At 66.4% G+C, this 55,277-nt stretch carries 57 protein-coding genes and 1 riboswitch (2 of these 58 only partly in view); of the genes, 26 read left to right on the forward strand and 31 right to left on the reverse strand.

Annotated elements, in window-relative coordinates:
- Nucleotides 1-157: the 5' portion of a hypothetical protein gene (locus tag LGT36_RS01825; RefSeq protein ID WP_226097097.1), read on the reverse strand. 131 nt of this gene lie to the left of the window's left edge; the window shows 157 of its 288 coding nt (coding positions 1-157); its start codon is at nt 155-157; its stop codon lies beyond the left edge, outside the window.
- A 56-nt stretch (nt 158-213) separates the two neighbouring features.
- On the opposite strand from LGT36_RS01825, the gene deoD reads away from it, so the two are divergent.
- Nucleotides 214-921, forward strand: coding sequence for a purine-nucleoside phosphorylase (gene deoD / locus LGT36_RS01830; protein WP_226097096.1), 708 nt, complete (start codon nt 214-216; stop codon nt 919-921).
- A 3-nt stretch (nt 922-924) separates the two neighbouring features.
- Here deoD and LGT36_RS01835 read toward each other — a convergent pair whose 3' ends face one another.
- Nucleotides 925-1,257 carry a PASTA domain-containing protein gene (locus tag LGT36_RS01835; protein ID WP_226097095.1) on the reverse strand — a complete coding sequence of 111 codons (333 nt, stop codon included), beginning with the start codon at nt 1,255-1,257 and terminating at the stop codon, nt 925-927.
- Nucleotides 1,258-1,383: 126 nt separating this feature from the next.
- On the opposite strand from LGT36_RS01835, the gene LGT36_RS01840 reads away from it, so the two are divergent.
- A complete protein-coding gene (locus tag LGT36_RS01840; protein WP_226097094.1) occupies nt 1,384-2,154 on the forward strand; it encodes a class I SAM-dependent methyltransferase in 771 nt (256 codons plus the stop codon).
- Here the strand turns inward: LGT36_RS01840 and LGT36_RS01845 are convergent.
- From LGT36_RS01845 to LGT36_RS01890, 10 genes are all read right to left on the reverse strand, one after another.
- Entirely contained in the window at nt 2,135-2,947 is an 813-nt protein-coding gene (locus LGT36_RS01845) for an ABC transporter ATP-binding protein (protein WP_226097093.1), read from the reverse strand. The two genes, LGT36_RS01840 and LGT36_RS01845, sit on opposite strands and share 20 nt — an antisense overlap.
- A gap of 29 nt (nt 2,948-2,976) precedes the next feature.
- Nucleotides 2,977-3,996 carry an ABC transporter substrate-binding protein gene (locus LGT36_RS01850; protein WP_226097092.1) on the reverse strand — a complete coding sequence of 340 codons (1,020 nt, stop codon included), beginning with the start codon at nt 3,994-3,996 and terminating at the stop codon, nt 2,977-2,979.
- Nucleotides 3,997-4,005: 9 nt separating this feature from the next.
- Nucleotides 4,006-4,791, reverse strand: coding sequence for an ABC transporter permease (locus LGT36_RS01855; RefSeq protein WP_226097091.1), 786 nt, complete (start codon nt 4,789-4,791; stop codon nt 4,006-4,008).
- Nucleotides 4,788-5,081 carry a thiamine-binding protein gene (locus LGT36_RS01860; RefSeq protein ID WP_226097090.1) on the reverse strand — a complete coding sequence of 98 codons (294 nt, stop codon included), beginning with the start codon at nt 5,079-5,081 and terminating at the stop codon, nt 4,788-4,790. Before LGT36_RS01860 ends, LGT36_RS01855 begins: the two co-directional genes overlap by 4 nt.
- A gap of 112 nt (nt 5,082-5,193) precedes the next feature.
- Nucleotides 5,194-5,306, reverse strand: a riboswitch (TPP riboswitch).
- A gap of 126 nt (nt 5,307-5,432) precedes the next feature.
- The gene (locus LGT36_RS01865) at nt 5,433-6,038 is read right to left on the reverse strand and encodes a mobile mystery protein B (protein ID WP_226097089.1); all 606 of its coding nucleotides are present in this window, start codon (nt 6,036-6,038) and stop codon (nt 5,433-5,435) included.
- A 2-nt stretch (nt 6,039-6,040) separates the two neighbouring features.
- Nucleotides 6,041-6,499 carry a mobile mystery protein A gene (locus LGT36_RS01870; protein ID WP_226097088.1) on the reverse strand — a complete coding sequence of 153 codons (459 nt, stop codon included), beginning with the start codon at nt 6,497-6,499 and terminating at the stop codon, nt 6,041-6,043.
- A gap of 111 nt (nt 6,500-6,610) precedes the next feature.
- Complete coding sequence (locus LGT36_RS01875) at nt 6,611-7,684, reverse strand: hypothetical protein (protein WP_226097087.1); 1,074 nt, start codon at nt 7,682-7,684, stop codon at nt 6,611-6,613.
- Nucleotides 7,681-8,244 (reverse strand): RNA polymerase sigma factor, encoded by a 564-nt coding sequence (locus LGT36_RS01880; protein ID WP_226097086.1) that lies wholly within the window; start codon nt 8,242-8,244, stop codon nt 7,681-7,683. The genes LGT36_RS01875 and LGT36_RS01880 overlap by 4 nt, the downstream gene beginning before the upstream one ends.
- Before the next feature lie 112 nt (nt 8,245-8,356).
- Nucleotides 8,357-8,881, reverse strand: coding sequence for a hypothetical protein (locus tag LGT36_RS01885; RefSeq protein ID WP_226097085.1), 525 nt, complete (start codon nt 8,879-8,881; stop codon nt 8,357-8,359).
- Between the two features lie 40 nt (nt 8,882-8,921).
- Entirely contained in the window at nt 8,922-10,043 is a 1,122-nt protein-coding gene (locus LGT36_RS01890; RefSeq protein WP_226097084.1) for a Fic family protein, read from the reverse strand.
- A 264-nt stretch (nt 10,044-10,307) separates the two neighbouring features.
- Between LGT36_RS01890 and LGT36_RS01895 the strand changes: the two genes are divergently transcribed.
- Nucleotides 10,308-11,156 carry a PhzF family phenazine biosynthesis protein gene (locus tag LGT36_RS01895; RefSeq protein WP_226097083.1) on the forward strand — a complete coding sequence of 283 codons (849 nt, stop codon included), beginning with the start codon at nt 10,308-10,310 and terminating at the stop codon, nt 11,154-11,156.
- Here the strand turns inward: LGT36_RS01895 and LGT36_RS01900 are convergent.
- Nucleotides 11,153-11,671: a thioesterase family protein gene (locus tag LGT36_RS01900; RefSeq protein ID WP_226097082.1), complete on the reverse strand. Its 519-nt coding sequence runs from the start codon at nt 11,669-11,671 to the stop codon at nt 11,153-11,155. The two genes, LGT36_RS01895 and LGT36_RS01900, sit on opposite strands and share 4 nt — an antisense overlap.
- A gap of 189 nt (nt 11,672-11,860) precedes the next feature.
- Here LGT36_RS01900 and LGT36_RS01905 point away from each other — a divergent pair, with 189 nt between their 5' ends.
- The 4 genes from LGT36_RS01905 to LGT36_RS01920 all read left to right on the forward strand — a co-directional run bounded on the left by LGT36_RS01905 (nt 11,861) and on the right by LGT36_RS01920 (nt 16,416).
- Nucleotides 11,861-12,337: a Fur family transcriptional regulator gene (locus LGT36_RS01905; protein WP_226097109.1), complete on the forward strand. Its 477-nt coding sequence runs from the start codon at nt 11,861-11,863 to the stop codon at nt 12,335-12,337.
- 39 nt (nt 12,338-12,376) lie between these two features.
- Nucleotides 12,377-14,692, forward strand: coding sequence for a catalase/peroxidase HPI (gene katG, locus LGT36_RS01910; protein ID WP_226097081.1), 2,316 nt, complete (start codon nt 12,377-12,379; stop codon nt 14,690-14,692).
- Nucleotides 14,693-14,786: 94 nt separating this feature from the next.
- Nucleotides 14,787-15,974: a Fic family protein gene (locus LGT36_RS01915; protein ID WP_226097080.1), complete on the forward strand. Its 1,188-nt coding sequence runs from the start codon at nt 14,787-14,789 to the stop codon at nt 15,972-15,974.
- Nucleotides 15,975-16,029: 55 nt separating this feature from the next.
- Nucleotides 16,030-16,416 carry a DUF3054 domain-containing protein gene (locus tag LGT36_RS01920; RefSeq protein ID WP_226097079.1) on the forward strand — a complete coding sequence of 129 codons (387 nt, stop codon included), beginning with the start codon at nt 16,030-16,032 and terminating at the stop codon, nt 16,414-16,416.
- 288 nt (nt 16,417-16,704) lie between these two features.
- Here LGT36_RS01920 and LGT36_RS01925 read toward each other — a convergent pair whose 3' ends face one another.
- Nucleotides 16,705-17,775: a low specificity L-threonine aldolase gene (locus LGT36_RS01925; protein WP_226097078.1), complete on the reverse strand. Its 1,071-nt coding sequence runs from the start codon at nt 17,773-17,775 to the stop codon at nt 16,705-16,707.
- 245 nt (nt 17,776-18,020) lie between these two features.
- Here LGT36_RS01925 and LGT36_RS01930 point away from each other — a divergent pair, with 245 nt between their 5' ends.
- Both LGT36_RS01930 and LGT36_RS01935 read left to right on the forward strand, forming a co-directional pair.
- Nucleotides 18,021-18,503 carry an FBP domain-containing protein gene (locus LGT36_RS01930; protein ID WP_226097077.1) on the forward strand — a complete coding sequence of 161 codons (483 nt, stop codon included), beginning with the start codon at nt 18,021-18,023 and terminating at the stop codon, nt 18,501-18,503.
- 596 nt (nt 18,504-19,099) lie between these two features.
- On the forward strand, nt 19,100-20,818 hold the full coding sequence (locus LGT36_RS01935; RefSeq protein ID WP_226097108.1) for an AAA family ATPase: 1,719 nt from the start codon (nt 19,100-19,102) through the stop codon (nt 20,816-20,818).
- A 335-nt stretch (nt 20,819-21,153) separates the two neighbouring features.
- Here the strand turns inward: LGT36_RS01935 and LGT36_RS01940 are convergent, their stop codons facing one another.
- From LGT36_RS01940 to LGT36_RS01980, 9 genes are all read right to left on the reverse strand, one after another.
- Complete coding sequence (locus LGT36_RS01940) at nt 21,154-21,702, reverse strand: hypothetical protein (protein ID WP_248642148.1); 549 nt, start codon at nt 21,700-21,702, stop codon at nt 21,154-21,156.
- 399 nt (nt 21,703-22,101) lie between these two features.
- On the reverse strand, nt 22,102-23,400 hold the full coding sequence (locus tag LGT36_RS01945) for a HipA domain-containing protein (protein ID WP_226264708.1): 1,299 nt from the start codon (nt 23,398-23,400) through the stop codon (nt 22,102-22,104).
- Entirely contained in the window at nt 23,397-23,948 is a 552-nt protein-coding gene (locus LGT36_RS01950; protein ID WP_226095787.1) for a helix-turn-helix domain-containing protein, read from the reverse strand. Before LGT36_RS01950 ends, LGT36_RS01945 begins: the two co-directional genes overlap by 4 nt.
- Before the next feature lie 149 nt (nt 23,949-24,097).
- Nucleotides 24,098-24,643: a dihydrofolate reductase family protein gene (locus LGT36_RS01955; RefSeq protein ID WP_226095786.1), complete on the reverse strand. Its 546-nt coding sequence runs from the start codon at nt 24,641-24,643 to the stop codon at nt 24,098-24,100.
- Between the two features lie 4 nt (nt 24,644-24,647).
- Nucleotides 24,648-25,526: a DUF89 domain-containing protein gene (locus tag LGT36_RS01960; protein ID WP_226095785.1), complete on the reverse strand. Its 879-nt coding sequence runs from the start codon at nt 25,524-25,526 to the stop codon at nt 24,648-24,650.
- Nucleotides 25,527-25,593: 67 nt separating this feature from the next.
- A complete protein-coding gene (locus LGT36_RS01965) occupies nt 25,594-26,175 on the reverse strand; it encodes a hypothetical protein (RefSeq protein ID WP_226095784.1) in 582 nt (193 codons plus the stop codon).
- Entirely contained in the window at nt 26,172-26,510 is a 339-nt protein-coding gene (locus LGT36_RS01970; protein WP_226095783.1) for a PadR family transcriptional regulator, read from the reverse strand. The genes LGT36_RS01965 and LGT36_RS01970 overlap by 4 nt, the downstream gene beginning before the upstream one ends.
- A gap of 70 nt (nt 26,511-26,580) precedes the next feature.
- Nucleotides 26,581-27,810 carry a mechanosensitive ion channel family protein gene (locus LGT36_RS01975; RefSeq protein ID WP_226095782.1) on the reverse strand — a complete coding sequence of 410 codons (1,230 nt, stop codon included), beginning with the start codon at nt 27,808-27,810 and terminating at the stop codon, nt 26,581-26,583.
- Nucleotides 27,811-27,916: 106 nt separating this feature from the next.
- Nucleotides 27,917-28,336, reverse strand: a complete 420-nt coding sequence (locus tag LGT36_RS01980) for a DoxX family protein (protein WP_226095781.1) — start codon at nt 28,334-28,336, stop codon at nt 27,917-27,919.
- 118 nt (nt 28,337-28,454) lie between these two features.
- On the opposite strand from LGT36_RS01980, the gene LGT36_RS01985 reads away from it, so the two are divergent.
- Nucleotides 28,455-28,949 carry an ATP-binding protein gene (locus LGT36_RS01985; protein WP_226095780.1) on the forward strand — a complete coding sequence of 165 codons (495 nt, stop codon included), beginning with the start codon at nt 28,455-28,457 and terminating at the stop codon, nt 28,947-28,949.
- Here LGT36_RS01985 and LGT36_RS01990 read toward each other — a convergent pair.
- Together LGT36_RS01990 and LGT36_RS01995 are read right to left on the reverse strand one after the other, a co-directional pair.
- Nucleotides 28,859-30,133, reverse strand: a complete 1,275-nt coding sequence (locus LGT36_RS01990) for a low temperature requirement protein A (protein ID WP_226095779.1) — start codon at nt 30,131-30,133, stop codon at nt 28,859-28,861. The genes LGT36_RS01985 and LGT36_RS01990 overlap by 91 nt on opposite strands.
- Nucleotides 30,130-30,903, reverse strand: coding sequence for an SDR family NAD(P)-dependent oxidoreductase (locus tag LGT36_RS01995; RefSeq protein ID WP_226095778.1), 774 nt, complete (start codon nt 30,901-30,903; stop codon nt 30,130-30,132). Before LGT36_RS01995 ends, LGT36_RS01990 begins: the two co-directional genes overlap by 4 nt.
- A 123-nt stretch (nt 30,904-31,026) precedes the next feature.
- Between LGT36_RS01995 and LGT36_RS02000 the strand changes: the two genes are divergently transcribed.
- The 4 genes from LGT36_RS02000 to LGT36_RS02015 all read left to right on the forward strand — a co-directional run bounded on the left by LGT36_RS02000 (nt 31,027) and on the right by LGT36_RS02015 (nt 33,153).
- On the forward strand, nt 31,027-31,920 hold the full coding sequence (locus LGT36_RS02000) for an AraC family transcriptional regulator (RefSeq protein ID WP_226095777.1): 894 nt from the start codon (nt 31,027-31,029) through the stop codon (nt 31,918-31,920).
- 113 nt (nt 31,921-32,033) lie between these two features.
- Nucleotides 32,034-32,522, forward strand: a complete 489-nt coding sequence (locus LGT36_RS02005) for a hypothetical protein (protein ID WP_226095776.1) — start codon at nt 32,034-32,036, stop codon at nt 32,520-32,522.
- A 109-nt stretch (nt 32,523-32,631) separates the two neighbouring features.
- Nucleotides 32,632-32,892, forward strand: coding sequence for a type II toxin-antitoxin system Phd/YefM family antitoxin (locus LGT36_RS02010; RefSeq protein WP_226095775.1), 261 nt, complete (start codon nt 32,632-32,634; stop codon nt 32,890-32,892).
- A gap of 3 nt (nt 32,893-32,895) precedes the next feature.
- Nucleotides 32,896-33,153: a type II toxin-antitoxin system RelE/ParE family toxin gene (locus tag LGT36_RS02015; protein WP_226095774.1), complete on the forward strand. Its 258-nt coding sequence runs from the start codon at nt 32,896-32,898 to the stop codon at nt 33,151-33,153.
- Between the two features lie 54 nt (nt 33,154-33,207).
- On the opposite strand, the gene LGT36_RS02020 is transcribed toward LGT36_RS02015, so the two are convergent.
- Nucleotides 33,208-33,612 (reverse strand): carboxymuconolactone decarboxylase family protein, encoded by a 405-nt coding sequence (locus LGT36_RS02020; protein WP_226095773.1) that lies wholly within the window; start codon nt 33,610-33,612, stop codon nt 33,208-33,210.
- 465 nt (nt 33,613-34,077) lie between these two features.
- On the opposite strand from LGT36_RS02020, the gene LGT36_RS02025 reads away from it, so the two are divergent.
- The 3 genes from LGT36_RS02025 to LGT36_RS02035 all read left to right on the forward strand — a co-directional run bounded on the left by LGT36_RS02025 (nt 34,078) and on the right by LGT36_RS02035 (nt 37,639).
- A complete protein-coding gene (locus LGT36_RS02025) occupies nt 34,078-34,671 on the forward strand; it encodes a hypothetical protein (protein ID WP_226095772.1) in 594 nt (197 codons plus the stop codon).
- Between the two features lie 964 nt (nt 34,672-35,635).
- Complete coding sequence (locus LGT36_RS02030; RefSeq protein ID WP_226264634.1) at nt 35,636-36,157, forward strand: hypothetical protein; 522 nt, start codon at nt 35,636-35,638, stop codon at nt 36,155-36,157.
- Between the two features lie 513 nt (nt 36,158-36,670).
- Nucleotides 36,671-37,639, forward strand: coding sequence for a restriction endonuclease (locus tag LGT36_RS02035; RefSeq protein ID WP_226096055.1), 969 nt, complete (start codon nt 36,671-36,673; stop codon nt 37,637-37,639).
- Nucleotides 37,640-37,794: 155 nt separating this feature from the next.
- Here LGT36_RS02035 and pgi read toward each other — a convergent pair whose 3' ends face one another.
- On the reverse strand, nt 37,795-39,528 hold the full coding sequence (gene pgi, locus LGT36_RS02040) for a glucose-6-phosphate isomerase (protein WP_226096054.1): 1,734 nt from the start codon (nt 39,526-39,528) through the stop codon (nt 37,795-37,797).
- A gap of 260 nt (nt 39,529-39,788) precedes the next feature.
- Between pgi and LGT36_RS02045 the strand changes: the two genes are divergently transcribed.
- Nucleotides 39,789-40,811, forward strand: coding sequence for a potassium channel family protein (locus LGT36_RS02045; RefSeq protein WP_226096053.1), 1,023 nt, complete (start codon nt 39,789-39,791; stop codon nt 40,809-40,811).
- Nucleotides 40,812-40,844: 33 nt separating this feature from the next.
- Here the strand turns inward: LGT36_RS02045 and LGT36_RS02050 are convergent, their stop codons facing one another.
- The 4 genes from LGT36_RS02050 to LGT36_RS02060 all read right to left on the reverse strand — a co-directional run bounded on the left by LGT36_RS02050 (nt 40,845) and on the right by LGT36_RS02060 (nt 45,699).
- Nucleotides 40,845-43,523 carry an RNA helicase gene (locus LGT36_RS02050; protein ID WP_226096052.1) on the reverse strand — a complete coding sequence of 893 codons (2,679 nt, stop codon included), beginning with the start codon at nt 43,521-43,523 and terminating at the stop codon, nt 40,845-40,847.
- Nucleotides 43,524-43,667: 144 nt separating this feature from the next.
- Nucleotides 43,668-43,796, reverse strand: a complete 129-nt coding sequence (locus LGT36_RS14125; RefSeq protein ID WP_255633340.1) for a hypothetical protein — start codon at nt 43,794-43,796, stop codon at nt 43,668-43,670.
- Nucleotides 43,797-43,989: 193 nt separating this feature from the next.
- Nucleotides 43,990-44,637 (reverse strand): NADPH-dependent F420 reductase, encoded by a 648-nt coding sequence (locus tag LGT36_RS02055; protein WP_226096051.1) that lies wholly within the window; start codon nt 44,635-44,637, stop codon nt 43,990-43,992.
- Nucleotides 44,638-44,727: 90 nt separating this feature from the next.
- Complete coding sequence (locus tag LGT36_RS02060; RefSeq protein WP_226096050.1) at nt 44,728-45,699, reverse strand: pyridoxal-phosphate dependent enzyme; 972 nt, start codon at nt 45,697-45,699, stop codon at nt 44,728-44,730.
- Nucleotides 45,700-45,735: 36 nt separating this feature from the next.
- Between LGT36_RS02060 and LGT36_RS02065 the strand changes: the two genes are divergently transcribed.
- The 8 genes from LGT36_RS02065 to LGT36_RS02100 all read left to right on the forward strand — a co-directional run.
- Nucleotides 45,736-46,191, forward strand: coding sequence for a hypothetical protein (locus LGT36_RS02065; RefSeq protein WP_226096049.1), 456 nt, complete (start codon nt 45,736-45,738; stop codon nt 46,189-46,191).
- Between the two features lie 32 nt (nt 46,192-46,223).
- The gene (gene ligA / locus LGT36_RS02070) at nt 46,224-48,329 is read left to right on the forward strand and encodes an NAD-dependent DNA ligase LigA (protein ID WP_226096048.1); all 2,106 of its coding nucleotides are present in this window, start codon (nt 46,224-46,226) and stop codon (nt 48,327-48,329) included.
- Between the two features lie 88 nt (nt 48,330-48,417).
- Entirely contained in the window at nt 48,418-48,993 is a 576-nt protein-coding gene (locus LGT36_RS02075) for a GNAT family N-acetyltransferase (protein ID WP_226096047.1), read from the forward strand.
- 10 nt (nt 48,994-49,003) lie between these two features.
- A complete protein-coding gene (gatC, locus tag LGT36_RS02080; RefSeq protein WP_226096046.1) occupies nt 49,004-49,303 on the forward strand; it encodes an Asp-tRNA(Asn)/Glu-tRNA(Gln) amidotransferase subunit GatC in 300 nt (99 codons plus the stop codon).
- Nucleotides 49,300-50,823, forward strand: a complete 1,524-nt coding sequence (gatA, locus tag LGT36_RS02085; protein ID WP_226096045.1) for an Asp-tRNA(Asn)/Glu-tRNA(Gln) amidotransferase subunit GatA — start codon at nt 49,300-49,302, stop codon at nt 50,821-50,823. Before gatC ends, gatA begins: the two co-directional genes overlap by 4 nt.
- Nucleotides 50,820-52,349, forward strand: a complete 1,530-nt coding sequence (gatB, locus tag LGT36_RS02090; RefSeq protein ID WP_226264635.1) for an Asp-tRNA(Asn)/Glu-tRNA(Gln) amidotransferase subunit GatB — start codon at nt 50,820-50,822, stop codon at nt 52,347-52,349. Before gatA ends, gatB begins: the two co-directional genes overlap by 4 nt.
- 150 nt (nt 52,350-52,499) lie before the next feature.
- The gene (locus LGT36_RS02095; RefSeq protein ID WP_226094872.1) at nt 52,500-53,120 is read left to right on the forward strand and encodes a polysaccharide deacetylase family protein; all 621 of its coding nucleotides are present in this window, start codon (nt 52,500-52,502) and stop codon (nt 53,118-53,120) included.
- Nucleotides 53,121-53,190: 70 nt separating this feature from the next.
- Nucleotides 53,191-55,277, forward strand: the 5' portion of a protein-coding gene (locus tag LGT36_RS02100; protein ID WP_226094874.1) for a heavy metal translocating P-type ATPase. It continues 88 nt past the right edge of the window; the window shows 2,087 of its 2,175 coding nt (coding positions 1-2,087); the start codon lies at nt 53,191-53,193; the stop codon falls past the right edge of the window.

The following is a 55,277-nucleotide window of genomic DNA, read 5'->3' on the forward strand; positions in this document are numbered from 1 at the left end:
GATTGCCGCGTGCCGCGATCACCACGCCCGCGTGAATGCGCTCGGGATCCACGTCCGGCGTCACCTTCAGCCGCTCCAGTGTGCTGAGCATCGAGGGCGCGCTGGGGCCAAAGTCGGCGGCGAGGCGTTCGGCGACGCGGTTGCTTGGCACAGGCATGTGAGGCAGTGTCGCACGGTCCGATGCGGGCGGCGCGCCGGGGCTACGCTCGAGTTATGCCTACACCTCATATCTCTGCCGCCGAGGGCGATTTCGCGCCCGACATCCTGCTTCCCGGCGACCCTCGCCGCGCCACCCGCATCGCGGAAGCCTTCCTCGACGACGCCCGGCTCGTCACCGAGGTGCGCGGCATCGTCGGCTACACCGGCACCCACAATGGACGGCCCGTGTCCGTGATGGCGACCGGCATGGGGATGCCCTCCGCGACCATCTACGCGACGGAGTTGATTCGCCACTACGGCGTGAAGCGCCTCGTGCGCGTCGGCACCGCCGGCGGAATCCACCCTGACCTGGCGCTTGGCGACGTGATCGCCGCCTCGGCCGCCCACACCGACTCGGACATGACCGCGCATCGCCTACCCGGCGTGCACTACTCGCACGCACCGTCGTTCGGGCTGTTGCGCGCCGCAGCCGACCATGCGGACGACGCTGGGGTCGCCTTGCGCGTGGGGCCCGTCTTGACGTCTGACGCCTTCTATCACCCCGACGCCACGCTGGTGCCGCGCCTTGCGGCCTACGGGACGCTTGCGGTCGAGATGGAGGCTGCCGGGCTATATGCGGTCGCCGCGGCAGAGGGTGTGGAGGCGGTCATGATTGCCACGATCTCCGACCATGTGGTGCGGGGCGACTCGCTGCCTTCCGAGGAGCGAGAGACCACCTTCGCGGCCATGGTGTCGCTTGCGCTGGGCGCACTCGCGCGCTGACGGCTAGCCCGTTGGTTCGGCTCCGCCGACGGTGTGAGTGCCTGACTCGTTCGTGTAGGTCAGGATGAAGTCCTGGTGGCGAAACCACCGCTCGCCAGCAATGGGGTGCTGGGCGGTGACGGTGCCGTGCGCATCCTCGATGTCGATGCTGATTCCGGAATCGCGGAGAGACTCAGCCGCCTGATCGACAGGGTCCCCGACAACATCAGGCGCGATCTCGTAGATGCCGAAGAACCAAGTCACGAGCGCTAGCGCGACCACGGCGATGCTGCCGAACGTTACCGCGAGGGCGAGCGCGACCCTGTCTTCTGATGGCCGTAGCCTTCTGCGCGTCATTGCGCACCCCCAAGCGTCAGTGTCCTCTCACCTTAGCAACACGGGGCCCGGCCGGGCTAGTAAAAGGTCGTAGCCAAAGGGCGCGGAAACGTTGTTCTAGCAGGCAGTTCACAGTAGAATTGGCGAATGAAGGACACTCCCGAAGTCGCACGGACTATCCGCTCAGTCGACGACCTCCTCTCCCTCCTAGACGGCTTGTTCGACCGGGACGCGGATCGCTGGTCTGCCGAGTCAGGGTCGGCCTGGTGGGACGCCTTCTACGTGGGCCGAAGCAAGCCCATCCCGTTCTTTGTTGACAAGCCGGACGAAAACCTCGTCGCCCTGCTCGATCACCGCGAAGTGGCGCCCGGGCGGGCGCTTGACCTGGGTTCAGGGCCTGGTCGAAACGCCCTGTTCTTGGCCGAGCGAGGTTTCAGCGTCGAGGCGATCGACCTCTCACCAGAGGCGGTGGCGTGGGGTCGCGAACGAGCACAGGCGCGCGGCCTTGATGTCCGCTTCACGTGCGGCGACGCGTTCACGCTCCCTGCAGACACCCTGGCCGGCCCGTACGACCTCATCTACGACTCAGGCTGCCTGCACCACCTCGCTCCCCATCGACGCATCGGCTACCTAGCGCTGCTCGAGCGCGCCCTCGCGCCCGGTGGGCTTTTCGGCCTCGTGTGCTTTGCGCGCGGCCAGATGGGAAGCGAGCTTCCCGATGCGCAGTTGTATCGCGCTGGACGGTTTGAGGCGGGTATGTCCTTCAGCGACGTGGATTTGAGGTGGATTTTCGCTGACCTCGAGGAGGTCGAGTTGCGCGCCATGGTGGCCCAAGACGAATTGTCGCCGATGTTTGGACAACCCTTCCTGGCGACGGGGCTCTTCCGGCGACCGTCCTCTAGCAGTCGAGCGCACTGAGCAGGGCCGCGCGGTCGTAGCGATTGCCGCCTTTCGCTCTATGCGCTCGTGCTTCCAGCAGCACCCGCCCGGGCCGGTCAGACAGGACGACGATCCGGTCGGCCAGCATCATGGCCTCGTCGATGTCATGGGTCACCAACACGACGCCGGAGCCCGTCACCCCGGCCGCGCTGGCATCGGCCGCTGCGGTGCGCTCAGCGAGGTTCACCGACGCCAGCCAAGCATTCATGCGCCGCCTGGTCACGGGGTCGAGTCCGCCAAACGGCTCGTCGAGCAACAACACCGGGCGCTCCGCCAGACACGTGCGCAGGAGCGCAAGCCGCTGTCTCATGCCACCCGACAGCTCGTGCGGCCAAGCGCGCTCGAAGCCGCCCAGACCGAACTCCTCGAACAACCGCCGCGCCCGCACCGAAGCCCGGTCGCGCGGCACGCCAGCAGCGATCGCCCCCACCATGGCATTGGACAGCGCCCGACGCCACGGCAGCAGTCCGTCGCGCTGAGGCATCCAGGCCGTCGCCCGTCGCCCGGCACCGTCGCGCGGCACCTCGATCTCGCCCGACACCTGCGCGCGCTGGTCAAGCAGCCCTCCGAGCGCTCGCAGCAGCGTTGACTTACCGCAACCTGACGGGCCGAGGATGGCCACAAACTCACCATCCCCGACCTCCAGATCCACGGTGTCGAGGACCGTCACGGCCTCGCCACCCCGCCGTAGCGCAGGGAACGTGACAGTCAGGCCTCGTACCGTCAAGACGGCGCCGACGCCGGAGGTGGGTCGGGCGTCAGCCCTCGCCATCTCCGTCGCCTTCCCCGTGACCGGCGTCGTCATTTCTGGGCGGGAAGGAACTCGTTGGTCCACGCTTCTCCCACGCCAGGGTCGCCGTCGAGCATGCCGCCGTCGGTGAGCCACTGCGAGAACTGCTCCCACGTCGCCCGTTCCTGCACTCCCCAGGTCTCCGGAGCGTCGGCGTACTGGTCCGCGAGCCACTGCGCGCTCGCGGTGACCAGTGCCTCGTCTAGCTCTGGCGCGGCCGCCATCAAGGCATCGGCCGCTGCCTGGGGGTCCTCCATTGCGGCGCCGTAGCCGCGGGCCGTGACCTCGACGAACGCGCGCACGGTCTCGGGGTGCTCGGCGATCTGGTCGGCCGACGTCGCGATCAGCGGCGTGTACCAGTCCGGGATGCAGTCGAACCAGTCGCGGAAGGCGATGGTCGAGACGTCCATGGCGTCCACGTCGCTCAGCCGAATGGTGTCCCACGCGTCCATCACCCAGGCGACGTCGAACTGGTCTTGGGTGAGCCCGATGCGGAAGTCGTCGCTCACCAGCGGCGTGTGTTCCACCAGCGCGGGATCGCCACCGTCGCACGCGACCAGGCTGGAGATGATGGCCTCCTCAAGCGCGGAGCCGTACGAGCCGTAGCGCTTTCCCTCCAGGTCGCGCGGCCGCGTGATCCCGTCGGACGTGAGCGAGATGAGCGACGAGGTGTTGTGTTCGATCACGGTCGCGAGGGAGACGACGTCGGCGCCGGCCGCGCGGGCGGGTAGCAGTCCCTCTGCCACGGAGTATGCGAAGTCGGCCTGGCCTGCGGCGAGCAGCTGAAGGCCCGAGGTCTCTCCCGGTTCGATCACGGTGACGTCCAAGCCCGCGTCCTCGTACCAACCGTTGGCGAGCGCCAGGTAGAGGCCGGTGTGGTTGGTGTTGGGCGTCCAGTCGAGCACGACGGTGACGGGGGTGAGGTCGTCAGGCGCGTCGGACGCGTTGTCGGTGGCCTGGGCGCTTGAGCATGCCGCGAGAGAGACGGCAACCACAGTTGTGAGGGTGGCGAGACGGATGGGGTGAGTCATGAGTTTCTCCTAGGTTGAGGTCTGGTGGGTGTGCCACGGCATCGCGAGGCGCCGCAGCAGGGCGATCACGACCACCAACACTGCGGTGAGCAGTGCGATGAGCACGATGCCGACAAAGATCTGGTCCACCGCGTAGGCCTTGCGGGAGCGCTGGATGAAGACGCCGATGCCGGATTCCCCTGCGAGGTATTCGGACACCACCGCTGCGCCCACGGCGTAGGTGGCGGCGATGCGAAGGCCCGCGAGCGCGCCCGGCACCGAGGCGGGCAACCGCACCAGCCATAGCTGATGCCTCCGCCCGCCGCCCAAGCCGGCCACGACGTCGGCGTGCTCGGCGTCCACCTCGCGGATGGCCGCCGTCGCGGCCACCAGCACGGGGAAGAACACCGTCAGCGCGACCAGCACCACCTTGGAGGTGAGCCCGAAGCCCGCCCACAGGATCATGAGCGGCGCGAGCACCACGGTGGGGATGGTCTGGCTGAGCAGCACCACCGGGCGGGTGGCGTGGCCGACGCTGGGGACGGCCGACGTGACGATGGCCAGCATCCACCCCAGCGCCGTGCCAAAGGCCAGGCCCAGCACGGCCTCGGTGGCCGTGGTGGCGACGTGCTGACCCAGGACCGATGACTGCTCGACCGCGGTGGCAACCACCTGAGAGGGACTGGGCAACACGAACTCCGGCAGCTCGCCAAGGTGTACCGAGGCCTCCCATGCTCCGATGAGCACCGCCACGGTGGCGGCGCCGATGAGCGCCGCGCGCCAGCGGTGGCCGCGCGGTCTGGCGGGACCGGTCATCGGCGGTGTTTGCCCACCAGGTCCTGCACGCTGGGGCCGGCGTCGTCCGCCCCGCCGGAGACCTTGATGACGGAAAGGCAACCTTCCGCGCCCGCGGCGAGGGTCGCGTCGTGCACCTGACGCAGCAGGGCCCACACGGCGTCGGGCGCGCCCTCGATGGTGGTGCCCATGGCGCCCACCTCGTAGGAAAGGCCCGACCCGGAGATGACGGCGATGGCGGCGTCCACATGGGCGTAGCGGTCGGTGGCGGTGCCGGTGGGGCGGGGCAGGACTTGGATCTCGGCGATCACGGTGACTCCTTGGCGAAAGGACCGGGGAGTCAGCACGGTGCACAAGTCAGCCATCGTCGGCACGGGGGGCATGCGCGGGGCAAGACCCCAAAGGGCCCGACTCTGCAGACGCCCGTGCCTTCAGACACGTCCTTACGCTGGCATTACCCAGGTCAAGTTCTCGGGTCTACGGCGCCTGTGGCCGTACTCTCAGCTCGGCTGCCCCGAGCTCCCCGCGTTTGCCCTTGCATCATAACCACATGATGGCGCCGGCCATGTGCCATGCGCGTCATTGTGCGTAGGGCGCCGTCGGGTGCCGCACGCTGCGTTCGGGGAAACACGACTCGAGTGCCGACCGAGGTCGCTCCGCCGCTATGACCGTGCGAACCTCAAGAGGTCGGCCAGGTCGTCGGGGTCTCGATCAGCGCGCCGCAGCGCGGCGAGATAGGCGGCGCGATCTGGCCCGGCAGCATCGAGACTCGCGCCTCCCCAGGTGAACTCCGGGACCCCGAGACTCCGAGCCAACAGGTCGGTCAACAGGCGGGCATGGCGGCCATTGCCGTTGGGAAACGGGTGGATCGCCACCAACTGGTGATGCACGCGAACGCACGCCATCTCCGGGGTGATCCATGTAGCCTCCGGCGCGACCCAGAAGCGGGCGCTTTCGACCAGATCACGTACAGAAACCGATATGCGGGCGGGATCCATGCCGATGTTGCGCTCCGACGCGCGATAGGTCCCTGCCCAACGCCACACGCTGCGGTACATCCGCCGATGCAGTTGGCGCACAAACTGTTCCGTCAGGAGACGATCAGCCGTACGGGCTGCAGGGGAGCGCGTTGCCCAGATGCGGGCCGAGGCGATGCCAGCTTGTTCCACCAGGTTGAGATCTGCGCGGGTGGCGATGAAGGTGGGGATGAGGCCCACGGCCTCCTCGTCGCTGACCGGTGTCGCGCCGTCGGGCAGGGGCTCGCTCACGGCTAGACACGCCACAAGGAGCGGGAGTCGATGAGTTGGGCGATCCGATCCTCGACCAGGCTCTGCGTGGCCTGCGCGTCGACGGATTGGTCCTCGAGGGCCATGGTGGTGGCGACGGGGCCCAGTTCTGCGCGAGCGACGACCTCGGCCTGGCGGTGAACCTGCTGTTCCAGCGGGACCCTCGGCACCAGGGCATACACGACGTCGCAGCCCAGAGCGTCGGCGGCGCGGGTCAAGGTGTCGAGCCCGATGGTGCCAGCGCGTTCGCTGGCCTCGAGTTTGCTGACGGCCATACTGGTTACCCCGAGTCGCGCAGCCATGTCGCGAGTCGACATGCCAAGAGCGTCGCGCACGGCACGGATCCAGCCGGACTGCGGACGCGCGAACACGTCTACGGGCGCCGTGCGAATGTGGCGGCTACGCAGGTCAAGTTGCCGGCGGGCAAGGCGTCGTGTTTGCATACCTCTAAGTTATCACAATGGGTGGATCGTGCATACGTGTACGTTTCCGAGAAGACGCACTACGCCTACGCATGGGTTTCAGTTGAGTGCGAGAACCTGCGGGCGCGTCTCCTATTCACCCATCCCGCACGTGCCGTTGAGCCACCTCTCGGCATAGTCCACGTCCCCGCCGACGATGCGAGGGATGAGGATGTCCCGATCACTTTCGCCCATTTGTGGGTTGTACTTCTGAATCACCTCGAGGTCAGGGAATCGCTGCAGTTGGGCGGCGGCGGTCGCGACGCGCTCGGGGTTGTCCACCTGGGAGGCCCCGACAAACTCGGCGATCCACGCGCACTGCCAGTGAGTGGCGGCCGAGACCAGGATGTCTCCCTTGGCGAAGGCAACGGGCACCTCGACGGCGTCGCCGGTGTCGGGGTCCGGGCGAAGGAGGCCAAATATGTAGGTGGTATCGGTCTCAGAGATGTAGGCGCCGCCCTGCCCTCCCGGCACCAGGTCCACGAGTTCCGGCGCGTAGAACCCTGGCGGGTACGGCTCGCCGAACACGGACATCGCGATCTCTGGCGACCCTGGGGCTGCGCCGAGGTCCGCCAAAGCGGTGATTTCCAGGACTTCCTTGGTGCGCGCATCAATGAGGATCAGGCTGTCGGCAGGCCACGATGGGTCAGGATCTGGCACCGCGAAATCCTCGCCCAGCCGGGCGTACACCCCGAGCGCGTCGATATTCGTGCGGTAGTACGCCTCCACCATCGTGTTGTCTGCGGTGTTGATGAGGACGGTGTCGGGGTGGTCGAGGATCTGATCCGGCCACTCGCCGCACGGCGCGTCGGGGGAGGAGTTGAACCACCCCATCAGTCCGCCCAGATCTCCGACGGGCTTGCCAGACACGACCTGTGCTGCAAGGCAGGCTGCGGCGCGCTGGGTCGGTGAGGACGTTGGTTGTGACGTAGCTTCCGATGGTGGGGCGACAGGGGCGCTGTCGCCCCACATCGACATCGTTGACGCGCCATATGTCGCACCTGCGAGTACCGCGAGTGCCACGAATGACGAGACCACGGCGCGTCCGGTACGGTGCCGGGCGATGCGCCGTTCCACGGCATCCAAGTCAGTGTGCAGCGTCGTCCCATCGAAACCCAGGCCGGCGATCGACTGAAGATTCTGAAACGCTTCCCTTGCGTCGCTCATCGTCCACTCCCGTCACGCATGTGCACAGACGCGGTCTCCGGATCGTCCAGGTCGAGCTCCGGCAACACTTCGCGCAACTTGGCCCTGGCGTCGGATAGGTACCGCTTTACCGTCCCCGGTGCGAGGCCGAGGGCTTCCGCGACCGCATCGACGGTGAGGTCGTCCATGAAGCGCAACACGATGCAGGCCCGCTCCCGCGGGGCGAGAACAAGGAGCGCCGACTGCAGGTCCAACGCGGATTCAACGTCCCCGGCGTGGTCGGGAGAGATGGGAAATCCCCTCACCCATTCCTGAAAGTCACCGCTGGTGCCGGAGACCAGCGGTCTGGCGGCAAGTCGGCGCGACCGGTCGATGAACGCTGTCGCGATGGCCCGCTTCACGTACGAGTGTGCCGCGTCCAGCGAAGAGGCAGTTCGGCCGCTGCGAAAGGCTCGCACTAACGCGTCCTGAAGCAGGTCATCCGCGTCGTACCGGTCGCCCGTGAGCGCAAATGCATAGCCGAATAGCGCGCGCCCGCGTTCACGCACCAGCTGGTCGAGCATGACCCGCCACGCGCTCATTGCGACACCCCCTGGCTACTCACGCCAGCATCAACGCAGCGGCACGCGCAAAGGGTTGGGGTGGGGCCAAGCGCCCACCCCGAGGTGGCTCCCAGTTTGCTCCCGGAGCAGGTCACTCCCACGAGGGTGCTGTGGTGACGAGACTGTCGACTTCGAGTGCGTCCCTGCCCACCACGTGGCCCTCGACGCCGACAGGGCAATCAAGCTTGGCGGGAGGTGTCATCGCCGTCGGTTCGAAGCTCACCGTTGTCGTCCAACATTGGATGACCGCACGGTGCTGGGTGTCGTGTGCTTGGGATCGCGTCGCGTATCCCACGTCAAGCACTTCGACGTTCCACGTTGGCTTGCTTTCGTCAAGGTCAAGGAGCCAGGATCCCTCCTGGAAGGACGCGGCGACTGTTTGCTCGTCAGCGGGTTCCTCGCTGCGGGTACCTGTGCAACTCATGCTGATGAGTTGGCGCACGCGGTCGACCTCGGGGTCCGCAGCGACTCCACGCGTCAAGCACGACACCGTGTCTACGTGGACTTGTGCCATATGGTCGCGAGCGGCATCCGTCGCCTCCTCGTAGAGGTGGGAGCAACCCGTCGTTGTGGTCACCCACACCGCGGTCACCGCAAGAGTCCCGATCCCCCTCATAGTGGCCACTGTAGCCCCGCGGCCAGCGCAGGAGCACGCCTCAACGCCAGTCCTTTCCGGGCGCGGTGCGCAGGCCGATGCGCTCCTCGAGTGCGGCCAGCTCGTCCATGACGGCCGACGCTACCCACACTCGCGAGCGCGATGCTCCGGTGATCTCGCTCAGCACCCCCGCGTTGGTGAGGTGGTCGAGGGCGTCGTACGCGCGGGGGCGACTGGCTCCAGTCGCGGCTTCCGCTCGTGCAATGTCGAGCACCGGCGCGGTCAGCAATGCATCAACAAGTGTCCTGGCAGATGAGCCGCGGCGGGCGCTGACCTGGCTGTGCCACAGGGGCGGTAGCTCAGCGAGGCGGTCGGCGGTGACGATCGCGGCCTCGGCAGACGCGACGGTGCAGTGCGCGACGTAGCACACCAGGGGCTCGATGTCGCCGGCGCGATAGGACGCAAGGTGTGTGAAGTACGTGTCGGTATTGGCGAGCATCGCGGCAGCGACCGGGACAGTGGTCGCCGACGTCATTCTCCGATGCCGGTAGACGGCGCCGATGAGGGCGCGGCCGACGCGCCCGTTGCCGTCTGTGAAGGGGTGAATCGCCTCGAACTGGCCGTGGACGATCGCCGCTTGGGCGACGACGGGGATGTCGGTGCGTGCAGAGAACGCGATGAGGTCGTCGATGAGTGGCCGGACAAGATCCGGTGGAGGTGGCACGTGGGCTGCGGTGCGCGGTGAGAAGTCGGAGCCGCCCACCCAGTTCTGAACTGGGCGGTAGGTGTCCGCGTACTGACCCTCCAAGAGGTCTCCCTCCAGCAGGACGTGGTGTGCCGCCAGGAGGGCGTCGTGCGTGAGTGGACTACCGGCGCACGACGCCGCGAGCGCAGTGAGCGCACGGCTCGCCGCGATGGTGGAACGCGCGCCTGCTGCGGCCTCGGCACCAACCGTGGCACGTGCGAGGTCGTCGAGGCTCGAGTAGACGTGCTCGATCTTGGAGGAGGCAACGGCCTCGCTACGCACCAGGAGCTCGCCGAGCCCCGCGAGGTGCTCCGAGCGGCTCTCGATGCGGGTGATGGCCGCGACGGCGTGTTCCAACTCTGCATTCGCATCGGGCGACAACGGCGCAGTGCGATCAGCGATGTGGGCGGGAATCTCCACCACAATCTCAGTGAACATCCGGTCCGCCTGATGGGGTCGGTTGCCCGAAGGCCCGCGTTGATCGGGGTTGGTGACCCATCGCCGCGCCTCGCGAGCGGCTGCGGGCCAGGAACTCTTGTCAGTCAAGGGAGTCGCCCATCTGCTACTTATCCTGGACAATGATAACAGTAACGGTCATAAGTGTTACTAGGAAGGGTGGCTAGTTTCAGATTGGCGGACGGTTCCCACGTCAGCGCCACCGCGCCCTGACTGGCCACGCCCAGGCCCGGTAGCGTCGGCCGCATGACAACCCGCCCGTTCCGCATGATCGACGTATTCGCGTCCGACGCCCCTCTCACCGGCAACCCGCTCGCGGTGGTGCTCGACGCCGAGGGTCTCACCACGGAGCAGATGGCCAGGTTCTCCGCGTGGACCAACCTCTCCGAGTGCACGTTCGTGCTGCCGCCCACCGACCCTGCCGCCGACTATCGCGTGCGCATCTTCTCGCTCACCACGGAGCTGCCGTTCGCTGGCCACCCCACCCTGGGCACGGCGCGCGCGTGGCTGGACGCCGGGGGAGTGCCGCGCACGCCCGGCCGAGTGGTTCAGGAGTGCGGGGTGGGCCTGGTGCCGGTGAGGATTGACGATGTTGCGCTCGCGTTCGCCGCGCCGCCGCTGGTCCGGTCGGGTGCGGTGGACGACGCCGACCTTGCCGTCGCGCTGTCCGTCCTGGGCGTTGCGGCCGACGACGTGGTTGCGGCTGAGTGGATCGACAACGGTCCTGGTTGGATGGGGATATTGCTGCGTGACGCCGACGCTGTGCTCGTCGTGGAGCCCGACCTTGCGTCGCGCGTGGGTCAGTGGAGCATCGGCGTGGTCGGGCCGTACGCGCCGGGGAGCGATGCAGCACTCGAGGTGCGCGCCTTCTTCAACGACTCGGGCGGCCCGCTAAGGGAGGACCCGGTGACAGGGAGCCTCAACGCGTCGATCGCGCAGTGGCTCACGGCGTCGGGCAGCGTCCAGGCGCCCTACGTGGCCCGCCAGGGCGCCAAGGTCGGCCGCGACGGGCGAGTGCGCGTGACCCGCGCCGAGGGCGAGATCTGGATTGGCGGGAGGGCCGTCGTCATCGTCGCAGGGGCGGTGGACCTCTAGACAGCATCCTTGGTGGCCGTCGTCCACGGGCCAACCCAGTCGGGAACCTCAAGCCCATCGGGGAACCCGCCCACAAACTCGCCCATCTCGTCGTGCTGGACGCTGCCGCCGCTCTTCTTGAGAAACCGCGTCCGCACGAGCGCGTGTGCACAGACGGCGCCCTCGCTGCGGAACACCTGTTGGAGGTAGAACCAGCGTTCGTCCATGCCCAGAACGCGGGTCTCCACCTCGAAGCGTTGGCCCAGCTTGAGCGATTTGCGGTACGTGATCGTTTGCCCTGCCACCACGGGATACCAACCCTTGCGGTGGAACTTGTTCCACCAGCCGGAGCGCATCAGCAGGTCGATGCGTGCCAGGTCCATGATCGCCAGGTACTTGGAGTTGTTGACGTGGCCCAGCAGGTCCAGGTCGCTCAGCGTCACACGGAACGGAGTGACGGCGGTGTCCCACATGGTGAGGCGACTGCGGCGACTCGACAGCAGCCGGAAGAAAATCAGGCGCAGATACAGGTTCATGGGGAGTGATGACCTCGAGACGTGTCGCTAGCGGCGTGGGGCGTCACTCACACTAATGTGTCGCAACGGCGGGGGCGGGTTGTCGCGACGCTCGGCGTCCACCACGGAACCCTGCCCCGGCGACCTCACCAGCGTCGGCCGTTGGTATTTTGAATAACTCAAGATAAGTGGCACACTTGCTGCGTGGACATGGCGACGCGAACAGAACAGGGCGCGGATATCGCCGACGCCATTCGCGGTGCGGGGCTCAAGTTCACCGAGCCGCGAGCGGCAGTACTGCGCGCACTCCACGAGCACCCGCACGCGAGCGCCGAAGAAGTGCTGGGCCACGTCTCGCACGCGCTGCCTAAGGCAAGCCTGCAATCCGTCTACAACGCGCTCAACGACTTTGTCGCGGCGGGCCTGGTGCGTCGCATCGAGCCGGCCGGAAGCCCAGGGCTCTACGAAGTGCGCGTGGACGACAACCACCACCACCTGATCTGCACGGGCTGCGGCGCGGTCACCGACGTCGATTGCGCCGTGGGGCACGCGCCCTGCCTGACGCCATCGGAGAGCCACGGGTTCATCGTCCAAGCCGCCGAGGTCACCTACTGGGGCCTGTGCGCGCAGTGCGCGTCGGCACCGTCGCACCCCACTCCTTCCACCCAAACGACCACTACGGGCTGAGCAGCCCGCCAGTTCACCATTCCCTCGAAAGGAAGCCGGATGTCTCAACCAGACCAGCCCGTCGCCCCCATCGGCGAGAACACCACCGCTGCTGACGACGCAGTCACGCCCATCGACACCCCCGTCGATGAGCGCGAAGACGGCGAGAGCAGGCCTCGCCCTAACGTCGACGCGACGTGCCCCGTGCTTCCTGGCGCTGAGCCTCACCCCACGAGCGGGTCTGCGAATCAGCGTTGGTGGCCCAACCAACTGAACCTGCGCATCCTGAAGAAGAACCCTGTCGAGGCCAACCCGCTGGGGGAGGACTTCGACTACGCGGCCGCTTTCCAAGCGCTCGACCTTGAGGCAGTGAAGGCCGACATCGCGAAGACGCTCACCACGTCTCAAGACTGGTGGCCGGCCGACTTTGGGCACTACGGGCCGCTGATCATCAGGATGGCGTGGCACAGCGCGGGCACCTACCGCGTGATGGACGGGCGAGGAGGCGGAGGCGCTGGCATGCAGCGCTTCGCACCGCTGAACAGCTGGCCGGACAACGTCAACCTCGACAAGGCCAGGCGCATCCTGTGGGACGTCAAGAAGAAGTACGGCCAGGCGATCTCCTGGGCCGACCTCATGATCCTCGCGGGCAACGTGGCGCTCGGGCAGATGGGCTTCAAGACCTTCGGCTTCGCCGGCGGCCGTGCCGACGTCTGGGAGCCGGACGACGACGTGTACTGGGGCCCCGAGTCCACCTGGCTTGGCGACGAGCGCTACACCAAGGATCACGACCTGGAGCGCCCGCTCGCCGCCGTGCAGATGGGCCTCATCTACGTCAACCCAGAGGGACCCGCAGGCAACCCGGACCCGCTCGCCTCGGCGCAAGACATTCGCGAGACCTTCAGGCGGATGGCCATGAACGACGAGGAGACTGTGGCGCTCATCGCCGGCGGTCACACGTTCGGCAAGACCCACGGCGCGGCGCCGGACACCAACATCGAGGACAACCCCGAGGCCGCGGGCCTGGAGTTGCAGGGGCTCGGCTGGAAGAACAACCACGGATCCGGCAAGGGTGACGACACGATCACCAGCGGTCTCGAGGTCACGTGGACCTACCACCCGACCCGGTGGGACAACGAGTTCTTCCACATTCTCTACGCCTACGAGTGGGAACTGTTCACCAGCCCTGCTGGGGCGCACCAGTGGCGTCCCGTCAACGGCGGCGGCGCTGACATGGTGCCGATGGCGCACGACGCGACCAAGCGCCGTGAGCCGCGCATGCTCACGAGCGACCTCGCACTGCGGGTCGACCCTGAGTACGACAAGATCTCGCGTCGCTTCGCGGAGGACCCTGAGGCGTTTGCGGACGCCTTCTCTCGCGCCTGGTTCAAACTGACTCACCGCGACATGGGGCCCGTCTCCCGCTACCTCGGACCAGAGGTGCCGGACGAGGAACTGCTGTGGCAGGACCCCCTGCCCGCCGTGGATCACGAACTCATCGACGCTGCGGATGCGGCCGAGCTCAAGAAGCAGATTCTCGACTCAGGCCTCACGGTGACGGAACTGGTGTCCACCACGTGGGCCGCCGCCTCGACCTTCCGTGGCAGCGACAAGCGCGGCGGCGTCAACGGCGCACGCATTCGCTTGGAGCCTCAGCGCAACTGGTCCGTCAACAACCCCGAGCGTGTCGCCAAGGTAGTGGGCGTGCTCGAGGGGATCAAGGCGTCGTTCGATGGCGCCCAGGCCGGAGGTGCGAAGAAGGTTTCGCTCGCCGACCTGCTGGTCTTGGCCGGTAACGCTGCGGTGGAGAAGGCCGCGAAGGATGGCGGGTTCGACGTGGAGGTGCCGTTCCACCCTGGACGCACCGACGCGACGCAGGAGCAGACCGACGTGGAGTCGTTCAGTTACCTGGAGCCCGTTGCCGACGGATTCCGCAACTACTACGGCCCCAACGCCACGCTTCCTCAAGAGCACCAGCTCATCGACAAGGCCAACCTGCTCACGCTCAGTGCACCCGAGATGACCGTCTTGGTGGGCGGACTGCGCGTGCTGGGCGCCAACTGGGACGACGCGCCCTACGGCGTCTTCACCGCCCGGCCAGGCGTGCTGAGCAACGACTTCTTTGTCGCGCTGCTCGAGCTGGGCACCACGTGGAAGCCGCTCGACCCCGGTTCGCAGGCTTTCGAGGGCCGCAAGGACGGCTCTGGCGAACTCGTGGGACGCGGCACCCGAGTGGACTTGCTGTTCGGGTCCAACTCGGAGCTGCGCGCCCTCGCGGAGGTCTACGCAAGCGACGACGCCGCCGAGAAGTTCGTGCGCGACTTTGCCGCCGCGTGGGGCAAGGTGACGGAGCTGGACCGCTTCGACTTGCGTTGACGGCTGGCGGAGGGTGACCCTCACCGCCAAGTCATACTTTCGCTGCCGGAAATTATGAGTTACGCTTCAAGTCATATTCCGTGCGGGAGGCGCTATGACATCGGGAGTGTGGCCAGCGCTCGCGTGGGAGGAACACACATGGCGTCCTGCCACACGGTGGGGCGTCCGCGCCAACGAGCCGCGGGCCGAGATGCGCTACGAGGCGGCCGTGCCGCCCTTCATCGCGGATCGTACGCCCGAACTGAGCGCGGCTACGGCGGGCGAGGCACGTATGGCGGAGCAGGAACTCAGCAGGCTTGATGCGGAACTCGGTTCGCGCATGAGTGCGTTCGCGCCAGTGTTGCTCCGGTCCGAGGCGGCGTCCTCTTCGCAAATCGAGAATCTCACCGCCTCCGCCCGAGCCATCTTCAGTGCAGAACTCGGCGTGAAGACCGGGCGAAACGCAGAGCAAATCACCGCCAACACCAGGAGCCTCCAGGCCGCGATCGCACTGGCCGATGAGCCGTCTGCACGTTCGATCCTCGAGATGCACCGCGTGCTCATGGAGGGCCAGATTCAGCATTCGCCCGGCACTTGGCGGAAGGAGGCGGTGTGGATCGGCACGAGTGCCCAGAGCCCAGTAGGGGCGGAGTTCGTCGCACCACACCACTCCCGGGTCCCCGCGCTTGTCGACGACCTGGTCGCGTTTTGTGCGCGCGATGGCATGTCGCCGCTGGTTGCCATGGCGATCGGACACGCACAGTTCGAGGCCATCCACCCCTTTACTGACGGCAACGGACGCACGGGCCGCGCGCTGGCGCAGGCAATGCTGCGCCGCACAGCCGTGACGCGGAACGTGGCGCTGCCCGTATCGGCCGGGTTGCTCGCCGATGTCGAGGGCTATCACGGCGCGCTCACCGCGTACCGGGATGGCGACGTTGAGCCGATCGTGCTGGCATTCGCCCACGCAATTTCGCGAGCGATTCGTAACACCCGCACACTGGTCGCGGAGCTCGATGAGGTCCGCGCGGCGTGGGAGTCGGCGCTTCAGGTGCGGCGAAACTCACATGCGTGGAGATTGTTGGATGTGCTGATACGGCGCCCCGTGTTGTCGGCGGCGCTCGCGGCGCAAGAACTTGGAGTCAAGCAGCCCAACGTCTACCCGCCGCTGCGTGCGCTCACGGAGGCGGGAATCGTGAAGTCAAAGAACGAGCATCGGCTGGGACCCTTCTGGCGAGCGGACGATGTGCTCGCGGCCGTGGACCGGTTTGCCGAACGCGCGGGACGGCGTGAGGCAAGTTGATGGACGCGCAGCGGCAATCGGCGCGCGCGTGGCTGGACGCCAGAGGAGGGCCGCTATGAACATTCGCCAAGCATCGGTTGGCGCTGCGGCGCTTGATGCGGGCGCCATCGTGGTGTTTGCCGCGGTGGGCCGTTTCAACCACGACGAGGGCGTCCTGGGCGACGCAGGCATGGGCCTGGCGACCACCGCGTGGCCGTTTCTCGTGGGCGGTGCCCTCGGTTGGGTGCTGGCCAAGGCCTGGAAGCGGCCCTGCGCGTGGCGGCCCACTGGCCTGATCATCTGGGCGTCGACCCTGGTAGGCGGCATGCTCCTGCGCGTCGCGAGTGGGCAGGGTGTTCAGGTGTCGTTCGTGATTGTCGCCGGGCTGGTGCTTGCGGCGTTCCTGGTGGGATGGCGCGTGATCTCCGGTCTGATTGCCAGCAGGATGGGGCTTAAGAAGTAGCCCGGCGCGCCCCGAGGCTGGTTAGATGTGCGCTCTCTGACACACCGCGAGGGCGTGCACCGGCGTGTCGCGCCCGACACGCCGGTGGGGCGCCGGGTTCTGTGTCAGGGACGGTTCGCCCAGGCCAGCGGAAGCGCCCACGCGGGGCGGGCGGTATTGCCACCTTGGTCATGGTTGGAGCAATGACCGCGCTGACCCGGCGCCGCTGATTCATTGGGCTTCGGCGGGCCACGCCGACGCTGGGGTCGCCAAGGCTGTGGCCGCGGTGGGCACCGCTGGAGGCGTGGTTCACGCGGCTGAGGTTTCGCGTGCTATCGCGGTGAGGAACGCGTCGACGTCGTCCTCTGAGGTGTCGAAGCTGCACATCCAGCGCACCTCGTTCCTGGCGGCGTCCCAGTCGTAGAACGCGAACTCGGCGCGCAGGCGGTCGGCCATGCCGTCGGGCAGGGTGGCGAAGACGCCGTTCGCCTGCGTCGGCTGGGTGAGGGTGACGCCCTTGATCGAGCCGTCGGCGAGCCCTGCCTCGATGCCCGCGCGCAGGCGCTGAGCCATCCCGTTGGAGTGTGTGGCATTCCGCAGCCACAAGTCGCCGTCGAGCAGGGCGAGCAACTGGGCGGAGACGAAGCGCATCTTTGAGGCCAGCTGCATGTCCATCTTGCGCAGGTAGGTGAGGCCCTCCGAGGCCTCTGGGTTCAGCACCAGGATGGCCTCGCCCAGCATCGCCCCGTTCTTGGTGCCGCCATAGCTCAGCACGTCAACGCCGGCGTCTCGCGTGAAGGCGCGCAGCGGCACGCCCAGCGACGCCGCGGCGTTGGAGATGCGCGCGCCGTCCATGTGGACGCGCATCCCCAGGTTGTGGGCGTGATCGGCGAGCGCCGCGATCTCTTCGACGGTGTAGACGGTGCCGAGTTCGGTCGATTGCGTGATCGATACGACCAGCGGCTGCGCCCGGTGCTCGTCGCCCCAGCCCCATGCCTCGCGGTCGATGAGCTCGGGAGTGAGTTTGCCTTCATGCGCGGGGACGGCAAGGAGTTTGAGGCCGCCCACCTTCTCGGGTGCGCCGCCCTCGTCGGCATTGATGTGTGCGGTGGTGGCAGTGACCACGGCGCCCCAGCGGGGGAGCATCGACTGCAGTCCGCCGACGTTCGCGCCGGTGCCGTTGAACACGGGGTACGCCTCGACGCCCTCGCCGAAGTGGCGGACCATCACCTCCTGCAGGTGCGCCGTGTACACGTCGCCCCCGTAGGCGCTTTGGTGGCCGCCGTTCGCGTTGCTCATCGCCGCGAGCACGTCCGGGTGGATGCCGGAGTAGTTGTCGGAGGCAAAGCCGCGCTTGGCGGGGTTGTGCGTGGTGGTCATGGGATTCCCCTCGTGGCGGCAAGGCGGTACTCGTGCATCCAGCATCCCACCTGGCCGCATCGCCTTGGCCGTCGCTTATGATGGCGGGATGAGTATCCAGGAGGTAGTCGGCGCGCATTGCGCCGACATCAGGTAGTCCCGCCCCGGGCTGTGCCGAAAGGCGCGGCCCCGCGTGTTGACCCTGAAAACTCCTGCCCGTGCTGCTGGTACGCCCAGTCGCGGGTGCCTTCGAAAGGCAATGACTCATGCTTCCCCTGACCGACAAGACGATTCGCGCCTCGTTCATGAACGCGAGCCGCAAGGAGGCGTCCAGCCTCACCCTTCCCGCCGATTTCGACGCGATCGACTGGGATCGCCTCGACTACCTCGGATGGCGAGACCCCAAGTTCGACCGACGCGCCTACGTCATCGTGCCAAATCTCGACGGCGACCTGACGGGCATCCTGCTCCGGCATCCAGGGGTGGCGAGGCGCAACAGTGCCCAATGCTCGTGGTGCAGTGACACCTCCATTCCAAACTCCGTCGTCATGTACAACGCCAAACGCTCGGGCGAATCGGGCCGCAACGGCAACACAGTCGGAGCGCTGGTCTGTGAGGACTTCCAATGCTCACGCAATGCCCGTCGGCCACCCATCCCCTGGTACGAGGACTTCGATGTTGAGGCCGAGCGCCGCAGACAGATCGAGGAACTGCAGCTGCGGGTCGCGGCCTTCGCCGCCAGGGTTTGACGCGCCTGCGAGGTGCAGAAGATGTTTGCTCCCCAGTTTCACGATGCATGGAACCGCACGCTCACCGATCCCCCCGGTTTGGCGCGGTGCTCGCATTGCTGGAAGCTGGGCGAGTGCCGTGGATGCCCGGACGGGTAGAGCAGGGATTCGGGGTGGACTTGGTGGCGGTGCGAATGGGGGCAACACGAGCTCGTGTTCGCGGCCCCGCTGCGGACTCGCACGGGTCGGGCGGGAGACGCCCGCCATGCCAGTGGAGCATCGGGGGCATATCCCAAGGATTGTGATCGCGACGGGGCGGGTGTCAAGGTGGAAGTGAGTGGCTTCTTCAACGACGGCGGCGATCCATTGCGGGAAGACCCGGCGACCAGAGTCCTGAGCGTGTTGCTGACGCATTGGCCGACTGGGTGGTGCCATGTGGAGATACCGAACGTTGCATGCAATGGCGCGAGGGCGGCCCGACGTTGCGTTAGCGCAGTCCTTGCCAGCGAGGTGGTGGGCCCGAATTGATGGAACTGCTGAGTGCTTGGTAGATCAGCACCGGTCGAGCGTGTCTGGTGTCGGCGGGCAGACGAAACATGCATACTGATTTCGTGGAGATGCTAGCGGGTTTCGCTTTTGCTGGCTACCGGAGTTTTCATTCCGACGAGACTGCTTTGCTTGCCCCGCTGTCGAAGATCAATCTAATTGCGGGCCAGAACAACGCCGGAAAGTCCAATGTCCTCCGTGTGTTGGCTTCTACTTTCGGGGATGCCACGCCGACGGAAGGTCAAGCGCACTGGGATAGACCGCGGGGAGATTCGGAGCATCGCCCTAGGGCGTACATCTTGGTCTCGAGAGACCTGCTTCTTTCCAGGACTGTGGCGAGCCATCCCGAAGGCCCGAATGCCGCAGGACATCTTCGCGAGTTCATTGCATCGCTCAACGACTTACCAGGCGGTCCCAACGCCGCACCCGGCGAAGTGTGGATTGGCGTTGATAGCAAGGGAAGAGTCGATCAAGAGTGGATCAGTGCTTACGGGATTGCGAATGCCCGCGCCAGCCACGCTTCCCTGCTTTCCAGACAACTGACCCATACATGGGGCGGTGAGCCTGGCAACGAAACGGCCAATGTCCTCCGGACCCTCACCAGCGGGGTGCAAAGGCCGCCAGCCGCGCACGCGGTGGCAGGTATACGCTCCATTTCTGATAGCGACCAGGATTCGCCGGACTTGAATGGAACCAGCATTAAGCGCCGGCTCCTTGAACTCCAGAATCCGGCCTCGGAGAGACTTCAAGATAGGCAGTTGTTTCTCGAGATCCAGGAGTTCGTGCGCTCTGTCATGGACGACGAGGAAGTCACTATCGATATCCCCCACGACTTGAAAACGATTCACGTCACGCAGTCCGGGCGCACGCTGCCAATCGAGTTCATGGGTACGGGGATCCACGAAGTTGTCATCCTTGCGGCAGCGGCTACGCTTGTAAAGGATGCGATCCTCTGCATCGAAGAGCCAGAGATCCACTTGCACCCAATCCTTCAGCGCAAGCTCCTCCGATACCTGGCATCGAGTACGTCAAATCAGTACTTCATCGCAACGCACTCGGCCCACCTGTTGGACGCGCAACTGGGCTCGATCTTCCACGTGACCCTTGACCGTCGGGGTTCTAGAGTCGAATTCGCGGGTTCTGCGGAGCATCGCTCGGCTATCTGTTCGGATCTCGGCTATCGCCCTTCGGACTTGGTGCAGACAAATGCCGTGATTTGGGTTGAGGGTCCCTCAGACCGCATCTATCTCCAGCACTGGATTGAGTCGGTTGCTCCTCGGCGCTTCGTCGAAGGAGTCCACTACTCGATCATGTTTTACGGTGGCTCGCTGCTACGCGAGTTGTCGCCCCTTGATCATGACGAGGTGGACGAGTTCATCTCGCTGCGTCGGCTGAATCGATACATGGTGGTAGTCATGGACTCGGACAAGACGTCCGCGTCGAGAAGACTGAACCAATCCAAACAACGGGTCATTAAAGGCATTGAGGCGGACAAGGGGACGGGGGTCGCTTGGGTGACCGCCGGTTACACAATCGAGAACTACATTGCCCAGGAGACGCTTGATGCGGCCATCCGCATTGCCCATCCAAGCACGAAGAAGGTGACGTTTCGTCCCCAGACCCGATGGGAGAATCCGCTCTCCCGAGACCGGATCGGGCTAGCGAGCCCGAGCAAGGTGGCAATCGCTAGGCAGGTAGTGGCCGCTGGTGACGCCGCATGGCCCTTGCGCCTTCGAGAGAGCGTCGATCAAGTAATCGCCCTCATCGAATCAGCCAACAAGAACGCCTAGTGGCGCATGGGCCCGGCGTTCCAGGGATGCTCAACGATTGGTGCCAAGCGCAGGAATGGCGCACTCCGCCGAGTGCGCGATGCAGCGCTGACAGGATCAAGGGCCGCACGAAACCGCCAAGGAACCTCAAGTTCTACGTTGTAGTCGTGGGCCTTGATCATGCCCGAATGAGCGCCGGTGCGTTCGGCGCGCGGCGCGATGCGCCGGCCGCGGGGGAGCGACTTCTGGATTGTCATGCATGCGTCTAGCGAGATGAACCAGGGGTAGGCGGTCCTTGCGTGCTTCGGAGCCGAAGTCGCGTCAGAGTCGTCTCGCGTTGTTTCACGGTGGCAGCTCTAACGCCGACCCCAAAGGCGGACGAAATCGGGCGTCTGGCGCCAGCCAGCATTGGTGGACCACTCTTCCAACACCTCGTAGAAGCTGATGAGGCTGGGCGCGACGTTGTTGAACTCGTGGTACGGGTCCGGTCGGCCGTCCACAACTATGAGGCGCGGTGGGCGCCGCGGTTGAGCAAGCCACGCGTGGGGCGCGTTCTGAAAGGGCCAGACAAGGAGTGGCATGCGGTCGTCGAGTTCATCGCCGTAGCCGCCTTGCCGAACTTGGAACCACGGTTCGCCGCCACCGTGACCGGTGGCGTTGCCCGTCGGGTCTGGGTCGCTTGCCACAATGTCGGTGCCGGTGTCGCTGAGCAGCCGGGCAACGTACCCTAGGCCCGCTCCGTACTCGTGCAGCGGACCATGGGAGCCAATCCGCTGCAATGCACTCCTAGTTATCGCGCTCTCACCATAGTGGCGAAGCAGGCCCGCACACTGCACCTCTGAACTCATCGAATGATGGCTGCCACCCTCCGAGGCTTGCTCATGCTCGGCGGCTAGCTGGTTCACCCAGGCAACATAGGCAGGCTCGCTTCCATGCCAGGCCATACGCCTGTCTGCGGGGTCGGGGAGATCAGATCGCGAGTAGCGCACACGGCAAGGTTAGCGACACAAGCATCTCGACCGGCGTCCTTAGGGAGCAAATTCTTCGGGCACGCTTTGGGTGGTCCGACGGCCAAAACGAGACCATGTGCCCCCCGTACCCGAGAATGGCCGCAATCGAGGATGTGGCTGCCATGGGCCGCTCCCGCAGTAGGGACTGTTGTCGTGAAGCACCTTGATTGCAGTAGCCAACGCTGCCTTACCAAATCGTCGCGCCGCGACACCAGAGACTCGATTCTCCCTTCAGGCCTAGAAGGGCACGCGGCCGTGGTGTCGCGGTATGTCCTTGGTCAGCTCGTGAGCGACCTAGGCCCAGCGCTTGACTAGCAGCCCGTCGAGTTCGGCGGCGTGCTGACGCATGGAGTCGATGCGGTCGTTCGCTCCGAGCACCTGCTCCGCTTCGTCAAGTGCGATGTCGAACGCCGCGCCGATTCTCAGGGACAGGTGCCGGGCCGTCGCGACCAGCCAGTCAGCGGGGAGTCGGAGCTCCGCGCCGAATCCCGCGAGTCGATCCGGCGTGAATCGGTCGGCCTCGTAGTTGCTGGCGGCGGTCTTCATCGCCAACTTGGTCTCGTGGCGGGTTCTCATGAGGTCGAGCCTGACCGCGTTGGACATGAGGTCGTAGGCAGGTGCGAACGTGACCTCTGAACCTTGTAGCAGGACCGAGTAGTTCTTGGCATGGGCGTCGGGCGAGTAGGTGAGCGCGTTGAAGATCAACAGTTGCGCGAACCGCTGAACTGAGACCTCGCGACTCCTGGCGGGTAGCAGCCAGAGCGCGTCGGCGATTTCCTTTGCGCTTGGGCCGCCATCTGACTGGTACTTGAGCCCAGGTCTGACGCCGAGCACTTGGCACATGTCTTCCTGGTGGATCCGGCGCACCTGCGGAGCCTCCCCTTCCGGTGTGACACGGGAGGGCTCCACGTACCTGTCGTAGCGCTCCACGACCACCGCGAGTTGGTCGACGAACCGGTGGAGCCAGGCAAACGGGGCGCGGATGCCACAGAAATGGGCTGCGCGGAGCGTGACGAATTCTGCGAGGTCACCGTCCGCGATACCGTCGGGGCCGATCTTGAGGATGTGCGTGGATGCTGCGGTGCCGGTGGGCGCGTACCAGCGCCCCTCGGTGAGAACGAGGGCGATCTTGCCCTGCTGGCCCGCGAGGGACCACCGGCCAAACTCGTTGGGCACGTAGTCGGGGTCGGCGCGTAACCCGCGGAGCTCGTCGGCGATGTGCGACTCGGCGCGCTCGACGAGGCCGGGGTCGTCTTGTGGAGTCTTCCCTTCGGCAAACACCTGGACGGCACCGGCAACGTCGTGGCCAATGCGGGCGAGCAAGTCGAAGGGCTGGATCGAACGTGTCCCTACGGACGCTGCGATCCTCTCGAGCTTCTTCTCGCCGTCTGGCAGGAGGTTTGCTAACCATGAGCCAGCGAGGTCGTCACTATGCACCAGACGCGACTTCGGCATGGACAGAGACAGCGCGGTCGTCTCGGGATCATCCGCGTACTGTGCGTCGTACACGAAAGTGACCGAGCGGTCGCGGGCCCGTACCAGGCTTCCCGCGAGTCGCTCGTGTATGTACACGTCTAGGCGGCCGTCAGTCACGACGCGTCATCGCCGTGGTTGTCACGCGAACCGAGGCTGCGTGGTTTGCCTGGCCAGTTCGCTTCCGCGCGCGTGAGCTCCTTAGAAGCGCGCCGGATGGCGTTGAGAGTGTCCTCGTCCAGTTTGACGTGGACGAGCGCGTTGCGTATGGCGGAGAACTGCTGAGGATCGACTGTGTTGAGTTGGCGGACCGTCTCGATCGCCCGTCGCGCTGCAGGACTGAGTCGCGCGTCGTTGACGGCACGCTCGAGGCTATGCGTGACTTCGGCCGGTACGGCGATCCTGGGCGTGAGGTCCGTCGCAGCGTATGCAGGTGTCCCGACGGTGGGCTGCGCGCCGGGCGCATCGATGACGTCTACGAGCGCGTCGAGTGCGTTCAGTACGTCCAAGACAAGGTGGAGCTGAGCGCGTGGGTGGCCCTTCTCAAGATCAGCAATCCACTTGCGCGAGACGCCGATCTTGTCGGCGAGTTCGCCCTGGCTGAGTGCGGCCTTGGTGCGGCGGCGGCGGACGATGTTGCCGATGTCGGTGGCGTTGGCCGCGAGCATGGGCACTCCTCTCAGGGACGTCACCGTTCGGTGTCATTCTTGTTGTTGACACCGTTCGGTGTCAAGGGGATGCAACCGAGCGGTCTCATTCTTGCCGATGTCACCGCTCGGTGTCGCGCGGACTCGACGATCTCGGGGTGTCGCTGCGCCTAGGAGCGGCCGGCGGCTGGCACGTAGCGCTCGGCGCGAGTGCCCGAGGCGAACTCGGTAGTCCCCACATGCTTCAGGTCGAGCGGTTCGGCGAGCCCCTCAAAGAGCCAGGGTCCGTGGCCGACCACCGTCGGGAAGACGACGAACTCGTACTCATCGATGAGCCCGGCATCGGCCAGCGCGCGGGGGAGTGTGACACCGCCCAGGGCCAACGGTCCGCCCGGTTGCTCCTTGAGCCGCCTGATCGCCTCGACCGGGTCTCCGCTCAGCACCTCGGTGTTCCACCCGTCGGGCTCGCGTGTGCTCGAGACCAGATACTTCTTGGCGGCGTTCATCGTCTCCTGAAAGGGGAGCATCCATGGCGGCAGATCCGTGGCCGTCCGCCAGAACTCCATCAATTCGAACGTGGTGCGCCCAAGGATGATCGCGTCGGCACCGGCGATGTTCTGGGCGGCGTGGTGATGGGTCGCCTCGTCAGGGTTTCCGGCCATGTGGTCCACGCAGCCGTCGAGCGAGACGTTGATCGAATAGCGCAGGGGTCGCATGCGCTCAGGCTGGCACGGTTCCCACGATTCCGCTACGGCGGACAATAGACCCGCCGACGGGCGCCACCAGATCCCGTGCGATCACCGGGCATTTGGCCTGCAGCAGACAGAACACCCGCGGCCCTGTCTCGCTGAGCGTCTCATAGTTGGCCTGCCCCTTCGCGATGATCACAGGGGCTGCGTCGAACAGTTCGCGGAATGGCAAGGAGCACAGGTCGAGGATGGTGCCAGGGGCCGCCGAGCCGTTGTCGACGATGGCGGCACAAGAGTCGACCCCGGCAGCGAGCGCGTCGTCCCGCGTGGCATCGTTGAGCACCGGGCCTCCCTTGACCGCATAGGTCACCGGAGGGGACAACTCTTCGATAAGCACTCTGTCGAACACGGTTTCGCCAGCGTTGTCGGCAAGGTAGAGCACATGGTCGGCGGTGGCGAGAGCCTCGCGCAAGGCCGCGAGGTGATCAATCGCGAGGGGCGCCGCCAGGACGCGCTCGACGGTCGCCCATAGGTCAGGGACCGCGTCGCTCACTCCAAAGTCGATGATGTTGCCTGCGATGGCCAGCCGGACCGCGGCATCGAGAGGATCCGCGCTAGCCGCCACCAGCTCCTTGAGCCGTGGATACAGGGCGAGCGCGAGGCGGGTGCTCTCCGCCTTGGCGTCACGGTACGGATCGGTATCGCCGAGGCGGTCTCTCACGATGCCGTGCACCGCGTAGGTGATCTCGGGCGGAGTGACGCCTGCTGGCAACTGCTGCAGAAGCGCAAAGGTCTCCGTCATGACCGCGTGCTGGGCTGCCTCATCCTCGGTGACCATGCGTGCCGCAGTCAGTGCTTGTCGCGCGGCGCACGGATAGCAGTCGAGGTAGGTCCGCACCAGGCAAATCATCCTCCGCGCGGGGGCGACGTGGCGAGCCGAAGGTCCCTGCTGGCGCCCACGCCGTGGCCGAGTGCGCCTACGGCTCGGCAGGCGCTTCGACCGCGGGAATTGTCGACGTCAAGACTTCGGAGTCGCCCGTCTCGGTCACGCTCGAGCCCGAGAAGGTGGTCCACGCCAAGAGCCCGAATGCCGCGAGTGCTGTGAACACAAGCGTGGCGATCGAGACGCCGATGGCGGCTCGCAGCATTCCGCGGCGGGGAGCGTCGCCTCGCAGCAGCACGATCGCCGTCACGAGGCACGCGATCGCAAGGAGTGCCCCCACGAACGGGATGAAGAGCGACACGATCGACACCGCCAGGAGGGTGGGCGCCACCCACTGGCGCCGCTCGGTGTCGTCGGAAGGCGATCCGAGCACAGCAGACGCCGGGGTGGCCGCGTTCGCGATCCGCTCGACGGGACCCAGCTCGTCCAACACCGCTTGCACCTGTTCCGTGGTGGGGTGGGCGTTGCCGACGAGGGCTTCCGTGACGTGTTCGGTCACGGCGGTGAGGGTGTCGAGTCGTTCTTGAGGGTCCGTTGAAGACAACGCTCGCTCAAGGTCGCCGAGGTAGGCCACGACCAAGGGGTGGGTCAGTGCGGTGTGCCGTGCCTTGTTCATCGTGTTTCCTCCAAGATGGCGGTGACGTCCTCGCTAAAGGGGCGCCACGTGGTGGCGAATGCGGTCAGGGCATTGATGCCATGGTCGGTGAGTTGGTAGTAGCGGCGTGGGGGGCCGGAAGTGGACTCCTGCCAGGTGCTTTCCACGAGTCCTTGCTTGCGCAACCGCGACAGCAAGGGGTACAGGGTGCCCTCGCTGGTGAGCAGGCGGGCGGTGGTCAGTTGGGTGGCCAGTTCCAGGCCGTAGGCCGGTCGCTGCCGCAGGCACGCGAGCACGCAGTACTCGAGCACGCCCTTGCGCAATTGGGTGAGCACGGCCTCTTCTGGGCTATCCATGGCTTGAGAGTAACAGGTATCGTGCAGTGCAAGGTACCAATTAGTAGTAGGAAGCCAAATGGTGTGCGTGTCAGTCGCGGATCGGCGCGTCCAGTCCCTCGGTATCGGCGTCGCCGGCGTCGTCGGCAGGGTCCGGCCTGGGCCCGCCGTGCATGAACATGCTCGCGCGTTCGACCGCGTGGATGCTCCCGGTAAACAGTCCCTCGTCGCTTGCGTGCTCAGGGGGAGGCAACTTTTTGCGGCGTGGCTTGGCCCCGGCGTCGGCCGTATGTGAAGCGTCGGACACGAGGACGCGCTGCGTGGGCGCGGCGTCGGGCATCTCTGCCTGTACCCACAGCACCATGGCTTCGCGCACGTAGCAGCGCAGGTCCCACAGCGTCGGCGCGTCCTTGGCGGTCACCAGGACGCGCACGCGCACGGAGCCGCCGGTCGCGCCGGTGACCTGCAGCACGGAGGTGCGGCCGTCGAATAGGGGGGTCTCGTCCAGCACCTCTTTGAGGTGATCGCGCATGCGGTGAGGGGAGACGCGCCAGTCAAGGTCAAACTCCACCGAGCCGAGAAGTTCGGAGTCCTGCCGCGTCCAGTTCTCGTAAGGGTTGGCGGTGAAGTACGTGCACGGAAGCACCAGGCGGCGGTCGTCCCACAAGCGCAGCACCACGTAGCTGAGGGTGATCTCTTCGACCCTGCCCCATTCCTCCTCGGCCACAATGACGTCGTCCACGCGCAGCGCGTTGCTGAACACGAGCTGGACGCCGGCGAACATGTTGCTCAGCACCGATTGCGCAGCGAGACCAGCGACCACCGAGATGATGCCGGCCGACGCGAGAATGCTCGCGCCCACAGCGCGCACCGCATCGAAGGTGAACAGTGTCGCGCCGATCGCGATGACCACTAGCAGGGCGGTAACCAGGCGGCGCATGAGGAGCGTCTGGGTGTGGAGTCGACGGGCGACGGTGTTGTTGGGCACGTCCATGCTTTGGCGGCCGAGAGTGACGTCGGTGACGTAGTTGACGAGGGCGACGAGCAGCCATGCCGCGGTCGCGATGAGGCCGATACGGACCACGTGTGAGGCCTGTGGCCACCAGGCTTCCGTGCGGAGCGTCGGCGCGGCGCCTGCCCACAGCCCGGCTAGGAGCAACAGCACCCACCACGGACGGCGCGCGGCGGCGACGAGTGCCCGGGCAGACGCGTGGCGGCGGGCGGCCAGGCGGAGGGTCAGGTGGACCACGAGTCCGACGAGCACGGCGGATCCCACGCCGATGCCGAGCGACATCCCAAAGGCTGTCCAGTCGTCGATCATGCGTCTCCTCGATGGTGGGCCCCACCTATGACTCTAAACGCCGAGGTTGCGGGTATGACAACGGGGAAGGGGGCCAGTTGGCCCACCTTCCCCATGTCCGAGGCGTCTAGCTCAGGTGGATGAGCGAGTCCGTGAGGGTGAGGCCCAGGTCGGCGCCAGTGACTGCGAACAGCAGGAACAGCGCGAGCGCGCCGCCGATGAGGCCGAGGTTCTTGTTGAAGGAGATCTGCTCGGTCTGCTTGGCCTGCGCGTCGCTTTCCTTCCAGAACGGGTGCATGAAGAAGCTGATGGGGATGAGGGTCGCGGCGATCAGCAGCGCGCCCAGGTCGCCAAAGATGCCCAGCAGGATCATGAGCGATCCGAGGCCCATCGCCACGCCGGTCGCGATCACGCCAAACTTGCCGCCAGGCGCGCCCTTGTAGGAGGCGTAGCCGGCCATGTCGTCGGCCTTGGCAAGGTGGCCGATCGCGCTGAAGGCGAAGATGAGGGCGAACAGAATGCGAGCGATGAGGAACACGGCGTCCATGGGAATCCTTCGTTAAGTTGACAAGTCACCTAAAAGATAGGGGCGGGTGAGTGACATGTCAACCAGTTACGCTGTGGGCCGCCTTTCGTGGCGCGATCAGCGCCGATACACTCGCCCCATGCCGGCGCTCTACGTCCTCACCGGCCTGCCTGGCGCGGGCAAGTCCGTCAGGGCCGCGGCGATTGTGGCCGCCACCGGCGCGGCGCACGTGGACATGGACACGGCGCTGCGCGAGCGAGGAGTGAGCATCGTCGACTACGAGACTCGCTTCGCGATGCAGCCAGAGGTGGAGGCGTCGATCGCGCCGCTGCTCGCGGCCGGGCGCGACGTGGTGGCCGAGTTCGGTTCGTGGACCCGCGAGGAGCGCGAGCGGCTGCGCTCCTACGCCGACGCGTCGGGCGCCAGGACCGAGTTGCACTGGCTGGATGCCCCGCCCGAGGAGTGTGTGGGGCGTCTCCGCGCTCGCGGGGGAGAGGGGGCGGAGCAGTTGGTGACCATCGTGACGGAGTTTGCGCCCGAGGGCTACGAGCGTCCCACGGCCGACGAGGGGGCTGGGTTCGACGCGTACGTTCCGCCGGGCGTGGAGTGGGAGTACGACGGCGCGGAGTCCTGACCCTGCTCGCCCCTTGCGCGCACGTGCTCGAGGATGTTGAGCCCCACCAGGGCCGCCGCGACGCTCGCGAGCGCGACCATGGGAGTCACATTGGCAACGAGTGGAACTGCTAGCACGAGCGCCGTCGCGAGCGTCAGCCTGGTCCTGTTCCATTGGCCGTGCATTCGATGGGCGAAGAGGGCTGTTCCGGCGAGGTAGCAGGCCACGCCTCCCGCGAGGGCAACGGCCCCGAACAGCCCGTAGGGTTCCGTCGCATCGATGTGAGCCATGGCGACCTCGAGCCCAAGAGCGGCGAGCACAATGCCGCCGATGAGGACCAGGTGTAGGTAGGTGTAGGCGTCGGTCGCGGTGCGGGCGCGCGTGACGGACGGCAGACTTCGAAGGGTGTGCTCGGCGCTCTTCGCCAGCCGAGTGAAGTACGCCCACCACATGCCCACACAGATAAGCATCGACAGGATGACGCCCGTCAGGATGGCCTCGCTCATGGGCTCGGATGCCACCCCGACTCCGATGCCGAGGGTGGTCTCGCCGAGAGCAAGGATCATGATGAGGCCGTGCCTCTCGGTGAAGTGGGTGGTGGACCGCACCGGCCACTCGACGCCCAGGCTCATGCGGTAGGCCGCCAGTGGCTCGATCGCGACGGCGGCGAGCGTGCACACGAGTTGCCATGGCCCGCCGATGAGTGCGCCCACAGTCAGCAGCACGCCCGACGGGATGACCGACAGGGCGACCGTGACCACGGTGCGCCGCCTGAGGGCGGGTTCCGAAAGCAATGCGAACACGATGCCGTGCGCGACTCGCGCTACCAGGTACGCGCAGACGAACACCATCGGCGCGAACACACCGCCGGGGAGGTCGTCGAACGTCTCGCGTATGCCAAGGCCGGCGACAAAGACGGCGATCATGCCGACGATCATGGCGACACGCACCACGCCCTCGTCGGCGTGGGCCAGGTTGGAAAGCCAGCCGTAGGCGGTCCACGACCACCACAGCAGCGCCATGATGCCGAGCGCCTGGAACACGCCGAGCGCGCTGTGTTCGTGAGCCATGAGGCGGGTGAGCTGCGTGAACGCGAATACGAACGCCAGGTCGAAGAACAACTCGGTCGTGGTGACGCGGTCGCCCTCGCGACTGGGAACGGCCCTGAACATCGTCTGGGCCGACGCGTCCACGCCGTGGCTCACAGCGCGTACCCGCCCGTCACGGGAATGTCCTCGCCGGTGATCCACGCGCCCTGGTCGGACACGAGGAACGCGATGACTTTGCCGATGTCTGCCGGTTCGCCGATGCGGCCGAGCGCGGTCTTGGCGGCGAGCCCGTCGATGATCTCGGGGTACTTCTCGAAGGCGTCGTCACCCAGGCGGGTGCGCGTCGGGCCGGGGGAGACGGAGTTGACGCGGATGCCGCGCGGCGCGAGTTCCTTGGCGAGGTACCGCGTCGCGGTGGTGAGCCCCGCCTTCATGGCCGCGTATCCGGAGTAGCCCTCGTGGGTGTCTCCCGGCCGCGCAGAGCTGCTCGAGACGTTGACGATGGCGCCGCCGTCGGACAGGAGGGGAAGCAGGGACTGGGCGAAGAAGTAGGGGCCGCGTAGCAGCACGCGGTAGTACTGATCGAAGGCGTCGTGCGTCATGTCAGCGAAGAGGTGCCCGCCGCCGAATCCTGCGTTGTTGACCAGCCCGCTGACGGTGGTGGTGCCCCACTCGCGCTCGAGCGCCTCGCGCAGTTGCTCCGTGAAGTGGGGGAAGGTGCCGGTCTGGGCGACATCGAGGGGCAGGGCGACAGCCTTGCCGCCCATCGCGGTGATCTTGGCGACGGTCTCGTGCGCGCCTTCTGGGTGAGAACGGTAGGTGGCAACAACGCCGACGCCGTTCTTGGCGATTTCGAGGGCGGCGCCCTGGCCGATTCCCGCACTTGCTCCGGTGACAACAATGACTGAGTTGGTGTGTGTGTTCATGGTTCTATGGAAGCGCGGCAGGGGCATGAAGTGTTATGGCATTGCTCTTGAGTTCTTGCCTAATCCTCTCCGGAGTGCGAGAACTGGGTATGCACTGCGGGCGCCACCTGCTTGAATCGAGTCATGTCACTCCAACAGATGGAAGAGCTCCGTGACCTGATCTCCCGGCACGCGGGCTCGGGCACCACCCGCACGGCGATCCCAGGGGTGCTGGTCTCGAGGGCCACCGACGGCGGGGCGTCCGACGGCGCGACCACGGGCACGGTCTTCGCGCTCGTGGTGCAAGGAACCAAGCGCCTGTCCGTTGGTGGCGCCGTCCACGACTACGGACCAGGCCAGTACCTCGTCGCCTCGGTGGACCTGCCCGTCTCCGGCCGGTTCAACGACACCTCTGAGGCGAATCCCGCGCTGGGCTTTGGCCTGGAACTGCGCGCGGAGGTCATCGCCGAGCTCATGCTCAACGTGGCCGCAGGCGATCTCATGCGGTCGGGGCGCGACGCGTCGGCGCCGTCGGCGGTCGCGGTAGGCACCGCGTCGGACCGGCTGCTCGACGCGGCCATCAGGATGCTGCGCCTGCTCGACACCCCGCGCGACATCCCCGTGCTCGCGCCGCTCATCGAGCGCGAGATCCTGTGGCTGGTCATGTCGGGGGAGCAGGGCGCAGCGGTGCGCCAGCTTGGACTCGCCGACAGCAACCTGAGCCGGGTGCGACACGTGGTCACGTGGGTGCGCGAGCACTTCGCCGAACCCTTGCGCGTCGAAGACCTCGCGACCTTGGCCCGCATGAGCCCGTCCGCGTTCCACCGTTCCTTCCACGCGGTGACCGCCATGAGCCCCATCCAGTATCAGAAGAGCATTCGGCTCCAGGAGGCGCGCCTGCGCGTGCTTGCGCAGCCAGGGGACGTGGCGGGGATCGCCTATGCCGTGGGGTACGAGAGCCCTTCGCAGTTCAGCCGCGAGTACAAGCGCGAGTTCGGCGTACCGCCCAGCCAGGATGCGGTGGCATTGAGGGCGTAGCGGTGCAGCTGTGGGGTGGCACGGACCGGCGCCGTCGGCCATACTGCCAGGGAGAAGATGCTGGTGCCGGGACTCTCGTGGTTGCACCGCGCACGGCCAGGGGGAGGCAGCGAATGGACATGGCGAGTGCGAGCGCGGCGGTGCCCGGTCTTTCTGCGTCGCATGGCGCGAGCGCCGTCGGGGCAGGCTGCTCGTTAGCACTCCTCGCGCTCGTCACGGGCTGCGGCTCGGGTAACTCGCAGGTGCTGGTCGAGAACCACTGCGACGTGCCGATCGAGGCCACGTTCACCTACCTCGTGTCGGAAGTGCGCCAGCCCGAGGACAGGTTGTTCCTCGATCTGGAATTGGATGCGGACGGCGCGCTCGACATAGCCGCCGGCGAGTCGTTAACTCTGGTCATAGGGCCGCACCCCTCGCCAGATACTCATTTCGAGGGAAAAGTCTCCCTGACCATCCGTGGCGAGGGCGGCGAGTGGCTTGAAGTGGCGCTGATGGAGGAGGCGCCTACCGGAAGCGACGTCGGCTACCTCAAGGATGGAGTTTTCGTGGTCGACGGAGTGCTGTGCTCGCAGTTGGACGACCGGGTATCGGGGAGTGAGTAGCGCCCTACCTAGCCGCTGGCCGTCTGTTGCTCCTCAGTAGCCCGATTCTCGCCAAGGTGAGTATGCCGGTTATTGTGTGATCGGTGTACACAAAGTACTCTAAGTACACATGAGCACTATCAGCCGTCGGATCAGCAGCCGGGAGTTTCGCGCCGAACTCTCCGACGTTGTCGGACACGTGGCCTACGGTGGCGAGCGCGTGGCCCTCACGCGCAACGGAAAGGTGGCGGCGGTGCTCATCAGCAATGAAGACCTCGAGACCTTGGAGCGCCTGGAGATGGCGGCCGACGTCGAGGCATATCGCGCCGCAAGAGCGGCCGATGATGGTGCACGGGTACCTCTGGAGGAACTCGACCGAGAACTGGGGTAGTCCGTGTACCGCGTGGAGTTCACGTCGGCAGCCGCGCGCCAGGTGCGGAAGTTGCCTCGCGAACACAGGGCTCGCATCCAGGCCCGCATGCGCCAGTTAGGTAACGAGCCTCGTCCAGCGGGCGCTATCAAACTCGCCGGTGAGACCACTGCTTGGCGCGTGCGAGTCGGCGACTACCGCGTGATCTACGACATCTTTGACGACGTGCTGGTGATCACGGTTGTCGCGGTCGGCCACCGGCGGGAGGTCTACCGCGCGTAGGTGCGCAAGGTGTCATAGGCCGCCGCGGCGGCACCCTGCACGTCGCCCGCCGCTTCACACCTTGGGGATTAAGCCACGCTCCTCGAACACGGTCTTGGCTGCGAACACCGCATTGAGTGTGCGAGGGAAACCGCAGTAGACGGACGAGTGCAGCAAGGCCTCGACAATCTGCCCTGGCGAAAGCCCGACGTTGAGCGCGGCACCCACGTGCACCCGCAGTTGTGGCTCGCAGCCACCGAGTGCGGTCAGCATGCCGAGCGTCACCAGCTGCCTGTCGCGGGGCGCGAGTCCGGGGCGAGAGTAGATCTCGCCGAAGCCCCAGGCGACGATCTGGTGCGCCAACTCGGGAGCCACGCCTTCGAGTGAGGCGATGACGTTGGCGCCCGCCTCGCCATCGACGGCATCAAGCACCGACATTCCGTGGGCAAAGCGCTCTGCGCGCGTGGTGGTGTCGTTCATGGGGGCTCCTTCTGTTGAGGGTCGGGACGGGTGGGAGGCCCGACGCCCCCGACGCTAGATGTGCGAGCGCGCTCGAAGTCAAGGCGCCGCCCACCGACCCGGCGGTCGACGATCGCATGCGCCCCTCTTCCTCACCTCAGAGTTGCAGGTCGCGGGCCGCAATGGGTGGGTGTGGGTGACGGAGTTCGACGGGAGCGGTGGATCGGTGGGCCGTCGGACGTACCAGTGATGGGCGCCTACGAGAAGCAGTCAGTGGCTCAACGATGCAACTAGCCCGCCGGTTCATCGCAACCGCGTGGCACTTGATCGGGAGGTCTCTATCGTTCCGAGAGCAGGAGGGGGCTCCAAGGAGCCAGCGTTGGCGGAGCCGCATGCTGACTGGAAGGGCCTTCCGTCAAGTCGACGGTGCAGGTACGGTGGAGTGCGACTCAGCCTGCCAGTGCGCTTGCGAAAAGGGGAAATCGGATGGCACCGTGGTTTGCAGTGGTCGTGCCGGCGGTTGTCGTGGCGCTTGCGATTCGACTCGACTCCGTGCTCATTGGTCCCTATTTCTCGATTTCCTCGGTAGTGGCCGGTATGGTGGGCGTCGAGGATCGCTTCTGGAACGACGGCAAGAACCTGAAGCACGCGGTGATTCGTCGATTCTTCTATCCATTCATTCTGGGGGTCGTGCTTGCCCTCTCCGGGCTTACATTATTCGACACGACTTCTGCGGGTGCGCTAGCCGCAGCCCTGCTTCTCTGGCCAGCGGTATTTCATCCGTTGCCGGCTTTCATCTCGCTTCGCGATTGGCAGGTCATCGTGATTTGGCTGACCTTCTTCGCGTCGTTCGGCGCGCTTGCTGCCCTCGGGTCATATGCGGTGGAGATCATCTACAGCGCGTCTGATGGAGCTGTGCTTGACTATGTCGTCGCCCTGGTGCGCGATGCAGTTCTTCTGTCGATCGGAACGACGTTCATCCTGGCTTTCTTCAAAGGTTCTTTTGGCTCACTAAGGAGCAAGGTTGAGAGTCGCCAGGCCAGGGCGTACAACCTTGAGAAGTCCGATGACGGGCCCTAATTGGCCTGAGGCGTATTCGAGTCCCGTGTCTTCAAGGCGTAGGTACAGGGCGGATTACCGGTTCCGTCTCGAGCAGCGCGCACAAACTCGAGGTTTTCGAAGGAGGCGCGATGCGGTGGTCGCGAAATTGAACGTTGCGTCTCTCAGCGCCTGGGAGCCTGTCGTGTGCGCGATAATGCTGGTAGAGATGCAGGAACGCGGGGCAATCCGACGCGGCGCTGAATGGGCAGTGTGGGCATTGCTCCGGACCGTGCGCTCCCCGCGCGTCATGACGCTGGGACCACTGCAACTTGCGAACGCGCCATGGGATATTCGCGATGCGAGCGGAATGGCTGTCACGTTCCTTGAGGCTCGCGGATGTACGACGCCGCGATCCGGCGGGCAGCTCTCGTGCATCGCCCGTGCGTGGCACGGCGCAGCGTCACGGCAGAGTGGTCAACAGATAAGTTACCTCGAAGCTCTGCACATCGCGGAAGCGGTGCTTGGCGTCAGTTCAATCCAACCCGTTGCCCGGTAGGGCCGAGACCCGTTGCCGCTGTACGGGCGGGGCGTGGTGGTTGCGAGTCTTTATGCCGCTGCTCGGCGCCTGTACGTGGTTCAAATGGGCGCTTCACTAGACCACTCCGTGACGGGAGCGCCCGTGGTCGATCCGCGTGCACCAGTCGGTGTCTGCGTCTTGGGCAGCATTGATCGGGCGGATGTCGCCCTCTCGCAGGTTCACCAGTCCGTCGGGGGATGAGGGACGACGCCCGCGAAGATCTCGGCAAGAACGCGATACATGGTGACGGGCGTGGCGTCGACACTGATCGCGGGGCTGGGGCAGGAGCGGGTGGTAGTTCGTTTCCAGACCGCGAAGGCCATTGTTGCGGTCACTATCGTCTCGTGTGTCGACGCGCGTGGGGGTTTGCAGGGAAGAATGACCGGTTGGTGATATGTGCGAACCTCTCGTCGGTAGCCTTTGGTCATGCGACTCACCGCGACACTTGCGCTCCACGCAACAGACCTATCCTTGAGCCAATCGCTCGCCAACTGGCTCGGGGTTGGCGCCCAACTGGGATTGCTCGCCGCGGCCGTCGTTGCCGCGATCTATGCGCACCGTTCTTGGAGGATCGCACAGAAGTCTGCGAGCGACCGGTTCGAGTTCGCGCGAAGAAAGCAGGCCGCCGCGATATCAGCTTGGACCGCCGACGCGGGACCTGGCCGGTTAGCTGTTGTAGTGAGCAATGCAAGCGACGCTCCAGTCTTTCGACTCAACGCTAGAACCGTACTCGCGCCTCCAGCGGGTGGCCGTGAATTGGGACTCAGACGTGTCGAAATCGTCCCACCGAACAGCAGGGAATTTGTAGTCGAGTACGAACTGTCTGAACGCGACTCTGATGCCGACTTCTACGTCGAGGTCACGTTTAGCGACGCTTCCGGAGCCTGGTGGCATCGCGATTATCGGGGGGTGCTGACGGAGGACTTATCCGAGAAGTACCTGTGCTGACTTCCTGCAACACTCACCGGATCGAGACTCGACGCAGCTCAACCTTCCAGCACGGGTTCTAGCTGCGCCGATTCTGACGAGCCAAAGTACGACGATTCCGGGTGCCGCTGCTTCCACGCATCCAACTTGCAAATCGCCGAATGCGGTTCGTCATTTGCGAACTGTGCGCCCCTGCACCCCGAGATCTTCGCAACGCGACTCTGGTGCGGCTTGGAAGCAATCGTCATCTGGGCGATAAGGTGAGGACGGTCGCCGTCGCCGCACTCCGGGCGGGCAGGGACACATCGGCAAGAGCGACGTGGTCGCTTCTGGCTCATGTATGCGCATGAGGTCAGTGCGGGCGACAGACTCCGGGCAATTGTGGCCGAGACACGCCAATTGAAGCGATCGCGGGGGCAGTGGAATGCGGTCATTGAAGGCTGTGGATGTCCGTGACGCGGCACGACCAGGAGTGAGCTTGTAGGGGCGGCACGTAGACCCGCGCGCGTGAACCTCGGCGAGTAGTGTGACGGGATGCCCTCCACTCGCCGACAACTCCCGCGCGTCTCAGTCGCTTGGGCCAGCGCAATGGCCGTCATCTCAGTTGTCTTTGGCGTTTGGCTCGGGGTCGCGCTCGCACCAGCGAGCCAGGCACCGTGGTGGCAAGGGCTTCTGGACTTCGCAAAGAGCCCAGGCGCAGCCGCCTTCGCTGCGCTTCTCGCCGCGGTTATCGCCTTTGGCGGGATATCCAAGCAGGTCGCGGTGTCGCGAGCTTCGCTCACACATCAGAAGGAGTCGGCGCAGGCGGACGCCTGGTGGGCGATGTTCGAGTGGGCATCGGATCGGGCGATCCCTCGCCGACAGGACGAGCGGCCGTTGCCCGTCAGCGTTTCGATCAGGACGCTTGAGCGGCTAGCTGCCGAGGCGACCGAGCAGGTGCAGGAGGCTGCATGTGCCGGTGTCATTGACGTCCTCACTCCAGCGATTGATGCTGCAGGACTCGGACTCGCGGTTGATGGGAGGGATGCGGTTGCATCCGAAGGAGAACTAGCTGGCTTTGCCGCTCTCGCGTCGTACGTTGAGTCAAACGCAGGTACGCCCGCAGCGTCCTTTGCGGCAGAGGCCCATGTCTACGAGTTTCGCGTCGCCAGCGCGCTCGTGTCTCTCTCAACACAGAATCCGCGAGTCAAGATCTACAGGAACCCGCCTTCTGCGGCCGATCACGGCGCAGACGCAATAGCCGTCGTCGATGGGCTGCGGGTGATCATCGAGATAAAGGCATACCGAAGTGCTGCGGGGCTACCGAGTAAGATTCTTCAGGCGATTCGTCGTCTTCGGGGCCGCGTGCCGGATGCCGACGCGATTCTTGTCATCACCACATTCCCTGCGGACTTGGGGCCAGACCAAGAGTCAGAACTGCGTGCCACAACTGCTCTCTGGCGGGGTCCCGAAGATGACGCTCGGCTCCTGGAGGCGCTCTTGCACGCGAGTTCCCTGCGATAGCGGACGGATCGTGGTGCGGCAAGCAATCGCCGCGGCCCCGAAGCCTCGCCCGGCAGGTGGCAATCCCGAGGACGTTGTGTGAGATCTACGCGAAGCCCGCTCACCCCCAGGGCGACCCGGCAACGAAACCCAACCCCAGCGTCGGCCGCTGAAACCTACGTGCGGTTCGCCTTGTAGTACGCGATGAGCGCCTGAGTCGACGCGTCCTGAGCAGCCAAAGCCTCAGAGTCACCTTCAATAGCAGGCGCGATCTCCATGGCGAGCTTCTTGCCCAGTTCCACGCCCCACTGGTCAAAGGAGTTGATGCCCCAGATCACACCTTGCGCGAACGTGATGTGCTCGTACAGCGCGATCAGCTGGCCCACCACCTGAGGGGTGAGCGCGGGCGCGAAGATCGACGTCGTCGGCTTGTTGCCTGCGAACGTGCGCGCGGCCACTAAGGCTCCGGTCGTCCCCTCGGCCTCGACCTCCTCAGCAGTCTTGCCGAACGCCAGCGCCTTGGTCTGCGCCAAGTAGTTGGCCAGGAACAGGTTGTGCACATCCTGGTCGCCGTCCGACAGCGGGTAGGCGGGGTTGGCCACCGCGATGAAGTCCGCAGGGATCAGGCGCGTGCCCTGGTGAATGAGCTGGTAGAACGCGTGCTGGCCGTTGGTGCCCGGCTCGCCCCAAAAGATCTCGCCCGTGTCGCACGTGACGGGTGAGCCGTCCCAGCGCACCGACTTGCCGTTGGACTCCATGGTGAGCTGCTGCAAGTACGCGGGGAAGCGGTGCAGCTGCTGCGCGTACGGCAGCACGGCGTGCGACTGAGATCCCAAGAAGTTGACGTACCAGACGTTCAGCAGCCCCATCAGGACGGGCACGTTCTGGGCCAGGGGAGTGGCGCGCACGTGCTCGTCCACCGAGTGGAAACCGTCCAGCAGCAACTGGAAGTTGTCAGGGCCAAGCGCGATGCAAAGCGACAGGCCGATGGCCGAGTCCACCGAGTAGCGGCCGCCCACCCAGTCCCAGAAACCAAACGCGTTGTCGGTGTCGATGCCGAAAGCCGCGACCTTGTCCAGCGCCGTCGACACCGCGACAAAGTGGTGCGCCACGGCGTCGGTCTTGGAAGCGTCGTCGCCAGAGATGGCGCCGGCCTCCTGCAAAGCGGACCACAGCCAGTCACGCGCAAGGCGCGCGTTGGTGAGCGTCTCAAGCGTGGTGAACGTCTTGGAGGCCACGATGAACAGGGTGGTCTCGGGGTCTAGGCCCTTGACCTTCTGACCCATGTCCGTGGGGTCGATGTTGGAGACAAAGCGCGCCTCGATGCCGGCGTCGGCGTAGGGCTCGAGGGCTTCGTAGACCATCACGGGGCCCAGGTCAGAGCCGCCGATGCCGATGTTGACGATGTGCGTCACCTGCTTGCCGGTGACGCCTTTCCACTCGCCAGAGCGGACGCGGTCGGCAAAGGCGGAGATCTTGCCCAGCACCGCGTGGACGTCGGCGTCGATGTCCTGGCCGTCGACCACCAAGCCGGGGGAGGCGTCGGCCGGGCGACGCAGCGCGGTGTGCAGGACGGCGCGGTCCTCGGTGGTGTTGATGTGCTCGCCCGCGAGCATGGCCTGGTAGCGCTCGGCCACCCCGGTCTGCTCTGCCAGGCGTACCAGGGACGCGAGGATCTCGTCGGTCACAAGGTTCTTGGAGAGGTCCACGTGCAGGTCTGCCAGAGGCAGGCTCATGCGCTCCACTCGGCCGGCGTCGGCGGCGAACCAGCCACGCAGGTCGGGGGTGAAGGCGGACTTGTGGGACTCGAGTTCGGCCCAGGCGGACGTGGCGGTGCAATCAATGGGAGAAGTCACGGGTACCACAGTAATGAATGTGAGCGTCGGTGGTGCGACCCGAAGGGCCCACATCTCTCGGGCGGTCGGCCGGTGCTGGGCGTGCGGACTCCGTCCATCGGACGCGCGATCGGGCCGCGGGCTTGCGTAGCTGGCATTCAAGCCCAGGCTGAAATGGCCAAAACGGAACCCAGTTCCCGACGCCGACGCGCGCCGGGCCCGGGCCGCGCGACGTGCTTATCATCGAAGGCGTACACCCCGAGACGACTCACCCCCTGCACGGGTACGAGGAGGATCGCAATGCTGGCGCAGCAGCGGACCCACGGCGCTGAACGATGATCGCCTTCACGGTGTGCGGCGTGCTCATCGTCGTGGCGACCGGGGTGGACCTGGCGCTCACGATGTTGCATCCCACGCGCAGCGGGTACGTGAGCGCCATCGCCACCAGCGTGACGTGGCGGGTGATGCGATTCGCGGCGAGGAAGCTGCGAAAGGACGCCATCGCCGGCTATGCAGGGCCCGTGATGATGCTCGCGCAACTCGCGAGTTGGGTGCTCGGGCTGTGGTTGGGCTTTGCGTTGATCTACGCGGGCAGTCTCGACCAGCTCGACTACACGCTGCCGGGGAGCGATGACTCGCCGGGGTTCGTCGACGCCTTGTACTTCAGCGGGGTAGCGCTGTCGACGGTCGGCTTCGGCGACATCGTTGCGCAAAGCGACAGCATGCGCCTCGTGAGCGCGGCGGAGGCGGCGCTCGGCCTAGCGGTGTTCGGCGCGGCGATCTCGTACCTGCTGACCGTGTATCCCTTGGTGTCGGAGATTCGGACGATCGCGCGCCATCTCAGCAGCGCGCAGGATCACCATGGTGCCGCAGAACTGGTGGCTCACGGAGGGCAGTCACGGCTCGACACGCTCGAGCGCGACCTGATCAGGCTGGACGAGAGCACTCAGCGGTTCCCGATTCTCTACTACTTCCACGCGCATGATCCCACCGCCTCGCTCGGCAGCGTCATCCGGGCGACAAGCCTCATCACCATGCAATTGCGCTGGGGAATCGCCACGCAGTCCGCACCGTATGCCCGCTGGTACGGCGGGGTGCTCGAAGGGACCCTGACCAGGGTGACCGAGCATCTCGCCGGCCGCTATCACCGCTTGGGTTCGGCGGCAGCTCACTCGCCTCCCACCTCCGAGCAAGTGGACAGCGAGTGGCGCGCCGCGCGGGCTGCCGCCGCAGACGTGACGCGCATCGAGGCCGAAGACGAGATTGATGTGAACTCGTTTGCCGAGCACCTCAGGAGGTTCGACCGATTCCTGCGCGAGCTAGAGCGCGAGCATCTCTACGCACCTCCGCGCTCCTGAAGGCGAGAACGACTCGCCGTCGTAGCCGGGCGCCTATTGAGGGCCGACGTGCAGCACCTGGAGCACCGGCGCGCCCGCCTCGTCGGAGGCCTCAAGGTCCACCGCGGCAATGATCGCCCAGTCGTGATCGCCGGCAGGGTCATCGAGCACCTGGCGCACCAGCCACGTGCCCTCCGGCAGCTCGCCGTCCCGTGTGCCCGCAAGGGCGGCCCTCGCAGCGCCGACGCCGTGGTCGCCGCCCGGTTCCACAAAGGTCACCAGCGCAGCAGATCGGGCAGCGGGCCCGATGCCGATGGCGTGGTCGCCTTGAGCCTCGAACAAGGGGTCGAGGGCCTCGCGCCACGCGTCGCCGTTCCATCCCGACGCGCCGTCGAGGGCGCCAAGCGCTGGGTAGTTCTCGCGGGAGGCCAACTCGACGCGGCGGAACATCAGGTTGCGCACCAAGCGGCGCAGCATGCGCGGGTTGCCTGACATGGGGCGCACGGGCGCGGGCGGCGCGGTGGCGGGATCGGCGGCGTCGCGGACGGGGGCGTCGGGGTTCATGAGCCGCTCCCACTCGTCCAGCAGCGACGAGTCGGTCGCGCGCACCAGCTCGCCCAGCCAGGTGGTGATCGCCATGACCTCGTCGGTGCGGTGCTCCTCCGGGACGGTCTGGCGTAGCGCGCGGTAAGCCTCGGCCAAATAGCGCAGCACCACGCCCTCGGTGCGTTCGAGGCCGTAGACGGAAATGAGATCGCCGAACGACATCGCCTTCTCAAGCATGTCGCGCACCACGGACTTGGGGGAGAGCTCGGCATCCATGACCCACGGGTTGGTGTGGCGATACGCGATGAACGCGGGTTCGAGCAGGTCAGCGAGCGGCTTGGGCCACGTGACCTCGTCCAGCAGGTCCATCCGCTCCTCGTACTCGATGCCGTCGGCCTTCATCGCGGCGACGGCCTCGCCGCGCGCCTGATACTGCTGCGCGATGAGGATCTGGCGAGGGTCCGACAGCGTCGCCTCGATCACCGAGACCACGTCGAGGGCGTGGTCGGGGGCCTCGACGTTCAGCAGGTCCATCGCGGCGAGCGCGAACGGCGACAACGTCTGGTTGAGCGCGAAGCCGCGCGGCACGTCGACCGTCAGCCGCAGCGTCGGCCGCTCCCCGCGAGGGTGGGAGGCGTCTGGCACCCTGGCCCGCTCGACCACGCCGGCGATGCGCAGGGACCGTGCGATGCGGAGGGACTGGCGAACGTGCGCGGAACGCTGCGCAGGGGTCTCGTGGATCGCATTCAGCAGGTCCCGCATCGCGAGCACGGGGTCTTGAGGCTCGCGGTCGAGCCACGGATTGGCCACCCCGCGCGCCAAGATGTTCAGCACCATCGCGTGAGTCACCTCGAAGCGGCTGACGAGCGGCTCAGGGGGAGCGTCTCGCAGTCGCTCGAACGTCGCATCGGTCCAGTTGACGTGTCCCGCGGGCGCGCTCTTGCGCACAATCTTCTTGCGCTTCTTGGGATCATCGCCAGCGTTGGCCAGCGCCTTGCGGTGGGCGATCACGTGCTCAGGCGCCATGACGATCACGTCGCCCTCGGTGTCGAAGCCAGCACGCCCGGCGCGGCCGGCGATCTGATGGAACTCGCGCGCGGTGAGGTGGCGCATGCGCTCACCGTCGTACTTCACCAGCGACGTGAACAGCACGGTGCGGATGGGGACGTTGATGCCGACGCCAAGAGTGTCGGTCCCGCACACCACCTTGAGCAGACCCTGCTGCGTCAGCCGCTCGACGATGCGCCGGTACTTGGGGAGCATCCCCGCGTGGTGCACGCCGATGCCCGCGCGCAGGAACTTGCTCAGCGTCTTGCCAAAGCCCGTGCCAAACCTGGTGTCGCCCAAAGCGTCGGCGATGCGAACGCGCTCCTCCTTGGACGCGACCTTGGTGCTGAGCAGCGCTTGCGCGCGCTCCACGGCTTCCTTCTGGGTGAAGTGGACGACATAGACCGGCGCGCGACCGGTCTGCACCAGGCGCTCGATCACCTCCGGCAACGGCTCGACGCTGTAATCGAAGGTCAGCGGCACCGGCCGGTCGATGGTGGTGACCTGGGCGATCGCGCGGTTGCCGCGACGCTCCAGGTCCTCGACCAGCCAGGAGGTGTCGCCCAGAGTGGCTGACATCAGCACGAACTGCGCGTTCGGTAGCTCCAAGAGCGGCACCTGCCACGCCCACCCTCGCTGCGGGTCAGCGTAGAAGTGGAACTCGTCCATCACCACGAGCGAGGCATCGGTGGCGGCGCCGTCGCGCAGAGCCAGGTTGGCGAGGATCTCGGCGGTGCAGCAGATGATCGGGGCGTCGGCGTTGACCGCGGAGTCGCCGGTCATCATGCCCACGTTCGCGGTGCCAAACACCTCGATGAGCGCGAAGAACTTCTCGCTGACGAGCGCCTTGAGCGGCGCCGTGTAGTAAGTGCGACCGCCGGTGCCAGCCCGATGCGCGGCGAACGCGGCGAAGTGCGCACCCATCGCTACCAGGGACTTTCCTGAACCAGTGGGCGTCGCGAGAATCACATGCGCGCCGGAGACGATCTCCATGAGCGCCTCGTCCTGGTGAGGGTATAGGGGCAGGCCCTGCTCGGCGGCCCAGGCGGAGAACGCCTCGTACAGAGCGTCGGGATCGGGGGCGGTGCCTGCGGGGGTCCCGGGCAGGCGATCGAGCAGCGGTGGGGTGGCGGAAGTCATCGGTGCCATTGTCCCGTGCGCGACTGTGCCGTGCGACCACCGGGGGCGCGCACAAGGCTCCGCCCGGACGTCGGCCGCTGACGCAAAAAACCCCGCCGAGGTGTCTTCCTCGACGGGGTTGCAGTGCGAAGTGCTGAGCGCGCGTTACGGAATGTCGTACCTCGACGTGGCTTCCATCGCCGCGTAGACCTCGTCACGAATCGGCTGCGGGAGGTTCGCGTACGGGTCGGCGGCACGCTTGCGCGAGAACTGGGACAGGAACTTGGTGATCATGGGGCTCTCCTTGGGAATCATGTGGGTGATCCGGGAGCCGAGACGTGGGTCCGGGCTTCCGGCGCCCCACGCTGGGACCAAAAAAAGTCTCGTTATGGCTGGTGTCTTAGCGACGGTGCCATAGCGAGACTTCGCTTACATCCTATCCCAACGACGGTGAAAGCGATTGCATTCCCCGGTGTGTGCGGGTCTGCTAGCCCTGGCGGTTCCTCGCCCGCGCGACCACCCTGCCGCGTTGGGAGTCCCAGAAGCTCTCGAGCATCTCTTGCAACTCCGCCTTGGTCGCATCGGCGCCGAAAGCTTCTGTGGTCGGTTCGAACCGGACGCCCTCCTTGAGCGGGCCGGCGGCGACGGGATCGAAACCCATCGCGTCGACCAGGGAGGCGACGGCGGCCACGGCTTCAGCGTCGTCCCCCGCGACGGCCAACGCACGACGCTGGGGATCGCCTGCAGGAGCGGCCAGGTTTTCCAGTTCCCAGACGCTCGCGTGGTTGAAGGCCTTGACGACGCGTGCGCCGCTGAGAAAGGAGGCGACGATCTCGGAGCTGGACGTGGTCGCGTCCTCGAATTCTGGAAGGCGGCCGTCGAGCTCCCACCAGTAGTTCATCGCGTCGATCACGAGGGCAACGCTGAGCGCGTTGGCGGGGAGCGTGCGGTACTTGCCGAGGGGGATGGCGAGGATGACGGCATCGGCCCGGACGGCGTCGGCGATTCCCGCCTGGTCTTGTGAACCGGCGACGGTCACGCCGAGCCCCGCGTCGCGCGCGAGTTGCGCGAGTGCCCGGCCGACGCGCCCAGCGCCCAGGATGCCGACGCTGCGGATCGCGGGTGGGTCAGCCATCCTTCGATGGTAGATGGCTTGATTCGTACCGCTTTTCGTGCTTTCCGGGGGTGTGGTGGCTTGATTCGTACCGTTCCGACGCCCGTGCAACTAGACGAGCGCCGCTGGCGGAGCCATCGTCGGGTTGACGACGTTCGCGCCGCACAACACCACGCCGACGCGCGCGCCTGGCTCCGGCACCCAACGTCCCGTCAGCAACGCGGCAAAAGGCGCCGCCACACCGGGCTCGACCACCACGCGCAGCAACCGCCACAAGCGAGACTGCGCCTCCAACACTTCCTCGTCGGTCACCACCGCTGACAACACGCCGGCGGCACTCAGCGCGGCCCACGGCACGCGCCCGATCTGCGCCCCCAAGTGGTCTGCCGCGACCCCAGAGATGGGCACCGCGACAGGCTCGCCTGCCTCGACCGATGCCGCATACGACGCCGTGCCGACCGTCTCGCAACCGACGATCGTCATGTGGTCGCCGCACCACGCAGCCGTCCCGCCAGCGAGCCCTCCGCCGCCCACCGCGACCAACATGGCGTCCAAGGGCCGCCCGTCGGCACCCACACCGTCGGCTTCGAACTCGCGGGCCACCGTGGCAGCCCCCGCCATGACCACCGGGTCATCGAAAGCCTCGATGGTGGTGGCGTCGTGCTCCGCCAGGTAGGCGCGGGAGGCGTCACGCGCGTCGGGGTAGGTGAGGCCGACGGGATGCACATGGGCGCCCAAGTGAATGAGCCGCTCGACCTTGGCAGGGTTGGCCGTCGTGGGCACAAAGATGTGGGCCTCGTGACCAAAGCGCTGGGCTGCGTAGGCCACGGCGGCGCCGTGATTCCCGCCGGAAGCAGCGACGATGCCCGTCTCGGCGATCGGCTGGGTTGCCACATAGTGGACCGCACCGCGCGCCTTAAAGGCACCCGTCACCTGGAGGTACTCGAGCTTGAACACGAGCGTGACATCCAGCCCGAGCGTGTCGCCGGGGATCTCGATCACGGGCGTGCGACGCACGTGGGGAGCGATCGCCGCGGCGGCGGCGTCGATCTGGGGGCGGCTAGGCACGGAGGCGGTGTTCACCCCACTAGTGTCCCCCTCCTACTAAGGTCGGACAGCATGAAGAGCATCACGAATGTCCCCTTTTATGCCTTTCTCGCCGCCACCGTCGTCGTCCTGGCGGGCTGTTCAGGAGGGCCAGGCGCGTCGTCAGGAGATAATCCGCCGACGACGCTCGCGGAAGTTCCGAGCGCGCCGGTGATTGTGACCGCCGACGCGGCCGACGCTCGCGAGGCAGATCTCGACGCCTTCTGCGAGCTAGGGCTTCAGATGCTCCTTCTGGTCGAGCAGGAGTTTGTCGGAAGTGACGAGCACGTCGCACAGTTCACCGCGCTGGGCGAGGTCGCGCCAGACGATCTGGTGGAGCACATCGCGAACCTCGAAGAGCACTACGACGTGGCCGTGAGCCCAAGCGACCCCGACTCTCAAAAGTACGAGAACTTCCCGGCAAGCATTCAAGGCGACGCCAATGAGTTGGTCACGGCGATCGAGACGCGATGTGACGCCTCGGAGTGAAGAGTGTCGGTGCCGCGTGGTGAGATAGGAACGTGACCGACCCTCGCGCCCGCCACCAAGACCTGGTGCAACAGATCGAGCAGCACCGCGCCGCCTATTACGGCGATGATGCCCCCACCATTTCCGACGCCGAGTACGACGCTCTCGAACGCGATCTGCGCGCCCTCGAGGCCGAATACCCGGAACTCGCTGAGCCGGATTCGCCGACGCAGACGGTTGGTTCCGCTGGCGTCGCCACCGGTTTTGCCACGGTCAAGCATCGCGAACGCATGATGAGCCTCGACAATGCTTTCTCGCTCGAAGACGTGGCCTCCTGGCTTGTCCGCGTGGGCAAAGAGGCCGGTGACCGCGAACTGGTGTGCGAGCCCAAGATCGACGGGCTATCGATCTCGCTGACGTACATGGACGGCGAGCTCACGCAGGGACTCACCAGGGGTGACGGCACGGCGGGCGAAGACGTGACCGCAAACGTGCGCACCATCAAGGGTTTGCCGGACCGGCTGAAGGGCGATCAGCTGCCAGCGTTGGTCGAGATCAGGGGTGAGGTGTACCTGCCGATCAAGGATTTCGAGGCGCTCAACGAGGCGCTCCTGGCCGACGGCAAGGCGCCCTACGCGAACCCGCGCAACACGGCAGCGGGTTCACTTCGTCAGAAGGATTCGAAGGTCACCGCGTCCAGGCCGCTCGCTGTCACCACCTACGCGCTGGGTGCGATCGAGTGGGGCGATCAGGCCCCCGACGCTCGGCTTGAGTCGCAATCAGGCATTTACGAGGTGCTATCCGACTGGGGTCTGCCCGTGAGCAGCCACGCGAAGGTGCTGCGGGGCATCGACGCTATCGAGAGCTACCTGCTCGAACTCGAGGCGAAGCGCCACAGCATGGTGCACGAGATCGACGGTGCCGTGCTGAAGGTCAACGAGCGAGCGGCCCAACGCGAGCTCGGTTCCACCTCGCGCGCCCCGCGCTGGGCGATCGCCTACAAGTTCCCGCCGGAAGAGGTGCACACGACGCTCGAAGACATCCGCGTGGACGTGGGTCGCACAGGGCGCGTGACGCCCTATGGCGTGATGACTCCCACCACCGTCGCGGGATCAACCGTCACCTATGCGACCCTGCACAACGCGCACGAGGTCAAGCGCAAGGGGGTGATGATCGGCGACACCGTGGTGCTCCGCAAGGCCGGCGACGTGATCCCCGAGATCGTGGGGCCCGTCGTCGCGGCGCGGACCGGCAAAGAGCGCGAGTGGACGATGCCCACCGAGTGCCCCTCGTGCGGTACCACCCTCGCGGAGCAAAAGGAGGGCGACAAGGATTTGCGTTGCCCCAACAGCGAGTTTTGTCCCGCGCAGATCACTGACCGCATCGCGTTCATCGGCTCGCGGGGTGCGCTCGACGTCGAGGGACTGGGCGACAAGGCGGCGATCGCACTCGTGGAGTCCGGCGTGCTTGCCAACGAGGCTGGGCTGTTCTCGCTCACGGAGCAGGACCTCCAGAAGGTCGACCTCTTTGTGCTCAAGTCCAAAGAGACGCTCACCAAGGCCCAGAGGGAGGCGGGGGCTGTCCCTCGAGAGCCAGGGGACCTTTCTCACAACGGCACCAAGCTCCTCGAAGAACTCGACAAGGCCAAGTCGCAGCCCTTGTGGCGGGTGGTCGTGTCGCTCAGCATCAGGCACGTGGGGCCGACGGCGTCGCGGGCGCTCGCGGGTGCGTTCGGCAGCATGGGCGCCATCCGTGAGGCCTCGGAAGCAGAACTCGCGGCAGTCGAGGGGGTCGGTCCGGTGATCGCGACCACCGTGCGCGAGTGGTTCGAGGTCGACTGGCACCAGCGGATCGTCGCGGCCTGGGCCGACGCCGGCGTGCGCATGGCCGACGAACGTGACGAGTCGATTCCGCAAACCCTCGAGGGACTCACCGTGGTCGCCACCGGCTCGCTTGAGGGCTTCACGCGCGACTCTGTCAAAGAGGCGATCATCTCCCGTGGAGGCAAGGCGTCGTCGTCCGTATCGAAGTCAACCGACTACGTGGTCGTGGGCGCGAACGCCGGCTCCAAGGCCGACAAGGCAGAGCAACTGGGAGTGCCCATGCTCGACGAGCAGGCATTTGTGCGCCTGCTCGAGCAAGGCCCCGGCGGGGCATAGCGCTCCGCCGCCAACTCGACCTACATTGGTCTCACCGACACCCCATGGCCGACCCCGCGGCACATGGCGACTCGTGGAAGGGCTCCCGATGACCCAGTCAGTACGCATAGTGGATCCAGACGATTCAGGACGGCTTCACGAGATTGGCGAGCTGACCGCGTTGGCGTATCTCGCCGACGGCCTCATCGATAACGCCCACCCGTACGTACCGCAATTGAGGGACGCGTCTGCCCGCGCACGCGACGCCGTGCTGCTCGCCATGGCGGACGGCGGCCACGCAGAAGGCAAGATCGTGGGCACCCTGACGCTCGTGCCCCCAGGCTCCCGCTTCGCGGAGCTCGCGAAGGACGACGAGTTCGAGTTGCGCATGCTCGCGGTGTCGCCGATGGAGCGCGGCCGCGGAATTGGCCGCGAACTCACCCAGGCGGCTCTTGCCATGGCCGTCGAACGCGGGGCCAACCGGGTGGTGCTGTCTACGATGGAGACGATGCGCACGGCGCACCGCTTGTATGAGCGCCTTGGCTTCCAAAGGCGTGAAGACCTCGACTGGGTGGTGACCGACAACGAGGACGGTACGGTCACCGAGATTGACCTGAAGGACGCGCCCGAATGCGCTCAAGAGGGCGTCCGGCTGCTGGGCTACTCGTGGGAGCCCGACCACTAGACTCGTGGGCATGTCCACCCTCAGCCGCGCAGACGTCGCGCGACTGGCCACGCTCGCGCGCATCGACATGAGCGACAGCGACCTCGACCGTTTGTCAGGTCAGCTCGCCGCCATCGTCGACGCCGTCGCGCTCGTGTCCGAAGTCGCCGGTCAGGACGTCCCAGCCACTTCCCACCCGATCCCGATGAGCAACGTGCACCGCGCCGACGAGGTGAAGCCATCTCTGGCCCCCGCCGACGCCTTGGCCGCCGCCCCAGAGGCGGAGGACGGCCGTTTCCGCGTGCCACGCATCTTGGGGGAAGAAGCATGACCGACTGGACCGATCCCACTCAGGTGACACGAGCGTCGGCGTTGGAAATGGCCGACGCCATGCGCGCAGGCTCCGTCACGTCAGTGCAGCTGGTGCAGGCTCACCTTGACCGCATCGCGGCGGTCGACGGCCCCGTGCACGCGTTCCTGTACGTCAATGCCGACGAGGCGCTCGCGACCGCTGCCGCCGTTGACGCCGACCGTGCCGCTGGGGTTGAACTCCCGCTGCTCGCTGGAGTGCCGATCGCCATCAAGGACGTGCTGGTCACCAAGGGCATGCCCACGACGGCTGGCTCCAAGATTCTCGAGGGCTGGATTCCGCCGTACGACGCGACCGTCACCGCGAAGGTGCGGGGCGCGCGGATGCCGATCCTTGGCAAGACCAACATGGACGAGTTCGCCATGGGCTCTTCTACGGAGCACAGCGGCTACGGCCCCACCCACAACCCGTGGGACCTTGAGCGCATCCCCGGCGGTTCAGGGGGCGGCTCCTCGGCTTCGCTCGCGGCGTGGGAGACCCCTCTCGCGATCGGCTCGGACACCGGCGGTTCGATCCGCCAGCCGGCCGCCGTCACCGGCACGGTTGGCGTGAAGCCCACCTACGGCGGGGTGAGCCGCTACGGCGCCATCGCCCTCGCGTCGTCGCTTGACCAACTGGGCCCCTGCGCGCGGACCGTTGCCGATACCGCGGCGCTCCACGAGGTCATGGGCGGGCACGACGTGATGGACGCCACGAGCCTCAACGAGCCGGTTCCCTCTTGTCTTGACGCCGCCCGCGAAGGTGCGGCCAACGGTTTGGCTGGCGTGCGCGTCGGCGTCGTGAAGGAGCTCGGCGGCGAGGGCTACCAGGCCGGCGTGCGCCAGCGTTTCGAGGAAAGCCTCGACCACCTGCGCGCCCTGGGCGCCGAGATCGTGGAGGTGAGCTGCCCGTCGTTCAAGTACGCGTTGGGCGCCTACTACCTGATCCTGCCCTCGGAGGCGTCGAGCAACCTCGCCAAGTTCGACTCGGTGCGTTTTGGCCTCAGGGTTGAGCGCGACACGATCGAGAAGACCATGGGCGCCACGCGCGCAGAGGGCTTCGGCGATGAGGTCAAGCGCCGCATCATCTTGGGCACCTATGCGCTGTCCGCCGGCTACTACGACGCGTACTACGGCTCGGCCCAGAAGGTGCGCACGCTGATTCAGCGCGACTTCGCGGCCGCGTTTGAGCAGGCTGACGTGCTGGTCAGCCCGACCGCCCCCACCACGCCGTTCAAGCTGGGGGAGCGCATCGACGACCCCTTGGCGATGTATCTCAACGACGTCGCCACGATCCCCGCCAACCTGGCCGGAATCCCTGGCATGTCGCTTCCCGCTGGCGTCGCGCCGGAGGACGGACTGCCGGTCGGCTTCCAGATCCTGGCGCCTGCGCACGAGGACGCGCGGCTGTACCGGGTTGGCGCCGCGCTCGAGAAGGCCCTGATGGCCGAATGGGGAGGCCCCTTGGCCTCGACGGCACCCGAGTTGGAGGTGACGCGATGAGCGCGGCCACGCACCTCGTCGGCTACGACGACGCTATGAAGGCTTTTGACCCGGTGTTCGGCATCGAGGTCCACGTGGAACTCAACACCAAGACCAAGATGTTCTGCGGTTGCGAGAACACCTTCGGCAACGAGCCCAACACCCAGGTATGCCCCGTTTGCCTCGGTCTACCAGGGTCGATGCCCGTCACCAATGCGAAGGCCGTCGAGTCGGCCATCCGTCTTGGGCTTGCGCTCGGCTGCTCGATTCGCGAGTCGAGCCGCTTCGCACGCAAGAACTACTTCTACCCTGACCTGGCGAAGGACTACCAGATCAGCCAGTACGACGAGCCCACCAGTTACGACGGTGAACTCGAGGTGGTGCTCGACGACGGCACGGTGGTGATGATCGGCATCGAGCGCGCCCACATGGAAGAGGACGCCGGCAAGAACACCCACGTGGGCGGCACCGGCGGCATTCAGGGCGCCGACTACTCGTTGGTGGATTACAACCGTGGCGGCGTGCCGCTCGTGGAGATCGTCACCAAGCCCATCGAGGGCATGGGAGAGCGTACCGCCGAGGTGGCGCGCGCGTACGTCGCCACCATCCGCGACATCGTGCGTGCCCTTGGCATTTCCGACGGCCGCATGGAGCAGGGTCGTTTGCGTGCGGATGTCAACCTGTCGCTGCGTCCCAAAGCGGCCGACGGTGAAGACCAGTCCGCGGTGCCGTTTGGCAAGCGCTCGGAGACCAAGAACATCAACTCGTTGCGCGCCGTCGAGCGTTCGATTCACTACGAGGCAGGGCGCCAGGCTGCACTCTTGCTCGCGGGCCAACCCGTGGTGCAAGAGACGCGTCACTGGCACGAGGACACGTCCTCGACCACGCCGGGCCGCTCGAAGGAGGAGGCCGAGGAGTATCGCTACTTCCCTGAGCCGGACCTGCTTCCCGTCGAGCCCTCGCGCGAGTGGATTGAGGAATTGCGGGCCACCTTGCCGGAGCACCCGGCCAAGATGCGGGCGCGGTTGCGCGAGGAATGGGGTTTCAGCGACCTCGAGATGCGCGACGCGGTCGCGGCCGACGCGCTGACCCTGATCGCCGACACGGTTGCCGCTGGCGCGGCACCTCAGGCGGCGCGCAAGTGGTGGATGGGCGAACTTGCCCGCACCGCGAACGAGCAGGATGTGACACTGCCAGAGCTGCCGGTCACCCCCGGTCAGATTGCCGAGCTCCAGGGCCTCGTGGACGAGGGCAAGATCAACGACAAACTCGCGCGTCAGGTGCTCGAGGGCGTGCTCGCGGGCGAGGGATCGCCAGCCGAGGTGGTCGCGTCGCGAGGGCTGGCGGTTGTCTCAGACGACTCTGCGCTCGAGGCGGCCGTTGACGAGGCTCTGGCATCGCAACCCGAGGTGCTCGACAAGATTCGCGAGGGCAAGGTACAGGCCGCTGGCGCGATCGTCGGCGCGGTCATGAAGGCCACGCGCGGACAGGCCGACGCCGGTCGAGTGCGAGAGATCATCCTGGCGAGGGCTGGCGTCGAGGGCTGACGCTCCCCGCACGGCGCCGCACCACCCGGCTGCGGTGCGCACCACCGCGCCATATGGTTGTGGCGGGCGTTCGGCGTGCCGAAACGACCGCCACAACCATATCCGCGGGGCGGAAGGGTGCAGCAGAGCCCCGCACGAAGGGAGACCTCCATGTCGCTGACGACGCAGCCGGTGCGGGCCGCAGCAGGAGAAGGCCTGGTGTGCGCCCTCACGTTCGATGATGGCCCCAACGGCGAGGACACTCTGGCGCTCTTGGACATGCTGGCCACCCGCCGCATTCGCGCCGTGTTCGCCGTGATTGGCGAGCAGATCCAGGCGCCAGGCGGAGTCGAGATGCTGCGGCGTACCGTCGCCGACGGTCACGTGCTGTGCAACCACTCGACCTCGTTCGCGGATATGGGGGAGTGGGACGCCGACGCCGTGCGCACCGACATGCTGGAAAACCTGGCGATCATCGGGCAGGCATTGGACGACGCCGACGCCGTGGTGCCGTTCTGGCGCGCCCCCAACGGGAGCTGGGGAGTCACTGCGCAGGTGGCGGTTGAGTTGGGCATGCAGCCGCTCGACGTGGCCAACACGATCGAGGATTGGATCGACCAGGACGTGGACCTCTTGGAGGCTCGCTTGCGCGAAGCGGTGACGCCGGGCGAGTTGGTGCTCGTGCACGACGGCGGCGGGAACCGCGCGGGCAGCGTCGCCGCAGTGCAGCGCGTCGTGGACGAGAAGCTCGCACAGGGATGGGTGTTCACGCTTCCGCTCGGCGCCGAGTAGAGGCGCTTGACCTTCCAGTCGGCTGGAATGTCTATCGTGATGGAGTGTTCACCACTCCAGGAGGTAGCGCATGACCTCGCACCAGGCGAATCACCACCACGACGCCCCCGCTCGGGCCGATAGCCCCAGGGAGTCGACCGGTCACGCCAGTCACGACGAGGCTGGCGGCGGTCACGCACACCACACGGATCACACCGGCCACGCCGAGATGTTCCGGCACCTCTTCTGGATCACGCTCGCGCTGTCGGTTCCGGTGATCGCCCTGTCCTCTTCTGTCGAGGGCTGGTTCGGCTACGACCTTCCTGGTAGCGCCTGGATTCCGCCGACGCTGGGCGTCGTCGTCTTCATCGTCGGCGGCAGGCCGTTCCTGACCATGGCGCGCGACGAGTTGAGTCAGCGCAGCCCGGCGATGATGACCCTGATCTCCCTGGCGATCGTGACGGCCTTTGCGGCGTCGGCTGCGGCCACGCTCGGCATCGGCGAGATGGACTTTTGGTGGGAGCTCGCTGGCCTCATCGTGGTGATGTTGCTGGGGCACTGGCAAGAGATGCGCGCTGTGGGCCAGGCGCAAGGAGCGCTGGCCGCCCTTGCGGAGTTGCTCCCCGACACGGCCGAGCGCGTCGTGGACGCTGAAGCAGACGGCGACGCCAATACGGGTGGGGGCGACCCCGCACCCCGCACTGACACCGTCCCGATCGCCGACCTGGTCAAGGGAGACGTGGTGCTGGTGCGTCCAGGCGGGCGCGTGCCCGCAGACGGCGACATCCGCTCGGGCGAGGCCAGCATGGATGAGTCCATGATTACCGGCGAGTCCGCGCCGGTGCGGCGCCGTGCGGGCGAGCACGTCGTGGCAGGAACCGTTGCGACCGACGGCTCCTTGCGGGTCGAGGTCACCGACGTGGGCGAAGACACCGCATTGGCGGGGATCCAGCGCATGGTCGCAGATGCGCAGGAGTCGCACACGGGGACACGGCGGCTCGCAGACAGGGCTGCGGCCTGGCTGTTCTACATCGCGCTCAGCGCGGCCATCCTGACGCTCGCGGTTCACGTGGCGATAGGCGAGCCGACGGTTGGCGTCACCCGCGCGGTGACCGTCCTGGTCATCGCTTGCCCGCACGCGCTTGGCCTTGCCATTCCGCTCGTCGTGGCGATCTCCACCTCGACGGCTGCGAAGCAGGGCCTGCTCATCAAGTCGTTGGCCTCGCTCGAGCAGATGCGCACCATCGACACCGTGTTGTTCGACAAAACGGGCACGCTCACGCACGGCTCTCACGAAGTGACCGAGGTGGCGTTGGCTCAAGGCGAAGACCGGCAACGGGTGGTGTCCCTCGCCGCCGCTGTCGAGACCGACAGCGAGCATCCGATCGGCCGTGCCGTAGTCGCGCTGGCCGAGCGCGAGAACGTTGCCGTGCGCCAAGCGGCCGACGTCACCACCTTGCCAGGAGTCGGCGTCGAGGGTCAGGTGGATGGCAAGAAGGTCGCCGTCGGCGGACCCGCGCTGATGGAAACCTCCGCCGTACAGGTTGATGACGAACTGGCGCGCATCGCGCAACAGTGGAGCGACAAGGGCGGCGCGGTCCTCTACGTCGTCATCGACGGTGCGCTCGCGGGGATCTTCACCACCTCGGACCCCGTGAGGACAGAGTCGCGCGCGGCCGTCTCGGCACTGAAGGCGGAAGGCATCGAGGTGGTGCTGCTCACGGGGGACGCCCAAGCGGTCGCCGACGCCGTCGCGGGGGAGCTCGGAATCGATCGCGTCTACGCCCAGGTGAAGCCCGACGACAAAGACCAGGTCGTCGGCGAACTGCAGCGCGAAGGCAAGAGCGTCGCAATGGTGGGCGACGGCGTGAACGACGCTCCCGCCCTGGCGAGGGCCGACGTCGGCCTGGCCATCGGCGCGGGGACTGACGTGGCCATGGAGGCGGCCGACGTCGTGCTGGCGACGTCTGACCCGCGCGCCGTCGTCTCGGCGGTCGCGCTGTCGCATGCCACCTATCGGAAGATGATCCAGAACCTGGTGTGGGCCACCGCCTACAACGCGGTAGCGGTGCCCGTTGCCGCAGGAGTCTTCTCGTGGGCGGGTATCACGATGCCGCCAGCCGCTGCGGCGCTTGCCATGAGTGCGTCGACCATCGTCGTGGCGCTCAACGCGCAATT

The organism is Demequina sp. TMPB413, from assembly GCF_020447105.2.
Lineage (GTDB): Bacteria > Actinomycetota > Actinomycetes > Actinomycetales > Demequinaceae > Demequina.

Excerpts from the sequence above, each read along its gene's own strand:
- gatC (WP_226096046.1), top strand. The coding sequence starts at position 49,004 with ATGTCCACCCTCAGCCGCGCAGACGTCGCGCGACTGGCCACGCTCGCG.
- LGT36_RS01880 (WP_226097086.1), bottom strand. The coding sequence starts at position 8,244 with ATGAGCGCGTGGCGGGTCATGCTCGACCAGCTGGTGCGTGAACGCGGG.
- katG (WP_226097081.1), top strand. The coding sequence starts at position 12,377 with ATGTCTCAACCAGACCAGCCCGTCGCCCCCATCGGCGAGAACACCACC.
- LGT36_RS01950 (WP_226095787.1), bottom strand. The coding sequence starts at position 23,948 with ATGCTCGCGGCCAACGCCACCGACATCGGCAACATCGTCCGCCGCCGC.
- LGT36_RS01925 (WP_226097078.1), bottom strand. The coding sequence starts at position 17,775 with ATGACCACCACGCACAACCCCGCCAAGCGCGGCTTTGCCTCCGACAAC.
- LGT36_RS01900 (WP_226097082.1), bottom strand. The coding sequence starts at position 11,671 with ATGAACCTGTATCTGCGCCTGATTTTCTTCCGGCTGCTGTCGAGTCGC.
- LGT36_RS02000 (WP_226095777.1), top strand. The coding sequence starts at position 31,027 with ATGTCACTCCAACAGATGGAAGAGCTCCGTGACCTGATCTCCCGGCAC.
- LGT36_RS01980 (WP_226095781.1), bottom strand. The coding sequence starts at position 28,336 with ATGGACGCCGTGTTCCTCATCGCTCGCATTCTGTTCGCCCTCATCTTC.
- LGT36_RS01850 (WP_226097092.1), bottom strand. The coding sequence starts at position 3,996 with ATGACTCACCCCATCCGTCTCGCCACCCTCACAACTGTGGTTGCCGTC.
- LGT36_RS01955 (WP_226095786.1), bottom strand. The coding sequence starts at position 24,643 with ATGCGACCCCTGCGCTATTCGATCAACGTCTCGCTCGACGGCTGCGTG.
- LGT36_RS02005 (WP_226095776.1), top strand. The coding sequence starts at position 32,034 with ATGGACATGGCGAGTGCGAGCGCGGCGGTGCCCGGTCTTTCTGCGTCG.
- LGT36_RS01845 (WP_226097093.1), bottom strand. The coding sequence starts at position 2,947 with ATGGCGAGGGCTGACGCCCGACCCACCTCCGGCGTCGGCGCCGTCTTG.
- LGT36_RS02065 (WP_226096049.1), top strand. The coding sequence starts at position 45,736 with ATGAAGAGCATCACGAATGTCCCCTTTTATGCCTTTCTCGCCGCCACC.
- LGT36_RS01840 (WP_226097094.1), top strand. The coding sequence starts at position 1,384 with ATGAAGGACACTCCCGAAGTCGCACGGACTATCCGCTCAGTCGACGAC.
- LGT36_RS02075 (WP_226096047.1), top strand. The coding sequence starts at position 48,418 with ATGACCCAGTCAGTACGCATAGTGGATCCAGACGATTCAGGACGGCTT.
- LGT36_RS01890 (WP_226097084.1), bottom strand. The coding sequence starts at position 10,043 with ATGTTCACTGAGATTGTGGTGGAGATTCCCGCCCACATCGCTGATCGC.
- LGT36_RS01935 (WP_226097108.1), top strand. The coding sequence starts at position 19,100 with ATGCTAGCGGGTTTCGCTTTTGCTGGCTACCGGAGTTTTCATTCCGAC.
- LGT36_RS01965 (WP_226095784.1), bottom strand. The coding sequence starts at position 26,175 with ATGAACAAGGCACGGCACACCGCACTGACCCACCCCTTGGTCGTGGCC.
- LGT36_RS02030 (WP_226264634.1), top strand. The coding sequence starts at position 35,636 with ATGCGACTCACCGCGACACTTGCGCTCCACGCAACAGACCTATCCTTG.
- LGT36_RS02055 (WP_226096051.1), bottom strand. The coding sequence starts at position 44,637 with ATGGCTGACCCACCCGCGATCCGCAGCGTCGGCATCCTGGGCGCTGGG.
- LGT36_RS02035 (WP_226096055.1), top strand. The coding sequence starts at position 36,671 with ATGCCCTCCACTCGCCGACAACTCCCGCGCGTCTCAGTCGCTTGGGCC.
- LGT36_RS02045 (WP_226096053.1), top strand. The coding sequence starts at position 39,789 with ATGATCGCCTTCACGGTGTGCGGCGTGCTCATCGTCGTGGCGACCGGG.
- gatA (WP_226096045.1), top strand. The coding sequence starts at position 49,300 with ATGACCGACTGGACCGATCCCACTCAGGTGACACGAGCGTCGGCGTTG.
- LGT36_RS01895 (WP_226097083.1), top strand. The coding sequence starts at position 10,308 with ATGACAACCCGCCCGTTCCGCATGATCGACGTATTCGCGTCCGACGCC.
- LGT36_RS01930 (WP_226097077.1), top strand. The coding sequence starts at position 18,021 with ATGCTTCCCCTGACCGACAAGACGATTCGCGCCTCGTTCATGAACGCG.
- LGT36_RS01920 (WP_226097079.1), top strand. The coding sequence starts at position 16,030 with ATGAACATTCGCCAAGCATCGGTTGGCGCTGCGGCGCTTGATGCGGGC.
- LGT36_RS02025 (WP_226095772.1), top strand. The coding sequence starts at position 34,078 with ATGGCACCGTGGTTTGCAGTGGTCGTGCCGGCGGTTGTCGTGGCGCTT.
- LGT36_RS14125 (WP_255633340.1), bottom strand. The coding sequence starts at position 43,796 with ATGATCACCAAGTTCCTGTCCCAGTTCTCGCGCAAGCGTGCCGCCGAC.
- LGT36_RS01885 (WP_226097085.1), bottom strand. The coding sequence starts at position 8,881 with ATGAGGGGGATCGGGACTCTTGCGGTGACCGCGGTGTGGGTGACCACA.
- LGT36_RS01870 (WP_226097088.1), bottom strand. The coding sequence starts at position 6,499 with ATGCAAACACGACGCCTTGCCCGCCGGCAACTTGACCTGCGTAGCCGC.
- LGT36_RS02020 (WP_226095773.1), bottom strand. The coding sequence starts at position 33,612 with ATGAACGACACCACCACGCGCGCAGAGCGCTTTGCCCACGGAATGTCG.
- gatB (WP_226264635.1), top strand. The coding sequence starts at position 50,820 with ATGAGCGCGGCCACGCACCTCGTCGGCTACGACGACGCTATGAAGGCT.
- LGT36_RS02010 (WP_226095775.1), top strand. The coding sequence starts at position 32,632 with ATGAGCACTATCAGCCGTCGGATCAGCAGCCGGGAGTTTCGCGCCGAA.
- pgi (WP_226096054.1), bottom strand. The coding sequence starts at position 39,528 with ATGTGGGCCCTTCGGGTCGCACCACCGACGCTCACATTCATTACTGTG.
- LGT36_RS01835 (WP_226097095.1), bottom strand. The coding sequence starts at position 1,257 with ATGACGCGCAGAAGGCTACGGCCATCAGAAGACAGGGTCGCGCTCGCC.
- LGT36_RS01915 (WP_226097080.1), top strand. The coding sequence starts at position 14,787 with ATGACATCGGGAGTGTGGCCAGCGCTCGCGTGGGAGGAACACACATGG.
- LGT36_RS02050 (WP_226096052.1), bottom strand. The coding sequence starts at position 43,523 with ATGACTTCCGCCACCCCACCGCTGCTCGATCGCCTGCCCGGGACCCCC.
- LGT36_RS01975 (WP_226095782.1), bottom strand. The coding sequence starts at position 27,810 with ATGATCGACGACTGGACAGCCTTTGGGATGTCGCTCGGCATCGGCGTG.
- LGT36_RS01970 (WP_226095783.1), bottom strand. The coding sequence starts at position 26,510 with ATGGATAGCCCAGAAGAGGCCGTGCTCACCCAATTGCGCAAGGGCGTG.
- LGT36_RS01855 (WP_226097091.1), bottom strand. The coding sequence starts at position 4,791 with ATGACCGGTCCCGCCAGACCGCGCGGCCACCGCTGGCGCGCGGCGCTC.
- LGT36_RS01875 (WP_226097087.1), bottom strand. The coding sequence starts at position 7,684 with ATGAGCGACGCAAGGGAAGCGTTTCAGAATCTTCAGTCGATCGCCGGC.
- LGT36_RS01985 (WP_226095780.1), top strand. The coding sequence starts at position 28,455 with ATGCCGGCGCTCTACGTCCTCACCGGCCTGCCTGGCGCGGGCAAGTCC.
- LGT36_RS02095 (WP_226094872.1), top strand. The coding sequence starts at position 52,500 with ATGTCGCTGACGACGCAGCCGGTGCGGGCCGCAGCAGGAGAAGGCCTG.
- LGT36_RS01905 (WP_226097109.1), top strand. The coding sequence starts at position 11,861 with ATGGCGACGCGAACAGAACAGGGCGCGGATATCGCCGACGCCATTCGC.
- LGT36_RS01995 (WP_226095778.1), bottom strand. The coding sequence starts at position 30,903 with ATGAACACACACACCAACTCAGTCATTGTTGTCACCGGAGCAAGTGCG.
- LGT36_RS01960 (WP_226095785.1), bottom strand. The coding sequence starts at position 25,526 with ATGATTTGCCTGGTGCGGACCTACCTCGACTGCTATCCGTGCGCCGCG.
- deoD (WP_226097096.1), top strand. The coding sequence starts at position 214 with ATGCCTACACCTCATATCTCTGCCGCCGAGGGCGATTTCGCGCCCGAC.